The organism is Mesorhizobium sp. WSM4806 (genome assembly GCF_055811635.1).
Genome location: NZ_JBVVQZ010000006.1, coordinates 57672 through 114856, shown reverse-complemented (window position 1 = coordinate 114856; position 57185 = coordinate 57672). Strand labels below are relative to the sequence as shown.

The 57185-nt window shown below is 63.8% G+C and carries 51 protein-coding genes, 1 pseudogene and 1 riboswitch (2 of these 53 cut by a window edge); of the genes and pseudogenes, 31 read left to right on the top strand and 21 right to left on the bottom strand.

All coding sequences use genetic code 11. The features are described 5' to 3' along the window. The 9 genes from AC0L2M_RS11605 to AC0L2M_RS11565 all read right to left on the bottom strand — a co-directional run. Positions 1-802: the beginning of a winged helix-turn-helix domain-containing protein gene (locus AC0L2M_RS11605; protein WP_473534906.1), read on the bottom strand. 2444 nt of this gene lie to the left of the window's left edge; 802 of the gene's 3246 nt are visible here — the first part of the coding sequence; it begins with the start codon at positions 800-802; its stop codon lies beyond the left edge, outside the window. Between the two features lie 537 nt (positions 803-1339). Then, a complete protein-coding gene (gene atzF / locus AC0L2M_RS11600) occupies positions 1340-3148 on the bottom strand; it encodes an allophanate hydrolase (protein ID WP_473534905.1) in 1809 nt (602 codons plus the stop codon). Beyond that, positions 3145-3495: a cupin domain-containing protein gene (locus AC0L2M_RS11595; RefSeq protein WP_473478737.1), complete on the bottom strand. Its 351-nt coding sequence runs from the start codon at positions 3493-3495 to the stop codon at positions 3145-3147. Before AC0L2M_RS11595 ends, atzF begins: the two co-directional genes overlap by 4 nt. Then, on the bottom strand, positions 3488-4156 hold the full coding sequence (locus AC0L2M_RS11590) for a cysteine hydrolase family protein (protein ID WP_473534904.1): 669 nt from the start codon (positions 4154-4156) through the stop codon (positions 3488-3490). The genes AC0L2M_RS11595 and AC0L2M_RS11590 overlap by 8 nt, the downstream gene beginning before the upstream one ends. Continuing rightward, positions 4156-5685: an ABC transporter ATP-binding protein gene (locus tag AC0L2M_RS11585; RefSeq protein ID WP_473535010.1), complete on the bottom strand. Its 1530-nt coding sequence runs from the start codon at positions 5683-5685 to the stop codon at positions 4156-4158. Before AC0L2M_RS11585 ends, AC0L2M_RS11590 begins: the two co-directional genes overlap by 1 nt. A gap of 10 nt (positions 5686-5695) precedes the next feature. After that, the gene (biuH, locus tag AC0L2M_RS11580) at positions 5696-6397 is read right to left on the bottom strand and encodes a biuret amidohydrolase (RefSeq protein WP_287374995.1); all 702 of its coding nucleotides are present in this window, start codon (positions 6395-6397) and stop codon (positions 5696-5698) included. Positions 6398-6422: 25 nt separating this feature from the next. Further along, a complete protein-coding gene (locus tag AC0L2M_RS11575; RefSeq protein ID WP_287063052.1) occupies positions 6423-7349 on the bottom strand; it encodes an ABC transporter permease in 927 nt (308 codons plus the stop codon). Then, complete coding sequence (locus AC0L2M_RS11570) at positions 7349-8509, bottom strand: ABC transporter permease (protein WP_473534903.1); 1161 nt, start codon at positions 8507-8509, stop codon at positions 7349-7351. The genes AC0L2M_RS11575 and AC0L2M_RS11570 overlap by 1 nt, the downstream gene beginning before the upstream one ends. A 22-nt stretch (positions 8510-8531) precedes the next feature. Continuing rightward, positions 8532-9659, bottom strand: a complete 1128-nt coding sequence (locus AC0L2M_RS11565) for a BMP family ABC transporter substrate-binding protein (protein ID WP_473534902.1) — start codon at positions 9657-9659, stop codon at positions 8532-8534. Positions 9660-9927: 268 nt separating this feature from the next. Between AC0L2M_RS11565 and AC0L2M_RS11560 the strand changes: the two genes are divergently transcribed. The 9 genes from AC0L2M_RS11560 to AC0L2M_RS11520 all read left to right on the top strand — a co-directional run bounded on the left by AC0L2M_RS11560 (position 9928) and on the right by AC0L2M_RS11520 (position 21869). Then, a complete protein-coding gene (locus tag AC0L2M_RS11560; protein WP_473534901.1) occupies positions 9928-10614 on the top strand; it encodes a GntR family transcriptional regulator in 687 nt (228 codons plus the stop codon). Between the two features lie 456 nt (positions 10615-11070). Continuing rightward, a complete protein-coding gene (locus AC0L2M_RS11555) occupies positions 11071-12678 on the top strand; it encodes a hypothetical protein (RefSeq protein WP_473534900.1) in 1608 nt (535 codons plus the stop codon). Between the two features lie 300 nt (positions 12679-12978). After that, on the top strand, positions 12979-16143 hold the full coding sequence (locus AC0L2M_RS11550; protein WP_473534899.1) for a hypothetical protein: 3165 nt from the start codon (positions 12979-12981) through the stop codon (positions 16141-16143). Positions 16144-16469: 326 nt separating this feature from the next. After that, a riboswitch (guanidine-I (ykkC/yxkD leader) is annotated at positions 16470-16584 on the top strand. Between the two features lie 99 nt (positions 16585-16683). Next, positions 16684-17748, top strand: a complete 1065-nt coding sequence (locus AC0L2M_RS11545; protein ID WP_473534898.1) for a putative urea ABC transporter substrate-binding protein — start codon at positions 16684-16686, stop codon at positions 17746-17748. 105 nt (positions 17749-17853) lie between these two features. After that, complete coding sequence (locus tag AC0L2M_RS11540; RefSeq protein ID WP_128171902.1) at positions 17854-18666, top strand: ABC transporter permease; 813 nt, start codon at positions 17854-17856, stop codon at positions 18664-18666. Continuing rightward, on the top strand, positions 18663-19472 hold the full coding sequence (locus AC0L2M_RS11535) for an ATP-binding cassette domain-containing protein (protein ID WP_287171725.1): 810 nt from the start codon (positions 18663-18665) through the stop codon (positions 19470-19472). Before AC0L2M_RS11540 ends, AC0L2M_RS11535 begins: the two co-directional genes overlap by 4 nt. A gap of 12 nt (positions 19473-19484) precedes the next feature. Then, a complete protein-coding gene (locus AC0L2M_RS11530; protein WP_473534897.1) occupies positions 19485-20693 on the top strand; it encodes an agmatinase family protein in 1209 nt (402 codons plus the stop codon). A 2-nt stretch (positions 20694-20695) separates the two neighbouring features. After that, a complete protein-coding gene (locus tag AC0L2M_RS11525) occupies positions 20696-21229 on the top strand; it encodes a hypothetical protein (protein ID WP_128171905.1) in 534 nt (177 codons plus the stop codon). A gap of 37 nt (positions 21230-21266) precedes the next feature. Beyond that, on the top strand, positions 21267-21869 hold the full coding sequence (locus AC0L2M_RS11520; protein ID WP_473534896.1) for a HupE/UreJ family protein: 603 nt from the start codon (positions 21267-21269) through the stop codon (positions 21867-21869). Between the two features lie 157 nt (positions 21870-22026). On the opposite strand, the gene AC0L2M_RS11515 is transcribed toward AC0L2M_RS11520, so the two are convergent. Then, positions 22027-22740, bottom strand: a complete 714-nt coding sequence (locus AC0L2M_RS11515) for a GntR family transcriptional regulator (protein WP_473534895.1) — start codon at positions 22738-22740, stop codon at positions 22027-22029. A gap of 260 nt (positions 22741-23000) precedes the next feature. Here AC0L2M_RS11515 and AC0L2M_RS11510 point away from each other — a divergent pair, with 260 nt between their 5' ends. The 7 genes from AC0L2M_RS11510 to AC0L2M_RS11480 all read left to right on the top strand — a co-directional run bounded on the left by AC0L2M_RS11510 (position 23001) and on the right by AC0L2M_RS11480 (position 30172). Next, positions 23001-24089: an ABC transporter ATP-binding protein gene (locus tag AC0L2M_RS11510; protein ID WP_473524723.1), complete on the top strand. Its 1089-nt coding sequence runs from the start codon at positions 23001-23003 to the stop codon at positions 24087-24089. Between the two features lie 33 nt (positions 24090-24122). Next, positions 24123-25412, top strand: a complete 1290-nt coding sequence (locus AC0L2M_RS11505; protein ID WP_287341357.1) for an ABC transporter substrate-binding protein — start codon at positions 24123-24125, stop codon at positions 25410-25412. 223 nt (positions 25413-25635) lie between these two features. After that, positions 25636-26520 carry an ABC transporter permease gene (locus AC0L2M_RS11500; protein WP_473535009.1) on the top strand — a complete coding sequence of 295 codons (885 nt, stop codon included), beginning with the start codon at positions 25636-25638 and terminating at the stop codon, positions 26518-26520. 4 nt (positions 26521-26524) lie between these two features. After that, positions 26525-27343 (top strand): ABC transporter permease, encoded by an 819-nt coding sequence (locus AC0L2M_RS11495; RefSeq protein ID WP_023800164.1) that lies wholly within the window; start codon positions 26525-26527, stop codon positions 27341-27343. Continuing rightward, the gene (locus AC0L2M_RS11490) at positions 27315-28100 is read left to right on the top strand and encodes an aspartate/glutamate racemase family protein (RefSeq protein WP_473534894.1); all 786 of its coding nucleotides are present in this window, start codon (positions 27315-27317) and stop codon (positions 28098-28100) included. Before AC0L2M_RS11495 ends, AC0L2M_RS11490 begins: the two co-directional genes overlap by 29 nt. A 4-nt stretch (positions 28101-28104) precedes the next feature. Beyond that, positions 28105-28941 (top strand): GNAT family N-acetyltransferase, encoded by an 837-nt coding sequence (locus AC0L2M_RS11485; RefSeq protein ID WP_473534893.1) that lies wholly within the window; start codon positions 28105-28107, stop codon positions 28939-28941. Positions 28942-29245: 304 nt separating this feature from the next. Next, positions 29246-30172, top strand: a complete 927-nt coding sequence (locus AC0L2M_RS11480; RefSeq protein ID WP_023800167.1) for a manganese catalase family protein — start codon at positions 29246-29248, stop codon at positions 30170-30172. Between the two features lie 71 nt (positions 30173-30243). Here the strand turns inward: AC0L2M_RS11480 and AC0L2M_RS11475 are convergent, their stop codons facing one another. Further along, on the bottom strand, positions 30244-30783 hold the full coding sequence (locus AC0L2M_RS11475) for an Lrp/AsnC family transcriptional regulator (protein WP_023800168.1): 540 nt from the start codon (positions 30781-30783) through the stop codon (positions 30244-30246). Positions 30784-30831: 48 nt separating this feature from the next. Between AC0L2M_RS11475 and AC0L2M_RS11470 the strand changes: the two genes are divergently transcribed. Together AC0L2M_RS11470 and AC0L2M_RS11465 are read left to right on the top strand one after the other, a co-directional pair. Continuing rightward, the gene (locus AC0L2M_RS11470) at positions 30832-32010 is read left to right on the top strand and encodes an MFS transporter (protein ID WP_473534892.1); all 1179 of its coding nucleotides are present in this window, start codon (positions 30832-30834) and stop codon (positions 32008-32010) included. A 119-nt stretch (positions 32011-32129) separates the two neighbouring features. Beyond that, positions 32130-32555, top strand: a complete 426-nt coding sequence (locus tag AC0L2M_RS11465) for a GNAT family N-acetyltransferase (RefSeq protein WP_236370212.1) — start codon at positions 32130-32132, stop codon at positions 32553-32555. On the opposite strand, the gene AC0L2M_RS11460 is transcribed toward AC0L2M_RS11465, so the two are convergent. The 3 genes and pseudogenes from AC0L2M_RS11460 to murQ form a co-directional block, all read right to left on the bottom strand. Beyond that, positions 32556-33686, bottom strand: a complete 1131-nt coding sequence (locus AC0L2M_RS11460) for an anhydro-N-acetylmuramic acid kinase (RefSeq protein ID WP_473535008.1) — start codon at positions 33684-33686, stop codon at positions 32556-32558. Between the two features lie 6 nt (positions 33687-33692). After that, a pseudogene (locus tag AC0L2M_RS11455) lies at positions 33693-33822 on the bottom strand (esterase); the annotation flags it as partial. A gap of 33 nt (positions 33823-33855) precedes the next feature. Then, positions 33856-34779, bottom strand: coding sequence for an N-acetylmuramic acid 6-phosphate etherase (murQ, locus tag AC0L2M_RS11450; RefSeq protein WP_473534891.1), 924 nt, complete (start codon positions 34777-34779; stop codon positions 33856-33858). 170 nt (positions 34780-34949) lie between these two features. Here murQ and AC0L2M_RS11445 point away from each other — a divergent pair, with 170 nt between their 5' ends. Then, complete coding sequence (locus tag AC0L2M_RS11445) at positions 34950-36059, top strand: carbohydrate kinase (protein ID WP_023800173.1); 1110 nt, start codon at positions 34950-34952, stop codon at positions 36057-36059. A 31-nt stretch (positions 36060-36090) separates the two neighbouring features. Then, on the top strand, positions 36091-37017 hold the full coding sequence (locus AC0L2M_RS11440) for a pseudouridine-5'-phosphate glycosidase (protein ID WP_473534890.1): 927 nt from the start codon (positions 36091-36093) through the stop codon (positions 37015-37017). Positions 37018-37106: 89 nt separating this feature from the next. Here AC0L2M_RS11440 and AC0L2M_RS11435 read toward each other — a convergent pair whose 3' ends face one another. The 5 genes from AC0L2M_RS11435 to AC0L2M_RS11415 are packed head-to-tail and all read right to left on the bottom strand — an operon-like array spanning position 37107 to position 43605. Next, positions 37107-38348 (bottom strand): VWA domain-containing protein, encoded by a 1242-nt coding sequence (locus AC0L2M_RS11435; protein ID WP_473534889.1) that lies wholly within the window; start codon positions 38346-38348, stop codon positions 37107-37109. Then, complete coding sequence (locus AC0L2M_RS11430; RefSeq protein WP_473534888.1) at positions 38327-40600, bottom strand: DUF5682 family protein; 2274 nt, start codon at positions 40598-40600, stop codon at positions 38327-38329. The genes AC0L2M_RS11435 and AC0L2M_RS11430 overlap by 22 nt, the downstream gene beginning before the upstream one ends. Before the next feature lie 6 nt (positions 40601-40606). Beyond that, a complete protein-coding gene (locus AC0L2M_RS11425; protein ID WP_473534887.1) occupies positions 40607-41686 on the bottom strand; it encodes an ATP-binding protein in 1080 nt (359 codons plus the stop codon). An 18-nt stretch (positions 41687-41704) separates the two neighbouring features. Then, positions 41705-43150: a DUF5691 domain-containing protein gene (locus AC0L2M_RS11420; RefSeq protein ID WP_473534886.1), complete on the bottom strand. Its 1446-nt coding sequence runs from the start codon at positions 43148-43150 to the stop codon at positions 41705-41707. Continuing rightward, a complete protein-coding gene (locus AC0L2M_RS11415) occupies positions 43147-43605 on the bottom strand; it encodes a hypothetical protein (protein ID WP_473534885.1) in 459 nt (152 codons plus the stop codon). Before AC0L2M_RS11415 ends, AC0L2M_RS11420 begins: the two co-directional genes overlap by 4 nt. Before the next feature lie 45 nt (positions 43606-43650). On the opposite strand from AC0L2M_RS11415, the gene AC0L2M_RS11410 reads away from it, so the two are divergent. Further along, positions 43651-43869, top strand: a complete 219-nt coding sequence (locus AC0L2M_RS11410) for a hypothetical protein (protein WP_473534884.1) — start codon at positions 43651-43653, stop codon at positions 43867-43869. Here the strand turns inward: AC0L2M_RS11410 and AC0L2M_RS11405 are convergent. Then, positions 43866-44546, bottom strand: a complete 681-nt coding sequence (locus AC0L2M_RS11405) for an SWIM zinc finger family protein (protein ID WP_473534883.1) — start codon at positions 44544-44546, stop codon at positions 43866-43868. The two genes, AC0L2M_RS11410 and AC0L2M_RS11405, sit on opposite strands and share 4 nt — an antisense overlap. A gap of 455 nt (positions 44547-45001) precedes the next feature. Here AC0L2M_RS11405 and AC0L2M_RS11400 point away from each other — a divergent pair, with 455 nt between their 5' ends. From AC0L2M_RS11400 to AC0L2M_RS11355, 10 genes are all read left to right on the top strand, one after another. Further along, positions 45002-45976, top strand: coding sequence for a sugar-binding transcriptional regulator (locus AC0L2M_RS11400; protein ID WP_027152561.1), 975 nt, complete (start codon positions 45002-45004; stop codon positions 45974-45976). Positions 45977-46020: 44 nt separating this feature from the next. Further along, positions 46021-47466, top strand: coding sequence for an ABC transporter substrate-binding protein (locus AC0L2M_RS11395; RefSeq protein WP_128167495.1), 1446 nt, complete (start codon positions 46021-46023; stop codon positions 47464-47466). Positions 47467-47664: 198 nt separating this feature from the next. Next, positions 47665-48588, top strand: coding sequence for a carbohydrate ABC transporter permease (locus AC0L2M_RS11390; RefSeq protein WP_473534882.1), 924 nt, complete (start codon positions 47665-47667; stop codon positions 48586-48588). A gap of 9 nt (positions 48589-48597) precedes the next feature. Next, on the top strand, positions 48598-49455 hold the full coding sequence (locus AC0L2M_RS11385) for a carbohydrate ABC transporter permease (protein WP_023800184.1): 858 nt from the start codon (positions 48598-48600) through the stop codon (positions 49453-49455). A gap of 5 nt (positions 49456-49460) precedes the next feature. After that, positions 49461-50579: an ABC transporter ATP-binding protein gene (locus tag AC0L2M_RS11380; protein ID WP_027152564.1), complete on the top strand. Its 1119-nt coding sequence runs from the start codon at positions 49461-49463 to the stop codon at positions 50577-50579. Next, positions 50576-51700 carry an ABC transporter ATP-binding protein gene (locus AC0L2M_RS11375; RefSeq protein WP_473534881.1) on the top strand — a complete coding sequence of 375 codons (1125 nt, stop codon included), beginning with the start codon at positions 50576-50578 and terminating at the stop codon, positions 51698-51700. The genes AC0L2M_RS11380 and AC0L2M_RS11375 overlap by 4 nt, the downstream gene beginning before the upstream one ends. Then, positions 51700-53253 carry an FGGY family carbohydrate kinase gene (locus AC0L2M_RS11370; RefSeq protein ID WP_473534880.1) on the top strand — a complete coding sequence of 518 codons (1554 nt, stop codon included), beginning with the start codon at positions 51700-51702 and terminating at the stop codon, positions 53251-53253. The genes AC0L2M_RS11375 and AC0L2M_RS11370 overlap by 1 nt, the downstream gene beginning before the upstream one ends. 10 nt (positions 53254-53263) lie before the next feature. Continuing rightward, positions 53264-54304, top strand: a complete 1041-nt coding sequence (locus tag AC0L2M_RS11365) for a 2-hydroxyacid dehydrogenase (RefSeq protein ID WP_473534879.1) — start codon at positions 53264-53266, stop codon at positions 54302-54304. Between the two features lie 49 nt (positions 54305-54353). Next, positions 54354-55871, top strand: coding sequence for a glycerol-3-phosphate dehydrogenase (locus AC0L2M_RS11360; protein ID WP_473534878.1), 1518 nt, complete (start codon positions 54354-54356; stop codon positions 55869-55871). Further along, entirely contained in the window at positions 55871-56824 is a 954-nt protein-coding gene (locus AC0L2M_RS11355) for a sugar phosphate isomerase/epimerase family protein (protein WP_473534877.1), read from the top strand. Before AC0L2M_RS11360 ends, AC0L2M_RS11355 begins: the two co-directional genes overlap by 1 nt. Before the next feature lie 285 nt (positions 56825-57109). Here the strand turns inward: AC0L2M_RS11355 and fba are convergent, their stop codons facing one another. After that, positions 57110-57185, bottom strand: partial view of a class II fructose-bisphosphate aldolase gene (gene fba / locus AC0L2M_RS11350; protein ID WP_473534876.1) — the 3' end only. The gene runs 989 nt beyond the window's last position; 76 of the gene's 1065 nt are visible here — the last part of the coding sequence; the start codon falls outside the window, past its right edge; its stop codon occupies positions 57110-57112.

The following is a 57185-nucleotide window of genomic DNA, read 5'->3' as shown; positions in this document are numbered from 1 at the left end:
AAAGGAAGAAATGGCGGCCGAGAACGTCCGACAGGGCATTCTGCCCGCCGGGTGTCCCGGTCGTGTCGTCAGGGCCGACCGTCGAGCCGTGATCGGCGAGGAGAACCAGCCCGATCGCCCAGCCGCGCGCCGCCTCGACATCGACTGGAACGGCGCCGTTCCTCGACCGCAGCTTGACGAAATCGCGTGCTTCCGATGTCGAGAATTCGAGCGCCCACCTGTCGACGACGGCCACTTGGCCCTTGAGGACGAGGTCGCTCAGTTCGTTGTGGGGCAGCGTGCGCGAGATGCAGATGCAGCGGACCGTGTCAGGAAGTTCACGGAACATCACCGAAAGCACCGCCCGGAATTCGGGCGTGTCGGCGTCCTGCAAATCGTCGAGGACCAGAATGGTGCCGGGCTTCAACCGCGCGAAATAGGCTCTGAAGAAGCGCCTGGCGAATTCCTTCGGCTGCTCGGCATACTCGACGCCGAACACCGGCATGTCTCCAACCGCGGGTGAGGCGAGTGACTGCGCCAGATATTGAAAGAAGCGCGCGATATCCTGGTCGCCCTCGTCGATGCGGAACCACACATGCGGTGCCGCGACGCTTTCGAGGTAGTCGATGACCGCCGTCGTCTTGCCGTAGCCGGCCGGCGCGGCCACCCAGCATACGCTCGAACGCGATTTTTGACCGATCGCTTCGAGAACGCGGTTCCGCCTCAATATCCTGGCGCTGCGCGGCGCTGCCAGCTTGGCGATCCGGCCTGTGCCCGAGAGCGGGCGCCTCGCATCGGCGTCAATGGCGTCTAGGGCGGTCATCGGGGCTCCCGCTCGACCAATCATCGAGCGTCGGGTCGTGCCGTGATGACCGTCCCGCCGCCCAGATTGACCTTAGGGTAGCGCAATCGTGCGACAATTCGTAGGGGCTTCGCAGATGAAGCGGCAACGGCCTGCTGTAAGCGTCGACTGGATGCCTGCGCGACCGCGACATCAGGCAGCAGACGCGGCCGAATTGCGAGCGGCAATGGGCGACCTCGCCGCGGCCCTCGACAGAAAACAGCGTGAAGGAAAACCTGACAACACGAAGCATCTCCGGGCCTGATAAGTCCCGACGGAATCTGTTGGGGCAACTGCACGGCCTGTTCGCATCGCGACGTCTCCGGCGGTCGCAGGCGCCTGGCGACGCCTGCCAAATCACAGTGCAACTTTAGAGCACGCGCACATACGGATCGCTCGCGGAATTCGGTGTGCTGGCTCGCCGTACCAACTGCAAGCCGAGCATCGCTGCTACGATTTGAGCTCGCGCTGACGTTGCCGGTGCGAACGGCCGGTCGTTCAATCGGCCGGGACGCTTTCCTATCGCTCTCCGCTGGCTTTTGCGATGAAGCTGCGCCAACCGCCATAGGCCGAAATGTCGATTGCCTCTGACAACCCGGCGGTCTCAACCAGAAAGCCTTTGGCCGATGTCCCGTCATCGAGCTCGATCGTGCCTATGCCGAGCGGCGGCGGGATCGCGGCCACGAAGCGTCCGAACGCGTCTGGTGAAAGCCGCCAAACCTCGACATCGATCGACTTCCCGTGGCCATCGGCAACACGCACGAGCCCTGGCTTGGGCACGGACTGGCCGGCGAGCGCATAGAGCTGATAGGAGGCAACCGTCTTGGCGGCCCTGCTCAATCGCGCGCCAAGCGCGCAGAGCTGGCCATTGAGCGGCATCCCCGACAAATGCGCGCCGACGACCACGAGCTCGATCATGCCGTCATCGACGTCAGGGGTCTTGGCGACGCAGGCAGGCATTGCCCAACCAGTCGCGCCAAGGCCGAGACCGCTGGCTCGATGGACATCACGGGCGAGCGCCGCCGTCAGGGCGTCCTTGCCGGCGGCAGCAAGCAAGGTAACGCTCATCGGCAGACCGTCGTCGCGCTTGCCCGTCGGCACGGCGATGCCGCACATATCGAGCAGATTGACGAAGTTGGTGTAGGTGCCGAGCCGGCTGTTGGTGACGATCGGATCGGCCAAAACAGTCTCCAGCGAATAGTGCGTCGGCGCCGTCGGCACGCAGAAAAGGTCGACCGAGGCGATGACAGGCGCGAGCCTGGCCTTGTGGGCCTGCAGCGCATAGAGGCCTTTGAAAGCATCCGCCGCGGAAAGTTTTCGTGCGCCGCCGATGATTGTGCGCGTTACCGGGTGCATGGCTGCCTCGCTCACGTCCATGAAATCCGCGATCGCCGCATAGCGCTCGGCCACCCAGGCGCCTTCGTAGAGCAGGTTGGCGGTAGCGTAGAAATCGCCGAAGGGAATTTCGATCAGTCGGCAGCCGAGCTGTTCCAGCGTCCGCAGCGCCGTTTCGAATCCCGCTTGCATGGCCGCGTCGCCAAAAAATTCCCGATCCGCTTTTGCAGGAACCCCGACGGTCAGCGCGGGTGGACACGGACCAAGCGGCAGCGCCGCGATAGCGCACGAATAAGGATCGACGTCATCTTTGGCCGCCGCCGCCCTGAAGACGCTGTAGGCGTCATCGACGGTGAGCGCGAAGACGGAGACGCAGTCGAGCGTGCGGCAGGCCGGCACCACGCCTGTGGCCGACAGCGCGCCGACGGTCGGCTTCAGCCCGACGATGTTGTTGAGGCCGGCGGGAATGCGGCCGGATCCTGCGGTATCGGTGCCGAGCGCGAAAGAAACAATGCCGTGCGCCGTCGCCACGGCCGAGCCGCACGAGGAACCGCCCGGCACCAGTTTCGGATCGATCGCGTTTCGGGGGACCGGATAAGGTGTGCGCACGCCGACGAGGCCGGTGGCGAATTGGTCGAGATTGGTTTTTCCGACGACCAGCGCCCCGGCCGCCCTCAGACGCGCGACGACGATGGCGTCTTTCGCCGGCAAGTAGGCATATTCGGCGCAGCCGGCCGTAGTCGGCATGCCGGCAACATCGATGTTGTCCTTGACCGCGAACGGTACACCCCAGAGCGGCTTTGCCACGGGATCGAACCCGCCGAGTGCGTCGGCTTCGGCGAGCAGGTCCGCCCTGCTCGCCAGATGGATGAAGATGCCGGGATCGTCCGCTTTCGCTATGCGCTGAAACACGGTTTCAATAATGGTAGTGGCCGACATGCCGGTTGCATAGCTCGCGTGCAGGCTGCCGATATCGAAGCGGATGTCGCTCATTTCGTCTCGTCCAGAATGACCACCGGCAGATTCCACTGGATCAGCACGACGCAGCCGTCTTTCGTCCACACCGAATGCTCGGTCCCGACCGGGTTCAGGATCACACTTCCGGGAAGATAATCGCCATTCTCGTCGCTCTGGGTGCCTTCCAACACAACGATGGTTTCCAGTGCGACATGACGATGGCGCGGCACGCCGGCGCCGGGCCGATAGTTCAGGATCGCGACGGAGGGTTCGGCCGGTCCGCCCTTGAGCAGCCAATGCACCGTGATGCCGTCGCGAAAATGCTCGAATGCCAGATCTCGCCAGCCCCCATGGATGAGAGCCGGGTATGCAATGTTAGGCATCGGCAATTCCTTTGAGCACCTGGTCCGTCATCGCCGTCCAGCCGACGATCGCGCCCTGCGCCCTGATCATGGCCAGCGCGGCCGCCTTGAATTCCGGAAAATAGCTTTCCGTCGCATCCTCGGCCAGCAGGCATTCGTAGCCGCGGTCGTTGGCTTCGCGCATCGTCGTCTGCACGCAGACTTCCGTCGTAACTCCGGCGAAGACGAGCTGCTGCACGCCGAGCCGCTTCAGGTCCTCGCCGAAGCTGGTAGCGTAGAACGCGCCCTTGCCGGGTTTTTCGATGACGATTTCGCCAGGCAGCGGGGCTACCTCGTCGAGGATCGCCGTTCCCGGCTCGCCGACGACCAGCACGCGGCCCATCGGACCGACATCGCCGATTCGGATCGACGGATTGCCGCGATTGCGCTTGGCCGGCGGCAGGTCCGAAAGGTCTGACCTGTGGCACTCCATCGTGTGGATCACCGGCAGGCCGGCGGCGCGAAATCCCTGGATCAGTCTCTTCACCGTTGGCACGATCGCCGCCACCCGGCCGACGTCGTTGCCGAGGCTGGCGCCAAAGCCGCCCGGCTCGGCGAAATCGCGCTGCATGTCGATGACGACCAGCGCCATCGCCTCAGGCTTGAAGGCAAATGGAAACGGCAGCGCGTTGATCTCCGCCATCAGTGATGTCCCGCCATGTGCTCGCCGATCGTCTGCACGCTCGCCTGTGCGATCGGCGTCTCATAGACCAGCGCCCCGTCGGACATGACGAAGATGCGGTCGGAGAGCTCCAGCAGTTCGTCGAGGTCCTCCGACATCAACAGCACCGCGGCACCAGCGTTGCGTGCCCGCATGATACGGGCGCGGATTTCGGCGACGGCAGAGAAGTCGAGGCCGAAGCAGGGGTTTGACACGATGAGAAGATCGACCTCGCCGGTCAGTTCGCGGGCGAGCACAGCGCGCTGCACGTTGCCGCCGGAGAGCGACGAAATCGGCGAGGCGAGCGAGGCTGTCTTGACCTTGAACTGCTCGACCAGCCGCGTCGCATAGTCCCTGATGGCGCTCATCCGGATCCAGCTTATCGGCTTGCCGGCCTCGTTCAGGTCGAAGGTCCGGAATGCCATGTTTTCCGCCACCGTCATCCTCGGCGCGCAGGCATTGCGCAACGGTTCCTCCGGGATGAAGCGCACATTGAGCGTGCGGGCCTCGGCGCGGCTGGCGCTGTAGGGCGTTCCCTTCACCAGAACGTCGCCGGCACCACGTGTACGCTGACCGGCAAGGACTTCTAGAAATTCCTTCTGGCCGTTGCCGGAAATGCCGGCGACACCGACGATCTCGCCGGATTTCACATCGAGCTCGCCGATATTGATGGTTTTCAGGCCGGTGCGGTCGGGCGCTTTCAGCGCCTTCACCGTCAGGATTTGCCTGGCGCCGACCGGCACTGGAGCGCGGCTGTCGAGCGCGGCGATCGGCTGGTCACCGATCATCATCGCTGCCATCTGCTTGTGAGACAAATCCGATACTTTCCCCGTTCCTGTCAGTCTGCCCTTGCGCAGCACAGTGATGTCGTCGGCAAACGCCGTCACCTCGTGGAACTTGTGCGAGATCATCAGCACGGTGAGATCGCCCGCCTTGGTCATGCCGCGCACGAGGCCCAGCACTTCCTGCGCCTCGCCGGGGGTTAGCACCGACGTCGGCTCATCCAGCACCAGAAAACTGCGGCCGAGATAAAGCTGCTTGATGATTTCGAGCTTCTGTTTCTCGCCGGCGGCGAGTTCGGCCACCTTGACGTCGAGCGGCAGCTTGAACGGCATCCGCTCCATCAACTGGGCAAGTGCGGCGCGCTCCTTGCGCCAGTCGATAATCCCCGGCACCTTTTCGCGGGAAATGACCAGGTTCTCCGCACCTGTCAGCGACGGGACCAGGGTAAAATGCTGGTAGACCATGCCGAGGCCGAGCGCCGAGGCGTCCTTCGGACCGGCGATCCCGATCTCGCGGCCGTCGACCAGAATGTCGCCGGCGGTCGGGTGATAAAAGCCCATGATGCATTTGACCAGCGTCGACTTGCCCGCGCCGTTTTCGCCAAGCAGCGCATGAAACGATCCCGCCGGCACCTTGATGGAGACGTCGTCCAGCGCGGTGAAGGCACCGAAGCGCATGCTCATGCCGATCGTCTCGACGCCGACTGCCTTCTTGCCGCTTTCACGCATCACGACACCCTCATGGCAACTGCGCAACGAAGGACACCGAGTTCGACACCGCGCCGAACACGCCGCCTTGCATCTTGATCATCTTGATCGCGGCGAGATGGTTGCCGTAGTCGGTCGCCCCGCAGCAATCCTCCAGCATCACGCATTCGAAGCCGCGGTCGTTGGCTTCGCGCATCGTCGTATGCACGCAGACGTCGGTGGTGATGCCGGTCAGCACGATGTTTTCGATGCCGCGCTGGTTGAGGATCAGTTCCAGGTCGGTGGCGCAGAACGAGCCCTTTCCCGGCTTGTCGATGATCGGCTCGCCTTCGGCCGGATAGAGGTCGGGGATGATGTCCCAGCCCGGCTCGCCGCGCACCAGGATGCGCCCGCAAGGTCCGGGGTCGCCGATGCCGGCATTGATGCGGCGCGAGCGCCAGCGCTTGTTGGCCGGCAGGTCGGCGAGATCGGGCCGGTGGCCCTCTCGCGTATGAATGATGGTGTAGCCCTTCGCCCGCATGGCAAACAGCACTGATCTGATCGGTTCGATCGGCGCCCGCACCAGCGAGAGATCGTAGCCCATATGATCGACATAGCCGCCCGGCCCGCAGAAATCGGTCTGCATATCGATGATGATCAGCGCCGTGTTGTCGGGCCGAAGCTCGCCATTGTAGGGCCATGGATAGGGATCGGCATCGATGTAGCGCTGCGTGACCTCGGCTCTGGCGTTCATTGAGAAAAACTCCAGTCTGGAAACGTCATTTGGTGATCGACAGTTCGCCCGGCGCGCCGGCCAGCGAACGGCTCGGCGACGAGGTGGCGATCATGATGACGAGGGTGAGAATGTAGGGTGCGGCGTAGAACAGATAGTAGCCTTGCGTGACGCCGACCGATTGCAGCGCCGGCCCCAGCGCGCCGGCCCCGCCGAACAGCAGCGCGGCGGCAAAGCAGCCGAGTGGGTTCCAGCGCGCGAAGATGACCAGCGCCACTGCCATCAGCCCCTGGCCCGACGAAATGCCTTCGGTCCAGCTGCCGGGGTAATAGAGCGACAGATAGGCGCCGCCGATGCCGGCCAGCGCGCCACCGATGCCGGTGGCGATGAGGCGCACCGTATTCGGGTTGAGGCCCATGGCGCGCGCGGCGTCGGAACTGTCGCCGACCACGCGCAGGATCAGGCCGGCCCGGGTGTTGCGGAAAGCCCACCACAGGAATACGGCAAGTGCTGCGCCGATCAGGAACAGCACATTGACGTTGAGCGCCGCCTGCACCTGCGGAACGTCGGACCAGCCGCCAAACGGGATGGCCGGCAGGTCGGGCGCCGAGGGCTGGATGAACGGTTTGCCGAAGAAGAAGGCGAGACCCGAGCCGAACAGCATCAGCGCAATGCCGATGGCGATGTCGTTGACGCCACGGAATCTGCAGATCCAGCCGTGGAACAGGCCGAAACAAAGACCGGCGGCTGCGGCGGCCAGCAGACCGAGCCATGGTGAGCCGGTCATCACCGCGACGGCATAGGCGGTCATCGCGCCGAACACCAGTGTGCCTTCGAGACCGAGATTGATGCGCCCCGAGCGTTCGGTAATGGCTTCGCCCAGCGACACGAAGATGAAGGGCGTCGACACCCGGATGGCGCCGCCGAGCATGGCGAGCGGAACGCCCCAGAGGCCGATCTCGGTTGCGTCCATCAGGCAGTTCCCTTCAGGAGATCGGGCCTTTTCAAGAGATCGACCCTCTGCCAGAGGTCGGGATTGAAGGCCTTGAAGCGGCCGTAGAAGGTTTCGCTGAACAGGATGACGACGAAGAGCATGCCCTGCAGCACCAGCACGGTGGCATCGGGCAGGTCCATGCGGCGCTGGATCAGCCCGCCGGAGGCGTCGATGCCGCCAAGCAGGAAGGCGACCGGGATGATGGCGAGCGGATTGTGGCGGGCGAGGAAGGCGACCAGGATACCGGTATACCCATAGCCGGCGGCGAGCGAGGCGTTGGCGCTGCCTTGCACGGCGGCGACTTCCAGCATGCCGGCAAGGCCGGCAAAGCCGCCGGCCAGCGCGGTGAAACCGACAATCAGCGGTCCAACGGCAAGTCCCTGCACCTGGGCTGCCCTGACATTGCCGCCAGCGATGCGGGCGGCGAACCCCCAGCGGGTCTTTTCGATCAGCAGCCAGGACAGAATGCAGGCGATGATGCCGACGACCAGGCCCCAATGCACGTCCATGCCGGGAATGTTGCCGATGCGGTAGGCCTCAGCCAACGGCTCGGTCGACGGTTTGTTGAGCGAGGCGGGATCGCGCAGCGGTCCTTCCACCAGATGGTTCATCAGGGCGATGGCGATATAGGCCATCAAAAGGCTCGATATGGTTTCGTTGACGGCACGGTAGTGGCGTAGCGCGCCGACGGCACCGATCCAGATGCCGCCGGCGGCCAGGCCCGCCACGCCCATGGCAAGAATAACGAAAAAGGCGGGGGCGCCGCTGGCGGCCACGCCCATGGCAGCCGCGGCAACGCCGCCCAGCACGATCGCGCCTTCGCCGCCGATGACGACAAGGCCGAGCCGGGCCGGCAGCGCCACGCAGAGCGCCGCAAGCAGCAAGGGTGCGGCCCGCGACAGCGAGTTCTGGACCGAGAACCACGAGCCGAAGCCGCCGCGCCACATCGTTTCATAGAGCTGCGCCGGCGATTTGCCGACCAGCGCGATGAACAGGCTGAACAGGGCCATGCCGACAATCAGGGCCGCGAGCGGGATGACGAGGGCTTCCGCCCGCCGGGCGATCCATTCGAGCGCCGTCGGATAGCTTTTGGCGCCGAGCATCACTGGCACGCTCGCGCTGCTCACGGTGTCTGCCATGGCCCCCGTCTCCGATCCATGCTCAAGCGGTCGAGCCGACGACACCCTCGACGAGATAGTCCATGCTTTCCAGCTCGATCGCGGCTTCGACGAAGGTCTGGCCCTCGGTTGCGACGACGTCGCCCTTGTTGTTCTTCAACGGCCCCTTGATCACCGAAAAGCCGCCCTTCATCATTTCGGCGAGCGTGCCGTCGAACTGTGCGCGCGCCGCCTCGCTGACGGCGGGGCCGAGCGGGCTCATCTTGACGAAGCCGTCGGCCAGTCCGCCGCGCGTGAAATTGGGCAGCGGCTTGCCGGCCACGAGGTCGTCGACGAACATCTTGTAGACCTTCGCCCAGTTCCATTCCGCGCCGGTCAGATATTTTTCCGGCGCCAGCGGGCTCTGATTGGCATGGTAGCCGCAGATGAGGGCGCCGCGTCCCGCCGCCGTTTCGACCACCACTTTCGGGCTGTCGACATGGCAGGTGATGACGTCGGCACCCTGATCGACCAGTGCATTGGTGGCTTCCGCCTCCTTGACTGCCAGCGACCATTCGCCGGTGAAGATCACCTGGCAGGTGATGGCCGGGTCGACCGAGCGTGCGCCGAGCAGGAAGGAATTGATGTTGAGCAGGACCTGCGGAATGGGCTTTGCCGCGACGAATCCGATCTTCTTGGTCTTGGTGGCGTGGCCGGCGGCGACGCCGTTGAGATACTGGCCCATGCCGATATAGCCGAAATAGGAACCGGCATTCATCGGATGCTTGTCCTTGTTCCACATGCCGCCGCAATGGCGGAACTGCACGTCGGGGAATTTCGCGCACATGGCCAGCATGTGCGGATCGAAATAGCCGAACGAGGTCGGGAAGATCAGCGAGGCGCCGTCGAGGTTGATCATCGATTCCATCGACTTCTGGACATCGACCGTTTCGGGGACGTTCTCCTCCTCGACCACGGAGATGCCCTCGATGGCCTTCAATGTGGCGGCACCCTCGGCATGCGCCTGGTTATAGCCGTAGTCGTCCTTCGGTCCGACATAGATGAAGCCGACAGTGACGGCAGCGGCGAACGCCCTGCTGATCGGGAATGACGCCGAGGCCAGGCCGAGCGCCGCTCCGGCGGCGGAGGTCTTGAGCAGCTCGCGGCGGCTAAGTATGAATCTCTCGGTCATGTGAATGCTCCCTGTTGGACCCTTTCCGGGTCGATTAATCCCCTTCTCGTAAAAGTGCATGCAATCGCCGTGCCAGTTTAAAGGCTGGATTTTATCCAATTAAATCAGTTGGCGGGCTGATTAGCCGTGCTCAAGCGAAAGGCAATTGCATACACTTTTTGCCTTTCAATTAGCCAGTTTGACAGCCAGATTAAAATAAAGGCATAGAGGGGCGCCCGAGTCGAAACGAAAAAGACTGGACGGAGGAGAATTGTCGGGGAAGCGCAGCTTGATCAGGTCGGGCACGACCGTCGATCAGATGGTGAGGGCGATCGGTGACCGGATCGTCACAGGCTTCCTGCGCCCCGGAGAAAAGCTCGACGAGGCTTCGCTCGCTGCCCGTTTCGATGTGTCGCGCACCCCCGTCAGGGAGGCGCTTGGCCGGCTGAGCGCCATGGGGTTGGTCGAAAGGCGGCCCAACCGCGGCGCGACCGTCGCCGTGGTGACGCAGGAGCATCTTGCCTCGATGTTCGAGAGCATGGCCGAGCTTGAAGCGATCTGCGCACGGTTCTCGGCCGAGCGCATGACCGCCGGCGAACGCCGCGCGCTCGAATCCGAGCACCAGGCATCGGCGCGCCTCGTGCAATTGGGTGCGGAGGAGGACTACGAGTATTTCAACACCGAGTTCCACACTCGGCTCTATCGCGGCGCGCACAGCAAGCACATCTATGAACTGACCGTCATGACACGCAGCCGGCTGGCGCCGTTCCGGCGCGCGCAATTCATGCTGCCGGGGCGCCTGGCCAAATCCTGGCAGGAGCATGACGTCATCGTTACCGCAATCATGCGCGGTGACGGCGCCGCCGCAGGGCAAGCAGCCAAGGATCACGTCTCCACCGTCAGCGAGGCGAGCGCCGTCTTTGCCGCGGTCGACCCGATGAAACCGGCGGTGGATTCGATCGGGATGTCTTCCTAGTGGACAAAACCTGACGCGTGGTACCCGAAACGGAATACCGTTTTGACCCCGAGGCGACCTATGTCTTGCGTGTAGCGAATGGCCGCTTCGCGCCTGATGTCGGTCGTTGGACTGATTGTGGCCGCCATCCAGGAGCGGACATCCGTCGCCTAACACCCTGATCGACCAGTGCATTAATGGCCTCCGCCTCCTTGACCGCCAGCGACCATTCGCCGGTGAAGATCACCTGGCAGGTGATTGCCGGGTCGACCGAGCGTGCGCGTCACTTGCAACTTCACGAGTAGTGGAATGCCACGTGGTCAATATCGGTCCCCAACGTGAGCCCGTCTTCGATCTCGAATCGGCGGCGGCCATGCTCGAAGCCAGCGGCGACCACAGGGTTTTGAGCTGCCGTCGTTGTCAACAAACCCCACAGGCGCTAAGCTCCACGCTGGGATCAGGCAATGGAAAGTACCGATGCCGGAGCAGATGCACGCCAGGTTTTTCCATCGGCTTGTCGCCCTGTTTTTCATCCTTCTTCTCGGCGCGCATCCCGCCAGCGCCCAGAACCGCCCCGCTCCGACCCCGCTGTTCGACACTCCTGGCCTTGCCGCCGAGGCGTTGAAAGCCATCGCCGAGCGCATCGGGCGCGAGCCGCGGGTCGCGCTGGTGGATATCCGGGGCTCCGAGATGACCGTGCATGTGCAGGGCGCGCGCCCCCATCATCTCGACAAGTGGACCTGGATACGCGGCCGCGGCTTGATCATGGGCATGACGACGCAGATCCGCGGCCCGGAGATCGCCCAGCCGCTCGTCGCGACGCTCGACCCGACAACCGTCCTTTTTCCACTCGAAGGCCTGCCGCTCGACGACCTGCCCGCACTGATCGACCGGATCTCGCCCCGCGCCATGCTTGAAGAGCCAGCACTTCCGCAGTCCATTCGGATCGAGCGGCAACTCCTGCTCGTGGGCGGCACCCGCGTGGGCGAGGCGCGGATCATGGTCCACTGGAACACCGGGCGCGAAAGCTCCTACGTTTACCTCAACATGGACGGCAGCATCCACACAGCCGATGTCTCGGGCACCTTTCGCGCCCGCGGCCTCGACATGGCGCGGGATGACTGGCATCTGCCGATGGCGGCGCAGGATCTCGCCTTCTTCGGCACCCACCGCAGCATCCTTCGGGTCGAGATCGAGCCGCGAGACATCGACGTGAGCTACATGGACCCGCAGAGCCGCAGCCAGACGACGGGCATGCGCTGGACGCTGAACGGCCTCAGCGTGAACGCGCCGGTCATAGAGATGCCTGCCACGATGCGGCCGCCGACCGAGGATGTGTTCGCCTTCACCGATATCGACTTCGCAATGCTGCCCGCGCTCAAGGCGGCGGCGCTGGAGAAGGTGAACGAGCCCGGCATGCGGGTGCTGAAGATAGTGGCGAACCGTCCGATCACCAGCATCGGCACGCCACAGCTTGTCTGGACGCTCACCGTCGGCGATCCTGCGAAGCAGGGAAACTGGATCACCCGGACCGAGGGCGAGGCATGGCAGGTCGTAGCAAGCCCTGCCGGCGAGATTCTTCGGGTTATCCTTCCCCCCGGCCGACGCCCGTCGGTGGATTGGTGGACGCCCGCCAACCTACGCGACGTGATCGACCGGCTCGTTTCCACCTTTCCGGTCAGCCATCCCTTCCGCGAGATCGTGCTCGATCCGCAAGGCGGCAGGGCTCATGCCGTCGACGGGGGCGACCCGACGCTGTGGCGGGAATTCAGCATCACCGCGCACGAAATCTCCGTGTCGTCCATTGGAGGTGGACGCCATGACGGGGTGGACGGGACATGGTTCACGCTGGATACGCTCGATGGCTACAGCACGGAAGTGATTTTCGACCTCGTCTCGCGCACGTTCGAGACTATGAGCCTGCCCGATGGCTACATATCCAGGTTGACGTTTTCGCGCGGGAATACCTGGGTTCGGCCGCCGGAGGGGCAGGTGATGCTGGAAATACGGGTGGAGCACGGAATGCGCGGCGGCCGGCTCACCTGGCTCGCCGACGGGACGGAATTGGACCGTGTGATGCCATGAGCTGCGGTCAGTAATCTCTCATCGGGTGATGACAACGGTCACGCCGAGCAGGCCATGGAGAGCGTCGAATCTGCAGGCTGAATCGTGCGGGTGAAACCCGCTTATTGTTCACGACCGACTTTTTAGTAGGGTCAGCACGGCTGGCTCACCCGAAAGTCCGATATCCGGCATAAGATGAGCTCGGGAAGGTCCGACGACTGTCACAAGTACTGGTTCCGGCCAATGTCGGCTTGCGCTTCTGACGATGGGGACAATCCCGCAAGGAATCCCGGAGGGTGTGAGCCATGTGGAGGATAGGCCATGAAGTGGAAGTCGCTTCGGTCAACTGCGCTCGTCGGCCTCACCGTGGCCGCGATTCTCCTGGAGGCGCGGGCTGGGTTCGCCCTCGACGAAGGACCGTTGAACCTGCGGCTCACGTCGGCGAAGGTCGAATCGACCACTTCTCCCGCCGACGTGACTGCGATCGCGCGGTTGACAGACGGCGACGCGAAGACGGTCGCGGAGATCAACGCGACGGAAGCCACACCGCTGGACGTCACGTTCACGTTCGGTGGAGGCGTTGTGGCGCCGGAGGGGATCAGGGTCACGCTGCCGGAGGGCTCGGGCAGCGCGGCAGCTCGCGTGGAGATCCTCGTCTCGACGGCGTCGGCGCACGCCGGGTTCCGGTCCCTTCGCACTGACCCGCTTGCGGCGGAGGGCAAGCCGCAGACGTTCGAGTTCCCCACCACCGCGGCGCGCTGGATCATCGTGCGGCTCGCGCCGCAGCCCGGGGCGCGCAAGGTAGCGGCGGCGGAAGTGGAGGTCATCGGTCGGGAGGGTGAGCCGAAGAGCCACTACGCGTTCGCCGAGTCTCCGGCGAAGGCCTTGGACGTGCTCACGCGCCTCGAGAAGACGACATCGCTCAAGTTGGCGGTCTCTGACGACGAGAAGGCGATGTTCGCGAAGGCGAAGGCGGGGCGCTTGACGCCCGTGGAGTTCGCCGAGGCCGCGCTGCTGGCGTCGGGCGTGGTCGACGCGGGGAAAAGGGAGGAGTACCTGAAGCGCCTGGACGCGTTGGAGCAGCAGGCCCGCGCGGCGGTGGCGAACACGCGCACTCCCGCGGCCAAGGGCGAGGCGCTCCTCGAGTGGCTCCACAAGGGCCCGATTTCGAAGGGCTACGTGGCGCGCCAGACCGGCCTCGCGGTGATCTTCGACACGGGTACGTTCAATTGCGTGTCGTCCGCCGTGCTCTACAACGTGCTCGCGCTGCGGCTCGGGCTGGACGTGCGCGCGATCGAGGTGCCCGACCACGCGTTCTCGATCCTCTACGACGGCACGCGGCACATGGACGTGGAGACAACGAACGCCAAGGGGTTCAACCCCGCTAGGGACAAGGCCGCCATCGCCAAGTTCGAGCAGATGACGGGCTTCCGCTACATCCCCGACGCGCACCGCGACCAGCGCCGAGAGGTCCAGGAGGCGGGGCTGGCGGCGATCATCTACTACAACCAGGGCGTGTTGCTCTCGGAGGCGAAGCGCTACCACGAGGCGCTCGTGGCGAATTTCCGGGCGATGAGCCTCGACCCCGAGTTCGGCTCGGCGGTGAAGAACGCGCTGGCCGTGCTCGCGAACTGGGGAGCGGAGCTTTCGCGCGACGGCAAGTTCCAGGAGGCCCTGGAAGTCGTGACGACCGGCCTCGCGCTGGCGCCGAAGGACGCGGCGCTCGTCAATAACCACTCGGCTGTTTGGAGCCAGTGGGCGCTCAGCGCGGTGGACGCCGGCAAGCCGTCCGAGGCGCTCGCCATCCTCGAGCGAGCGGCCGCCGCGGTGCCCAGCGGGGGGTTCGAGGGGATGCAATCGCTCGTGTACATCCGGCCGGCGGACATACGGATGCGGGAGGGCCGGTGGGAGGACGCGCTCGCGGCGGCCGTGCCGGGCTTCGAGGCGCTCGCGGGCGAGCCGCGCAAGGAGCTCGAGAAGTGGCTCGGCTACTTCGGGCAGGAGTGGTCCGCCGCGCTGGCCAAGAAGGAGGGTGAGGCGAGGGCCCTTGGGGCACTGCGCGGTTTCGTGGCGCGCTTCCCCGGCAACGAGCACGTGACTTCGGCGGCGGACAGCCACGTACGCCGGATGGCGTTCGGGTTGGCCGACGCGGGGAAGTTCGAGGAGGCGCTCGCGGCGATCCAGGGGGCCAAGGATTTGATGAAAGACACAGCGGGCGTCCGCGAGGCGTCGCTTTACGTCTACGACGACTGGGCGAAACGCCACATGAAGGACGGTCGGTGGGAAATGGCGGCGGATGTGTACGTGAAGGGGTTGGCGGCGTACCCGGGCGAGGGGCTGTTCAAGGGCAACGTGGCGTATCTTGCGCAGGAGTGGACGAAAGCCGCCTACGCGAAGGGCGGCGCGAACGCGGCGGCCGAGGTGATGAAGTCGATGGCGGAGCGGTTTCCGGGGCTGACGGGCCTGTCGAAGAGTGGCGGGAATGAACTGCAACGGGCCGTAAACGCGCGCGTCGAGGAGGGGAAGTACGAGGAGGCGCTCGCGGCCTTGGAGAAGGGGCGGCAGCTGCTGGAGGATAGCGACGCGGAGCAGACGTACCTGTACGTGTACGACTTCTGGGCGAGGAACCGCATGGAGGCCGGCGCGTGGGAGGAGGCCGCGGACGTGTACCTGAAGGCGCTCGCGCGATATCCAGAGGCGGGCATGCTCAAGCAGAACGTCGCGTACCTGGGCCAGGAGTGGACGAAAGCCGCCTACACGAAGGGCGGAGCCCCGGCGGCCGCCGCGGTCGCGAAGGCCCTCGCGGCGAAGTTCCCTCGAGTCGAGTCCATCGGGAAGTCCGGCGGCCAAGGGGTGGCCCGTGTAGTCCATGACTCGATTGGAAACGGGAAGTTCGAGGCCGCGCTCGCGGCCGTGGACCAAGGGAAGGAGTTCCTGCCGGGAAACGAGGCGCAGGAGCTCTACTTCGCGGCGTACGACGGCTGGGCCAAGCGTTACATGCAGGACGGCCAGTGGGAGAAGGCGGCAGACGTCTACGAGGCGGGTCTCGGGCGGTTCCCCGCGATGGAAAAGCTTCAGGGGAACATCGGGTGGTTCGCGCAAGAATGGGCGAAGGAAGTGGCCGCTGGGCAGGGGTCGGACAAGGCCGTGGAGGTTCTGCGAGCGTTGAAGCAGAGGTTCCCGGGCCTGCAGGACGTGGCGCGATCGTCGAAGAACTACCTGAACAACAATGTGAACGCTCTCGTGCGGGACAACAAACACGAGGAGGCGCTCGCTGTGATCGAGAGGCTGAAGGACCTGGCGGAAGGGGAGGCGGACGTGGAGAGACTCGCAGTGTTCGCGTATGACCGGTGGGCGAGGAGGTTCATAGACAAGAAGGACTGGGATGGGGCGATTGCGATCTACGACAAGGGCCTCGCGCGGTATCCGGACCAACGATTGTTCGAGCAGAACAAGGCGTATTGCATCGAGCAAAAGAGCAGGTAGGAGCGGGCTGTCCGCTCACGGGTGGATCCGGCGCCCGTATGCCTCCCAGAGAGGACCCGGGTGTAGGGGGCAGGGACGGGGAGTTGCTAATGGCATCAAGTCCAGTCCCGCACAAACTGGACGAGAAAACCAAGCAAATCTCGGGGCCGTGTGTTTTGGGGGAATGACGTGAGGTGACCACTAGCAGCAATCAGGCAAACTGCCCAATCCGTCGGCGATGCGATGATTTTCGCGTCACTCGCGCGAATGCTCGATGCCTCACAGCTCCACAAATGCCGGCCTTTTGGCCTGTTCGGCATTGGCATGCTCCTTGCTTCGTTGGTGATGTGCAGAGCGTCTAGGGTTCCGGCCGCAACACAGCGGTGCTGGTCCAAGAGATGCGACCGCCAGGGATGCACTGAGGCATCCGGCGGAACACGGCGGGCCAAAATCCCGGGAGAACCCTGCACGGGTTTGCTGGCGCGAACCTCTCCCGGATGCGCGCTCGCAAACCCCAACATTAAATCCGGTCGCAATCCGGATCGCGAACAGGGGTACGCAATGCTTCGCAAGCTGGCCGCAATCATCCTAGCCGCATCACTCGGCCTTCCCATCGCTTCCGCCGCCGACGCGGCGCCCAAGAAAGACTTCAAGATATGCTGGTCGATCTATGTCGGCTGGATGCCGTGGGGCTATCTCTCCGACAGCGGCATCATGAAGAAATGGGCCGACAAAAACGGCATCAATGTCGAGATCACCCGCATCAACGACTATGTCGAAAGCATCAACCAGTACACCGCCGGCGGTTTCGACGGCTGTTCGATGACCAACATGGACGCGCTGTCGATCCCCGCAGGCGGCGGCGTTGACACCACCGCCTTGATCATCGGCGACTTCTCCAACGGCAACGATGCGGTGATCCTCAAGGACAAGGCCGCGCTCGCCGACATTGCCGGCCAGAAGGTCAATCTCGTCGAGCTCTCCGTCTCGCATTACCTGCTGGCGCGGGCACTGGACACGGTCAAGCTCGCCGAGAAGGACATCACCGTCGTCAACACGTCCGACGCCGACATGGTCGCCGCCTACGGCACCAGCGACGTCACCTCGGTCGTTACCTGGAACCCGCTGGTTTCCGAGATCGTCGCCATGCCGGGTGCGCACAAGGTTTTCGATTCCGCGCAGGTTCCCGGTGAGATCATCGACATGATGGTCGTCAACACCGAGACGCTGAAGGACAATCCGGCATTGGGCAAGGCGCTTGTCGGTGCGTGGTACGAGGTGATGGACCTGATGATCTCCGACACGCCGGAAGGCAAGGCAGCCAAGGAGGAGATGGCCAAGGCGTCCGGCACCGACCTCGCCGGCTTCGACGCGCAGCTTGCCTCGACGGCAATGTTCTTCGACCCCGCCAAGGCGGTCGAGTTTACCGAAGGCAGCGAATTGCCGAAGACGATGGATCTGGTCCGCAACTTCCTGTTCAGCCACGGCATTCTCGGCACCAATGCGACGAGCGTCGACGTCGTCGGCATGAGCTTTGCCGACGGATCGACGCTGGGCGACGCCAAGAACGTCAAGCTGCGTTTCGATCCAGCGTTCATGGCCGAGGCGGCAACCGCAACGCCCTGACCCGACATGCTGGCCAAGGGAATGAGTGCCAGGGATGAAGCCTCCGCGACGGGCGGTGAGGGCACCACGCGCCCTTCCCGGCCAAAGCCGAGGGTGCGCCTTCGCATGATCAATGCGAAGGTTTCGCGCGGCGGCGCCTTGTTCCTCGGCGGCTTGCCGTTCCTGTTCGTGGCGATCGCCTATCTGATCGCTTCGGCGCAACGACTGGCGGTCAATCCCAGCGACAAGCTGCTGCCTTCGCCGGTACAGATGTGGTCGGCCTTTCTTGACCTTGCCACGGTGCCGGACAAGCGCTCGGGCGACCTCATCCTGTGGGTCGACACCTATGCCAGTCTCCTCAGGCTGTTCGCGGGCGTGGGCGTTGCCACGGTCGCCGCGCTTTCGCTCGGCATTGCCATCGGCTTCATCCCGCGGGTGCGGGCGTTCCTGCTGCCCTTCGTCACCGTCGTTTGCGTCATCCCTCCGCTGGCGCTGCTGCCGATCCTGTTCATCGCGCTCGGCCTCGGCGAAACGGCCAAGATCACGCTGATCGCCGTCGGCGTCGCGCCGGTGATGGTGCGCGACATCGCCAACCGGGTGATGGAGTTGCCACCAGAACTGGTGGCCAAGGCGCAAACGCTTGGCGGCAACAGCTGGACCACGGTCTTGCGGCTGGTGCTGCCGCAGATCATGCCGCGCCTCATCACTTGCGTGCGGCTGGCACTCGGGCCGGCCTGGCTGTTCCTGATCGCCGCCGAAGCCATCGCCTCGACCGAAGGGCTGGGTTACCGCATCTTCCTCGTCCGCCGCTATCTCTCGATGGACGTCATCCTGCCCTATGTCGCCTGGATCACGCTGCTTGCCGTGATCACCGACTGGCTGCTGGTGCGGCTGTCGCGGGCAATCTCCCCTTGGGCACATCCGGTGGAGGCCAGATGATCCGCATCGTCGTTCACGGGCTGGAAAAGAGTTATGGCGATGCCCGCGTGCTCGAGCGGGTCAACGTCACCGCCGAAGCCGGCGAATTCCTGTCGCTGGTCGGCGCCAGCGGCTGCGGAAAATCGACGTTCCTGCGCATTCTGCTCGGCCAGGAGCAGCAGAGCAGCGGCGTCGTCATCGTCGGCGATGGTCCGATCGTGCCCGAGCCGACGCCGCAGCGCGGCATCGTCTTTCAGCGCTATTCGGTGTTTCCGCATCTGACCGCCATCCAGAACCTGCTGCTGGTCGAAGACTTTCGCTCGGGCGGGCCGTTTGGCCGCGTCTTCGGCGCCAGGCGCAGAAACGCCAGGCAACAGGCCGAGGCCATGCTGGCGCGGGTTGGCCTCGCCCATGCGCGCGACCTCTATCCGGCATCGCTCTCCGGCGGCATGCAGCAGCGGCTGGCGATTGCGCAGACCTTGCTCGGCCGGCCGCAGATCCTGCTTCTCGACGAGCCGTTCGGGGCGCTCGATCCGGGCATCCGCGTCGAGATGCACGACCTGCTGACCGAGCTCTGGACCGAGCATGGCATGACGGTGGTGATGGTCACCCACGATATCGGCGAGGCCTTCAAGCTCGGCACCCGTGTGCTGGTCTTCGACAAGGTGCGCCACGATCCGCAGTTCCCGTCGGCTTACGGCGCGACGATCACCTACGATTTGAAGCTCGATCGCAAGACCCGGGCTTCCTCTCATCACTTGGCCAAGGTGGCCGCGATGGTCGGGACGACCCGGCCGGATACAGCAACGGCGACGACGGCGTCGTAACGGAGAGTTTGAATGTCCAGAGATATCCCCGAACGCAGCCACCGCCGGGCAGGGCTCGTCGCCCGGGCGGCCAGGGAGCGTTTTCACCACCCCGATTTCGACGCCCGCGGCACGCAGGGCTGGAAATCTATCGAGGCCGAGGGCAAGCTGCCGGAAAGCGGCTGGCGCAAGGAGCAGCAATGGGCGCTCGACATGGGCCTGCCAGGGTCGGAGTCGATCGTCGACAAGTCGATCCCGACATTCGCGCGCGGCGAGCTGCCGCATTTCGCCGGCATCAACACCTTTCTCAAGGCGCCCTATGTCGAGAACGTCCGCGACGTCGGCAAATATGATGCTGCCGTCATCGGCATTCCTTTCGACAGCGGCACCACTTACCGGCCGGGAACCCGCTTCGGGCCGCAAGGCATTCGCCGCATCTCGGCGCTGTACACGCCGTACAATTACGAGCTCGGCGTCGATTTGCGCGAGCAGATGATGCTGTGCGACGCCGGCGACGTCTTCACCATTCCCGCCAACCTGGAAAAGAGCTTCGACCAGATCACCAAGGGCGTCAGCCATGTCGCTTCGTCCGGCGCGCTTCCGATCATGCTGGGCGGCGACCACTCGATCGGTTTCCCTTGCGTGCGCGGCATCGCCGATGTGACCTCGAAGCGCATCGGCATCATCCATTTCGACCGCCATATCGACATCCAGGAAAAGGATCTCGACGAGCGCATGCACACCACGCCCTGGTACTGGGCGACCAACCTGCCGAACGTCTCGGCGACCAATCTCGTGCAGCTCGGCATCGGCGGCTGGCAGGTCCCGCGCTACGGCGTCGCCGAGGCGAGAAAACGCGGCACCAACGTGCTGACCATTGCCGACATCGAGCAGATGGGGCTTGAGAAGGCGGCGGAAATCGCGCTCGAGCTCGCATGGAAGGACACCGACGCCGTCTACATCTCTTTCGACGTCGACAGCCTCGATTGCGGTTTCGTGCCCGGCACGGGCTGGCCTGAGCCGGGCGGCTTCCTGCCGCGCGAGGCGCTGAAGCTGCTTGGGCTGGTGACGGCTCCCGGCATTTGCGGCCTGGAAGTGGTCGAGGTCTCGCCGCCCTACGACACGTCGGACATCACCGCGCTGTTCGGCGTGCGCGTCGTCGTCGAGGCGCTGGGCTCGATGGTCGCGCACGGCAATCTCGGCAAGCACAAATCGATCATCGACAAACCGGTGAGTTTTTGACCATGCACGACGATCATCACCACAGTCATGGCCACGACGGCGGCCACAATCATCACGGGCCGAACGGTCATCATGACCATCCGCACGCCCCCGGCCACAATGGGCCCGCTGGCAAGCCGCTGCAATGGCAGACGCCGCATCTGCCGGAGCAGGCTCACGAGCTGCCGGTTGATCCCGCATCGGTCGATCTCGACCTGGTCGAAACCGCCTTCCTCGAAGGCTTTGCGCGGGCGCCGGACCCATCCAGCTTTCTGCGTCTGGCCGGCATACCCTTTGTCGGCGAGAGGGCCGACGGCGTGCGGCTTCATCTCTTGCGCGTCGAGACTGAGGATCTGGTCGACGTCGGCGCGGTCATGCCGCTCGTCGGCGGCACCGGCGTCGCCTATCACCCGCTGCCGGCGCGCCTGACATCGCACCGCCGCCGCCTCGCTTTCATCTATCACGATGGCAGCGAGCAAAAGCCGCTCGGCTTCGCCGCCGCGCGCTCCCTAGCAGACCGTTCCGCCGCTTCGCAATTCCCCGTTCCCGGGCACTGAAACCAGAACCCGTCATTCTCATCAAACAGGTGCAACCATGAAAACTTTGGCAAGCATGAAGATATTTGCAAGACTTGGCATCCTTTCAGCTCTCGCCGCCGTCACACCGTCGCTGGCGTTTGCCCATAGCGGCGGCGCTCACGTCCACGGCTTTTTCGCCGGCCTCGAACATCCGCTGTTCGGCATGGATCATCTGCTCGCAATGGTTGCAGTCGGCATGATCGGCGCCCGTGCCGGCGGGCGCAGCATTGTCCTTGTGCCGCTGTTCTTTGTCTCGGCCATGGTCGCAGGGGCCTTGCTCGGCATGGCCGGCATCGGCCTGCCTTCGCTTGAAACCGGCATCGCGCTGTCGCTTGTGGTCTTCGGCGCGATGGTCGGCCTCGCCAAGCCGCTGCCGCTGGCCGCCGCGGCGGCACTGACGGCCCTGTTCGGCCTCTTCCACGGCAACGCCCACGGCATTGAGAGTCCCGAGAGCGCCGGCGGCATCGCCTACGCCGCTGGCTTCATGCTCGCCACGTCGATGCCGCATGCAATCGGCATTCTGTCCGCTGTCAAGCTGGCTCGTTGGCCGACGACGGTCCGCACCGCTGGAATCGCCACCTCGCTGGTTGGAATGGCCATGGCGGCCCAAGCTTTTTGAGACATAGGCAGTCGGCGAACAGAACTGGAAAGCAGATGAGCCAGAAGTGGTCGATGAGGCTGCGGCGCGTCCGCGATTTGCTGTACCAGATCCTGAAGGTCCGAGCCCAACGGCTTTGAGGGGCGCGGTATTCGCGTCCCTCCGGTCGAAATGAGCGTCAGAACTCGAGCGCCTGCCTGAGCGCCGGACCGCTCCTGACACGCAGATCGAGGTCGGCCTCGATATGGTCGATGTGGTGCAGCATCAGGGCGCTGGCGCGTTCGGAATTGCCATTTTCCAGCGCCTCCAGGATATTCATGTGTTCGCTATGGCCGCAGCTCGAGAGGCCCGAGCGGCCGTAGAGCGCGATCACCAGCGATGACCGCGCCACCAGTTCTTCCATGAAGCGCTGGAGGATGGCGTTTCCGGCAACCGAAGCCAGCAGCAGGTGAAAATCGCCCGAAGCCTTGATTTCCGAGCGTCTTGCATTTGGTCCGCGTTCGGCAATGAAGCGGCCCTCTTCATCCAGCTGCGCCTTGAAGGCAGCGACATGGTCCGGCGTCATCCGCCCGGCTGCGGCAATCGCTATGCCGGGCTCGATGAGCCGGCGCGAAGCAAAGACCTGACGCGCTTCCTCCGGCGACGGGTTGGCGACGAAGGCGCCACGATTGCGCTCGGTCCGCACCAGGCCTTCGAAGGAGAGCATCTGCAGCGCCGCGCGCGCCACGGTGCGGCTGACATCGAATAAAGTGCCGACCTCGCCTTCCGACAGCTTGGTTCCGGGCGCCAGCCGGCGGTCGACGATCGCGTCGCGCAACTGGTCGCGGATCGCCTGGGCGCGATCCTCGTTGGCACTGTCGACAGCAGGGAAAGTCTGGTCGGCTATATTCATGATGGTCGTCCCTGCACCTTTCTACCCTGAATCGGGTCGCTTGCACGAGGGACAAAGTGAATACGATGCCGAAAAAGATTGCATACGATTTTTGCGAGAATCGCTGGCGATCGCCTATAATTTGTGCATTCTCAGGCATGCCGTTTCGAAGGGCAGCCGGAGGCAATTCTGATTTTCCCAAGGAATCAAACGTTTGAGGCCGATCTAGGGCAGTTGGCATGCATGATGCTTTGCTTAAGTTGATTTAGAGAGGAAGCCGGATGTCCAAAGCCGCCGAAATCGACATCGTGTCCGTTTCGAAGATCTATGGCGCGACGACTGCCGTCGAAGACATCAGCTTGAAAATCCCCGCGGGAACCTATTGCTGCCTGCTCGGGCCGTCCGGCTGCGGCAAGACCTCGACGCTGCGCATGATTGCCGGGCACGAAACCATATCGAGCGGCGACGTGCGTCTCGGCAACACGGTGGTCACCGACCTGCCGCCGGCCAGGCGCGGCACCGCCATGATGTTCCAGTCCTACGCGCTGTTTCCGCATCTCGACCTGATCGACAATGTTGCGTTCAGCCTCAAGATGAAGGGCGTCGGCAAGGAAGAGCGCCGCGCCAGGGCGCTCGATATGCTGAAGCTGATGCAGATGGAGGGCTACGCCGGCCGCCGCCCGGCGCAGCTTTCGGGCGGACAGCAGCAACGCGTCGCTCTGGCCCGCGCGCTGATCACCGACCCCGAAGCGCTGCTGCTCGACGAGCCGCTGTCGGCACTCGATCCATTCCTGAAGATCCGCATGCGGGCGGAACTGAAGAAGCTGCAGACGTCGCTCGGCATCACTTTCGTCCACGTCACCCACAGCCAGGAGGAGGCGATGGCGCTCGCCGACCTGATCGTGGTCATGAATGACGGCCGTATCGAGCAGGCGGCGCATCCGCGCATCGTCTTCGAGCGGCCGGCCACCGCGTTCGTAGCCCGCTTCATGGGCGATCACAACGTCGTCTCCGGCCGCGTCAGCGGCAGCCGCGACGGCATGGTTGTCTTCGATGTGCCGGGTGGGGCCTCGCTTGCGGCCAGCGGGCAGGGCAGGGCGATCGGCGAGCCGATCGATATCGCCATTCGCACCGACCATGTGCGGATCGGCGACCCACTGGCCACCGGGCTCGGCTTCACTGGCATCGCTTCCAACGTCGAATACCGCGGCTCGACCGTAAAACTCTCGGTCAATGGCGCCGGCATTGAGGATTTTACCGTCATCGTCGACGACACCAGCTTCTTCGCCAAGCCGGTCGCCGTCGGCGACGCGGTGCCGATCGCCTGGGACGCCGAGGACGCGATCGTCCTTGGTCGTCTCGATTCCTGAACCAGAACCATCAATCAAAACAGGGGAACTGACATGACCAACACCACCGACAACAAGACAGGAATTTCCCGCCGCTCGCTGCTCAAGACCGGTGCTGCCGCCGTCGGTCTTGCCGCCGGTTCGGGTGCCATCACCGGGTTTCCGACGATCTGGGCGCAGAACCCGATCACCCTGCGCCAGTTCGGCACCGGCGTGTCGAACCTCAACGCCATTGCCGACAAGTGCAAGGCCGACCTCGGCATCACGCTGGAAATGACCGCGACCGATTCCGACGCCGCCGCCCAGCGCGCGGTGACCCAGCCGGACAGCTACGACATCGCCGACATCGAATACTGGATCGCCAAGAAGGTCTATCCGTCCGGCGTGATGCAGCCGATGGATGTCAAGAAGCTGAAATATTATGACAAGATCGTACCGCTGTTCATCACCGGCAAGCTGACGCCCGACAGCGTCATCGCCCAGGGCACCGCGCCCCATACCGTCGGCTTCGTCGAGGCGCAGGACGCCAAGACCTTCGCCAAGCAGCCGACGCAGTGGATGACGATGGTTCCGACCATCTACAATGCCGATACGCTCGGCATCCGCCCCGACCTCGTCGGCCGCGAGATCACCACCTGGGCCGACATCATGGATCCGGCCTTCAAGGGCAAGGCCGCCATCCTCAATATCCCGTCGATCGGCATCATGGATGCGGCGATGATCATGGAAGCCATGGGCAACGTCAAATACGCCGACAAGGGCAACATGACCAAGGAGGAGATCGACAAGACGATCGACTTCCTGATCAAGGCCAAGCAGGACGGCCAGTTCCGTGCCTTCTGGAAATCGTTCGACGAGAGCGTCAATTTGATGGCATCGGGCGAAGTGGTCATCCAGTCGATGTGGTCTCCGGCCGTCGCTGCGGTGCGCTCCAAGGGCATCGCCTGCAAGTACCAGCCGCTCAAGGAAGGCTATCGCTCGTGGGGCGGCGGCCTTGGCCTGGCGGCGCACCTTAAGGGCGCCGAGCTCGACGCCGCTTACGAATACATCAACTGGTACCTGTCCGGCTGGGTCGGCGCCTACCTCAACCGCCAGGGCTATTACTCGGCCGCCATGGACACAGCCAAGCAGTTCATGTCCGAGGACGAATGGGGCTACTGGGTCGACGGCAAGCCGGCCAAGGGCGATATCATGGCGCCGGACGGCAAGATCATGGAGAAGGCAGGCGCGGTGCGTGACGGCGGCTCCTTCGTCGAGCGCATGGGCAAGGTCGCCTGCTGGAACTCGGTCATGGACGAGGACCGCTACATGGTGAGGCGCTGGAACGAATTCATCGCGGCGTAGTGCCTTCTTGCCTTCTCCCCTTGTGGGAGAAGGTGGCCGAGCGAAGCTCGGTCGGATGAGGGGTGTTGGACGGATCGCCAACGCTGAGTTTCTTCCAACACCCCTCATCCGTCTTGCCGCTGCGCGCCAATCCACCTTCTCCCACAAGGGGAGAAGGGACGCAGCTCCGGCCGCCTCGCAGCCTACCGAGATATTGATGACAGCAGTGCTCGAACGTCCTGGAATGATCAAGGCCAAACCGGCCAAACGCCGCCGCGTCTCGGTCGCCCGCTTCGTCCCCTACCTCCAGGCGGCGCCGCTGGCGCTGATCCTTGGCGCATTCCTTTTGCTGCCGATCCTGATGATCGCCGTGGTCTCCTTCTGGGATTACGATTTCGCTGCGATGTATCCGGATTTCCTGACCATCAACTACGCCGACACGCTCGGCTCCTGGGTGACCTGGAAAACCTATCTGAACACGCTGAAATACGCTGGTATCGTCTGGGCACTGACGCTGTTCGTCGGCTTCTGGGTCGCCTATTTCCTAGCCTTCTATGTCAGGACCACCGCCATGCAGATGGTGCTGTTCCTGGTCTGCACGGTGCCGTTCCTGACCTCCAACATCATCCGCATGATCTCGTGGATTCCGGTGCTTGGCCGCAACGGCCTGGTCAACTCGACGCTGGTTGAGATCGGGCTGATCCCGAAGCCGATCGAATGGCTGCTCTATTCCGAATTCGCCGTGGTGCTGGCCATGGTGCATCTCTACACGCTGTTCATGGTGACGCCGATCTTCAACACGCTGATGCGCATCGACAAGTCGCTGCTCGAGGCCGCGCGCGATGCCGGCGCGTCTGGCTGGCAGGTGTTGTGGAACGTTGTCATCCCGCTTGCCAAGCCCGGCATGGCGATCGGCACCATCTTCGTCGTCACGCTGGTGATGGCCGACTTTTCGACGGTGCAGGTGATGTCCGGCGGACAGAGCGCATCCGTCGCGCTGATGATGAAGAACCAGATGTCGCTGCTGCAATATCCGGCAGCGGCCGCCAACGCGGTCGTGCTGCTGGTGCTGGTGCTGCTGATGGTCGCCGGCATCCTGCGCATCGTCGACATCCGCAAGGAACTGTGAGGCGATGAGCCGGGACAAGCGCACCCTTGAATTCTACGTGCTGGCGGCATTCTTCGCCCTTTTCGTGCTGTTTCTCTACGGCCCGCTCTCGGCGATCCTGATCCTGTCCTTCCAGGGCGAGAATGGCGGGCTGACCTTTCCGCTGAACGGCGTTTCGCTGCACTGGTTCGCCAATCTGTTCGAACGCCAGGCGGTCGGTGATTTCGGCGGCAGCTTCAAACGCTCCTTTATTCTTGGCCTGATGGTGATGATCGTCACCGTCGGCGTGTCGCTGCTTGCCGGTCTTGCCTTTCGGCAAAAATTTCGCGGCGCCACCGCATTGTTCTATCTGGCAGTCGCCAGCCTGGTCGTGCCGTCGATCATCATCTCGCTCGGCATCGGCGTCGTCTTCCAGCAGATCGGCTTTCGTCCCGCCTGGTACACCTCTGCTTTTGGTGCCCATCTGACCTGGACCTTGCCTTTCGGCGTGCTGATCATGTTCGCGGTCTTCAACCGGTTTTCGCCGGCCTATGAGGAAGCCGCGCGGGACTTAGGCGCGACCTCCTGGCAGACCTTCGCGCATGTCGTGCTGCCGATGATCGCGCCCAGCCTGATCGGTGTCGGCCTGTTCGGTTTCACCCTGTCCTATGACGAGTTCGCCCGCACCCTGATGACCTCGGGCACGTTCAACACGCTGCCGCTCGAAATCTACGGCATGACGACGAATGTGACGACGCCAGTGCTCTATGCGCTGGGCACCGTGACCACGGTATTTTCCTTCCTGGTGATTTTGGCGACGCTCGGCGCAATCGCCTATGTCGGCGGCCGTCGGCCGCGAGCTTGAGAGAACCGCAGTGCAGATCCTCGTCGTCAATCCGAACACCACCGCCAGCATGACCGAAACCATTGCAGCGGCGGCGCGGCTCGTCGCCGCCGCCGGAACGGACATCGTCGCCGTCACCTCGACGATGGGTCCGGTTTCGATCGAAGGCTACTATGACGAGGCGCTTGCCGTGCCGGGCCTTCTGGTCGAGATCGCCGCCGGCGAGCGCTCGGGCGCGCTGGCTGCGATCGTCGCCTGTTTCGACGACACTGGGCTGGATGCGGCGCGCGCCATGGCCAACATTCCGGTCATCGGCATCTGCGAGGCAGCGCTCAGCGCGGCCTCGTTCATCGCCCAGCGCTTCACCGTCGTCACCACGACCGAGCGCTCGCGCGTGCCGGTCGAAGCGCTGGTGCAGCGCTATGGCATGGCAGGACGGGCACGCGTGCGCGCTGCCGACATTCCGGTTCTTGCGCTCGAAGACCCAACCTCTGATGCGATCCTGAAGCTGCGCGGCGAGATCGCGCGCGCGCTCGACGAGGATCGCGCCGAGGCCATCGTGCTTGGCTGTGCCGGCATGGCCGATCTCGCCGCCGCGCTGCGGCGGGAGTTCGGCGTTCCGATCGTCGACGGCGTCGGCGCCGCGGTCAAGCAGGCCGAGGCACTGATCGCGCTTGGCCTGTCGACGTCCAAGCGTGGCGCCTATGCAAACCCGCTGGCAAAGCCCTATCTTGGCGCATTGAAGTCCTTCGCCCCCGGTACCGTAGCCGCCGAGTGAGGCAATGCGCCGAACGATCAGAACGCTCGCACTTGAAGACGTAAAAATCCTTGTCGACTGGGCGGCAGCGGAGGGCTGGAATCCCGGTGTTGGCGATGCCGTGGCGTTCCATGCGGCGGATCCAGAGGGCTTCATCGGCGCCTTTGTCGATGGCGAGATGGTGGCCGGTATTTCGGCCGTCGCCTATGGCGACGATTTCGGCTTCATCGGTCTCTACATCTGTCGGCCGGACAGGCGCGGTGAGGGCCATGGCAAGGCGGTCTGGGATGCCGGCATGGCGCGGCTCGGCGACCGTACGGTCGGCCTCGATGGTGTCGTCGAACAGCAGGCCAATTACCGCAGCATGGGTTTTGCGCCGGTCTACCGGACGATCCGCTTCGTCGGCACGCCGAACGCTCCGGCAGCTGCCGACAGCGACATTTGCGTCATAGGCGCGGAACTCATGGCTGACGTTCTGGACTACGACAGCCGGTTCTTTCCCGCTCCGCGGCGATCCTTCCTAAAACACTGGCTGCGCCCGCCGCACATCGCGCTTGCGATCGTCAGGGATGGCGCCATGGCGGGCTACGGCGTCGCGCGCCGCTGCCGGGACGGTTGCAAGATCGGCCCGCTCTTTGCCAATAGCCTGGACGCGGCAAGCCGCCTGTTCGCGGCCCTCGCGCTCATGTCGGGTCCCGAAAACGTCCATCTCGATGTTCCCGAGCCCAGTGGCAGTTTTGCAGGTCTGTTGTCGTCCGCCGGTCTTCAACCAGGTTTCGAGACTGCCCGAATGTACAGGGGGCGCGCGCCGCAGCTCATGCAGTCCGGGGTCTTTGCGATAACGACCCTGGAGCTTGGCTGAGGGCAGGCATCAGATTTTTGTGCGCAGTGCCGGCTGCCCACGCAACGGTATTCAATGTTACCTGCGGCGGGGTCAGCTAGCCTGCCTCATCCAGTCGGTCGTGTAGTCATCTCCGAAAGGGATGAAGGCGCCGCCAAGTTTCCGCATGCGCTAAAACGTTCGCACGCCTCGATGTGCAGCGTTCCAGTCGCGCCAACGCATCAATTTGGGATAGAAGCCGGTCGACGGGAGAAATACTCTTCTGAGAGGCGGGAACAATACCGTCGAAGTGCTGTTAGGTCAGCTCCTCTAACGGAGATAGGCCATGTTCTTGCGCGTCGACAAGCTTCAGATCGAATTACCGGCACCGGCCCAACAGGATGTCAATGCCGCTTCAGCGCTCCAGGAGTTGCTTGGCGGAAAATACGGAGAAATGTCCACACTCGGTAACTACCTCTTCCAAAGCTTCAATTTCCGATCGAAGAGCAAGTTGAGGCCGTTCTACAGCCTGGTTGCGGCCATAACCGCCGAAGAGCTTGGCCATGTCGAATTGGTCAGCAACGGGGTGTCGATGCTTGCGAACGGCCCTGATGAACCCGGCGCTGACACGGTAGGTCCGACAGATATCACCGGCGCGCCGTTCGAAATGATGAAGGACGCGAGGCTGGCTGCCGGATTTTTGTCGCATGGTGGTGGCGCCGTGCCGATCGATTCAAACGGCCTGAGCTGGAACAAGGATTTCGTTACAACGACCGGCAACGTCATTTTCGACCTCCTCCACAATTTCCATCTCGAATGCGGAGCCCGCCTTCACAAACTGCGGGTCTACGAAACCTTGTCGGACCCAACCGGACGGGAGGTCTGCGGATATCTGCTGGTAAGGGGATCGGTGCACGCCCATGCCTATGCCCTCGCGCTCAAACAGATAACGGGTGTCGAAATCGAGAAGATGCTTCCGACGCCCAACATTCCGCTGGCCAACATACCGGAGAGCCAGAAATATCTTGAGGAAGGCTCGCACCGACGCCTTTATACATTCAGCCCCGAAGATTACCGTGAAATAGCCGGCATCTGGGGCAATGGCGAAATGGCCCTCCCGGACGATCCTCCAGGTGAATTGGAGGTGGTCGAGGGAATGCCAGAGGGCGGAAAGATCCAGGAGTTGGTGGGAGAGCCGTCAGCTTTCACACCGGACTACGCGCCTGAGGAAATGTACGAGATTGCTACCAAGCTTTACAAGGCGTCTCGGTAGCGAACCTCGAGCGGTTAGCGAGCTTGTCGAAGCCCGCTAACCTCCCTCATCCAGCCGGTCGCGCGCTCCGGCTAATACAATGGCTTGGCCATGTGCCGGGGTGCCGGCCATTCCGTCGTGATCCCGGGCTGCACCGGCCGCTCGAGATAGGTCGACAGAACCACATAGCTTCGCGTCGAGGTCACGCCGGGCGTTTCGTAAAGACGCGACAGCAGGCCTTCTAGCGCCCTTGTGTCCTCGGTGCGGACCTTGATCAGCATGCATGTGTCGCCGGCCACCGAATGAATCTCCTCGACTTCGGGATGCTCGGAAATCGCCATCAGTTCGGGGGTCTTTCCCCAACCCTTGGTGTCGATGTGGACGAAAGCGAGCAACGGCTTGCCCACCGCCTTGGGATCGATGATTGCCGCGGTGTTGCGGATGGCGCCGCTGCGCCGAAGCCGCTTCACCCGTTCATGCGCGGCCGGCGGCGACAGGCCGACACGATCACCGAGCTCGGCATAGCTGACCGTGGCGTCGTCGACCAGAACGCCTAATATCTTTCGGTCGGTTGCGTCGACATCGCGGGCAGCAGGCCTGTTCTGCAGAATGCCATCTGTTTCTTCATCCATGGTGAAATTCCTTATTGATACAGAATTTAATACGGCGATTATTGCCATATGTCGAACAGTGATCAAGTCGCAACATTCACGGCAAGGCCGCCTATCCCGGCGCTCGCCTATCTCTTGACCGGATGCATCGCGGTGATCGGCTCGAACTCGCTGGTTCTCGGTCCGATAGCGCCGGCGGTGGCCGCATCGTTTGCGACGAGCGTGCCGGCCGTCATGATCGCGTCCGCTGCGTTCGGGCTTGGAACGTCGGCAAGCGCCCTGTTCCTGGCCCGCCATATCGATCGGCTCGGCGCCCGCCCCATGCTGCAAGGGGCGTTGCTGCTGCTGGCGGTCGCGCTTCTCGCCAGCGCCGCCGCGCCGACGGTAACGACGCTGGTTGCAGCCCAGCTTCTCGCCGGCATCGCCGCCGGTATCGCCATGCCGGCAATCTACGCCAGCGCCGCTGCGATCGCGCCGCCTGGCCGCGAAAGTGGAACTATCGGTGTCGTGCTGACCGGATGGACCCTGAGCATGGTCGCCGGCGTCTCATTGTCGGCGGTGCTTGCCGATCTGGTGCATTGGCGCGCCGTTTTCGCAGCGGTTGCGGTGCTTGCGGCGCTCGCGTTGACCGGCCTTACGCTGACGTCGTTGAGCGATGTCAGGAAAAGCGGCCCGGCGCCGACGCCGCTCGGCGCCTTGGCCGTTCCCGGCATAGTGCCGCTCCTGGTCGCCTGCGGCGCCTTCATGACCGCATTCTACGGCGTCTATGGGTATCTTGGCGATCACCTTCACAATGGCTTGGGACGGCCGGTCAGCGCCAACGGCTTGGCGGCGCTCGCTTATGGCGCCGGCTTTGGCATGGCGGCACTGCTTGACGGCGTGATCGATCGGCTTGGCGCGCGACGTGTCATGCCGTTCGCCTATCTCCTCGTCGCGGCCGTCTATGTCGCGCTGGCCGCGGCAGGCAGTAGTTTCCATCTGACCATCGCGATGGTCGCGCTCTGGGGCCTTGCCAATCATTTCGGGCTGAACGTCCTGGTGATGCGCCTCTCGGCGCTCGATCCGGCGCGGCGCGGCACGATCATGGGCCTGAACAGCGCAGTGACCTATCTCGCGGTGTTTGTCGGCACCACCGCCTTCGGACCGCTCTATTCCAGCTTCGGCTTTGCGGCATCGGCAATGGTCGCCGCGCTGCTCATGCTGGTTGCCGCTGCGGCGGCGGCGTGGCATTCGCCGCGGCCCGTGTAGTCGCGGAGCCACGCGGCGGCAGCGCTTGCGCTCCCCGCCTTTCCTTCGATAAATGCAAAATGAAAGTGCCACAAAGCTCTGTATACGGGTATCCGGCTGTGAGCCTGTCTGGACAAGCGATGAACATGACGCTTGAAACCACCGCCGACCCTTCGCCGAAAGAACTCGCTTTTCTCGGGGAGCGGCTCAGCGCGTTCAACGACAGCGAAGTCGGTCCGGCCAACAGGAAGGTGCTCGCCGTGTTCGTGCGCGATGAGCACCGAGCGGTTGTCGGCGGCATCTCGGGATACACCGCCTGGGGCTGGCTCTATGTGCAGTGGCTGTGGGTTGATGAGCGGCTGCGCGGCCAGCGCATGGCCGGCAGGATGCTGGACGCAGCCGAACAGGAGGCCGTCGCACGCGGCTGTCATGGCGCCTTGATCGACACCTTCAATCCCCAGGCGGCCAAGGCCTATGAGCGTCAGGGATATCGGCCGTTCGGCGTGCTTCCCGATTTTCCCGCCGGTCGCAGCCGCGTCTTCCTGCAGAAGAAACTGCTGGCTTGATCAGCCGGCAAGGCGTCCGCCGCGCATCGGCTGCGGCACACCGGTGGTGGTCGGAAAACTGATCGGCAGGCCCCTGAGCACGCGAACCGCCAGGAAGGCAAAGCACTCCGCCTCGACCGCGTCACCCTTCCAGCCGAGCGCCTCCGCCGGCACCGCTTCGACGCCGGCGCGGCTGGCGAGCATGGCCATGATCGTCGGGTTGTGGCGGCCGCCGCCGCTGACCACCAGCCGCTTCGGCCGGTGCGGCAGGAGGTCGAGCGCCTTGCCGACGGCCGCAGCGGTGAAGGCCGTCAGCAGTGCGGCACCATCCTCAGCGTTCATCCCGTCCGCCATGGCTGCGCCGAAATCGAACCGGTCAAGCGACTTTGGATAGGGCTTGGCCAGGTAGGGATGCTGCAGGAGCTTGGCCAGCCGGTCTTCGTCGACGGTGCCGGTCCGCGCCAGCGCGCCGTCGCGATCCATGTCGCCCAGCCCTTTCGCCTTGATGAAATCGTTAAGCGGCGCATTGGCCGGTCCGGTGTCGAAGGCGACGACATTGTCCTTGCCGTCCCACCAGGTGATGTTGGCGACGCCGCCGAGATTGAGCACCGCCGTGTCGCCGCTGATATCGGCATCGCGCAGCAGCGCGGCGTGATAGGCGGCCGACAGCGGCGCCCCCTGCCCGCCGGCGCGCATGTCGGCCGAACGGAAATCATAGGCGACCTTGGTCCCCAGTATGGCATGCATCAAAGCCCCATCGCCGAGCTGGCGGGTCTGGCCGAGCCGGCCGGTTTGCGGGGCGCGATGCAGCACGGTCTGGCCATGGAAGCCGACGACGCCAATATCGGCCATCGTCAGCCCGTAGCTTTCGACCAGATCCCTGACGGCTGCCGACTGGGCGCGCGTCAGCGCTTCTTCGGCTTCGCGAAAGATCGCCGGTTCCGGTCCGGCAAAATTCCACGCCCTGGCCTGATCCAGCGTCTCCTCCAGCAGCGTCCGGATCGATCCGGGGTAGGGCGCCAGTGTGTAGGTGCCGAAATCCGCGATCCGCTCGCCGTCGGTCTTGATCAGCGCAACATCGATATTGCCGTCCAGCACGGTGCCGGTCATCAACCCGACGGCCCAGATTGGTTCGCCACTTTTCGCAATCATCATTTGTTAGGCTCCGTTGGCGCGATCGCCTACCGGTGGGCGAATCTCGATAATCCCGCTGTCGAAATGATGTGTCGGATGGATCCGTTTGGGGAGCAAGGTCTCCCATGCCCCTGCCTTTGTCGAAGTCGATCCATCCTGGATACTGGTATACCGGTATCCAGACAGCTCACGCCGTCTTTTCGCCGATCGCCTTTCGCAAAAACCCGCCCGCATTGTCGAGCGCCTTGCGCGCCTCTTCGATGCCCAGCCCGGTGATTGTCACCAGTATCGCCAGCTTGACGTCTTTGCCGGTCTGGTCGAGCGCCCGTCGTGCCTGCTGCGCTGTGCAGCCGGTGGTCTGCATCACGATCCCGACCGCCCTGGCGACGAGCTTCTTGTTGCTGGGATTGAGGTCGACCATCAGGTTCTGGTAGCTCTTGCCGCTCCGGATCATGCTGGCTGTCGTCAGCATGTTGAGAACCAGCTTTTGCGCGGTTCCCGACTTCAACCGGGTCGAGCCGGCGAGAACCTCGGGGCCGACAAGCGGAGAGATGGCAATGTCGGCAATGCCGGCAATGACTGACCTGGGGTTGCAGGAAAGTGCCACCGTCGTTGCTCCCACCTGCCTTGCATAGGTCAAGCCGCCAATGACGTAGGGTGTGCGGCCGCTGACCGCGATGCCGACCACCACATCGTCGGCGGTCAACTTGATGCCCTGCAGTGCCTTGATGCCTTGTTGCGGATCATCCTCGGCGCCTTCCACAGCCCGCACCAGCGCATTCGGGCCGCCGGCGATCAGGCCGAGCACCATGCCCTCGGGCACGCCAAATGTCGGCGGACACTCCGAGGCGTCGAGAACCCCCAGCCGGCCGCTCGTGCCGGCGCCCATATAGACAAGCCGCGCGCCTTTTTGAAACGCACCAACGATCCGGTCTACCGCGGCAGCAATTTGCGGAATGACCTTCTCGACGGCGGCCGGAACGCCGCTGTCCTCGTCATTGATCATGCGCAGGATATCGATGGTCGGCAGCAGGTCGATATCCATCGTCCTCGGGTTCCGATCCTCGGAAACCAGCCGCTCCAGCTCCGCCATCAACTCCTGTTCGTTCATCCGCCTGCTTTCAAACTTCTTGCCATCGGCAACAAGTAATGTGATGCGGCGCCGGGCGTTGACCAGTACCAGAGACTGGCATCGACAGGCTCGCCAGCCAAACAAATGTTGACAACATCATCTGTTGTTGATCAAAGTTCAGCATGAATTGCGCGGACCGGGGTGAGGCGATGGACGACCTTGGAGCACAGGAACAGGCAGTGCTGGATCTCATTGCGGCGAACCCGTTCGCCGGCCAGCAGGATATAGCGACCGCGCTCGGCATTGCCCGCTCGACCGTCGCGGCCCACATCGTGCAGCTCGTCAACAAGGGCTACATTCTTGGCCGCGGCTATGTCTTGCCGGCGTCCAAGCGCATGATCTGCATCGGCGGCGCCGTCCTCGACCGCAAGTACCACGCCAGGAAGGATCTGATCTTCGGGACGTCGAACCCGGTCGCCGGCTACCGCAGCTTCGGCGGCGTCGCCCGCAACGTCGCCGAGAACCTTGTCCGCCTCGGCGTCGACATAAGCTTCGTTTCGATTGTCGGCGACGACGAGACCGGCCGCTCGCTGGTGCGGCATCTGCGCGACCTCGGCGCCGACGTCAGCCAGGTCATCACCACCACGGAGCGGCCGACGGCGGAATATGCGGCTATCCTCGATCTCAACAACGATCTCGTGCTCGGCATCGCCGACATGGAGATCTTCGATCTGTTTTCGCCCTCCTGCCTCGACCGTTTCTGGCCGCATCTGGCTTCGGCGAATTGGGTGTTCATCGACTGCAACCTGCCGGCCGCGACGATCGCGGCGCTGATGTCACGCAAGCAGGGCGCACGCTTCAAGCTCGCCGTCGACACGGTGTCGTCGCCGAAATCGGCGCGCCTGCCGAAGGACCTGACCGGCATCGACCTTTTATTCACCAACCATGACGAGGCCAATACGATGCTTGGCATCACCGATGCCGACAAGCGGCTGAAGCCGAAAGAGGCAGCGGCGGCGCTGCGCGCGGCCGGCGCCAGCGGGGTGATCGTGACCATGGGCGCGCACGGATTTGCGGTCGCGACCGAAGGCGGCGTGGCAACGATGCGTTCCGTCCCGGCCCGCGCCGTCGACATCACCGGAGCCGGCGACGCAATGATTGCCGGCACCCTGTACAAGGTGCTTTCGGGCGATCCCGTGCTCGACTCGGCGCGCACCGGGGCGTTGCTCGCCACGCTGACCACCGAGAGCGAATCCAGCGTCCATCCCGATCTGTCGCCGCGCTTCCTCACCGCCGGCATGTACCGCATTCCCGCCTGAAAGCCAGACGACCCCTGAAAGCGAAATGACGATGAAACCTTCCCTTCTCCACCTGAACGACGAAGTCGCGGCAGCACTTCGTGAAGGCCGCGCGGTGGTGGCGCTGGAATCGACGATCATCACCCACGGCATGCCCTATCCAGCCAATCTGGAGACTGCCCGCGGCGTCGAGACCGTGGTGCGCGAGAATGGCGCCGTGCCCGCCACCATCGCGGTGGTCGCCGGCAAGATCAAGGTCGGGCTCGACGACCGCGAGCTGGAGCAGCTGGCAGCGGCAAAGGACGTGGTCAAGGCGTCCGGGCGCGACCTCGCCGCCATTATGGTGGGCGGCGGCTCGGCCGGAACCACGGTTTCGGCGACGATGCGGATCGCTGCATTGGCGGGCATCGGTATTTTCGCGACCGGCGGCGTCGGCGGCGTGCATCGCGGCGCCGAAGCCAGTTTCGATATCTCGGCCGACCTGACCGAACTCGGCCAGACCGGCACGACCGTCGTCTGCGCCGGCGTGAAATCGATCCTCGATATTGCAAAAACGCTGGAATATCTGGAGACCCAGCGCGTGCCGGTGATTGCCTACCAGAGCGACGACTTTCCGGCTTTTTATACGCGCTCCAGCGGACTTAAAGCCGATCACCGCCTCGATACGCCGCAGGACATTGCGCAGGCCATGCTGCTGCACGAGCAGATCGGCTCGGGCACAGGCATCCTCGTCGCCAATCCAATTCCGCAACTGGATGCGCTCGATCCAGCCTTCATCGATGGCACGATCGCCGCGGCGGTGGCGGAAGCCGAAAAACGCGGCATCGGTCGCAAGGAACTGACGCCGTTCCTGCTCGCCCGCATCAACGAGCTTTCGCAGGGCCGCAGCCTGAAGGCCAACATCGCGCTGGTCCGCAACAACGCGGCGCTCGCTGCCCGCATTGCCGTGGCGCATGCGGGATTGAAGGACATGAAATAGCGGAACTGCCGGCCACAATCGCTGACCTGTCCAGCCGCTTTCCAGCCGCGACAGGGAGTTCGGCAACCCTCTGGTCTGGAACATGGGGCTCAGTCGTCCGCCCTGGGCGCCTCGGTCTCGGCGCGAACCAGCTTGATGTCGGCTCCCGCCGCCCAGGCGCCGATATCCTCGCGGCGCAATGCCGCCGCCATCATGTCTGGAAACAAATCCGGCGTGCAGGCGAAGACCGGAATGCCAAGTGCGGCAACCGAACCTGCCATTGCCGGATCATAGCCGGGCCGGCCTTGGTCGGTCAGTGCCAGAAGCACGACGACATTGACGCCGGATCGAACCAGCGCCGCCAGCCGCCGCAGCAATTCCTGGCCATTGCCGCCCTCGTAGAGGTCGGTGACCAGCACCAGATGCGACTTGGTTGGCCGCTCGATACGGTCGGCGCAATAGGCGACGGCCTGGTTGATATCGGTGCCGCCGCCGAGCTGCACGCCGAACAGCACTTCGACGGGATCGCTGAGTTCTTCGGTAAGGTCGACGATGGCCGTATCGAAACAGACGAGCTTGGTGCGCACGACCGGCAGCGAGGCCATCACTGCCGCGAAGATCGAGGCGTAGACGACCGAGCTTGCCATCGAGCCGGACTGGTCGACGCAGAGAACGACTTCGTCAAGGTCGACTAGCCGACGCTGCTTGCGCATGAAACCAACCAGCTTCTCCGGCACGATAGTTTTGTGCTCGGGCTGGTAGTGGCGAAGGTTCGCCGAGATGGTGCGCTGCCAGTTGATATCGCGCGCACGCGGACGTTTGGTGCGCTTCGATCGGTCGAGCGCGCCGCGTATCGCCTCGGCGGTCTTCTGCTCCAGCTTCTGCATCAGCTTGGCGACGATGTCGGCGATGATCGTGCGGGCGATGTCCTTGGTCTTGGCCGGCATGACTGAACGCAGTGAAATCAGGTCGGCGACCAGGTTGACGTCCGCCTCGATCGCCTTGAGGAACTCCGGCTCCATCAGCATCTGCTTCAGGTCCAGCCGTTCGAAAGCGTCCTTCTGGACGATCTGAACGACCTGCGCGGGAAAGAAGGAGCGAATGTCCCCCATCCATTGCGCAACGCGCGGTGCCGAGCGGCCAAGCCCGCCACGCCGCTTGCGCGGGTCACTGGCCGCCGCGCTGGCACCATCGCCGTAGAGAGCATCGAGTGCCGCCGAAAGTCGTTTGTCGTCGCTGGAAAGTGCCGCCGACGCCTCGTCATCGGCGCCGATCGCCAGGCGCCAGCGGCGCTCCCCTCCGGCATCGGCCGTGCGTGGGCCGGGCCCGTTCATTTCGCCCTCGTCATCCATTGCCGTTTCCTCCCATGAGCAATTGGTCCAAGCCGTTCCAGGTGTCGGCGCCATGCCTCGCCGCCGTCCGGCGTCGGCGTCAGGCCAGCCGGCAAGCGCGCGGCGCGGCCGAGAATCGCTTCGATCAGCCGCCGGCGCTCCATGCTGTCCAGATTGGAAAAGACGCGGCGCAGCAACGGCAGGTGCGCGATGAAAGCATCTTCGTCGAGAGATTTGAGCCAGGAATCGACCGCGCTGCGGAGACCTTCGTCATAGATCAGCCGTTGACCAGCTGTGCTGAAGAAGCCCTCGAAGAACCCCGCCGCCTCGGCGACTGGCGTGCCCGGCGACAGGCGTCGCCCGAGCAGCTCGGCTGCGGCTTCGGCGGACAGGCGGCCGGCCTCGTAGAGCAGGTGCGCGGCGCATCCGGCCAATAGCGCCGTCGCCCGCGACCCCTCGAGAACGGCAGCCAGCCCGTTGCGCCATCCGTTCAGCACGTCTTCCCCCGGCTCCACCAGCCTGATCGCCTCATCGGCCTTGCGCATCGCTCTTACCAGCGTCGCGGCGGCCTGCTCATCCAGGTCGCGTGCCGCATAGGGAAGTGCGATCGCACCTTCGACGATCAGCCGCTCCATGAGGCCGGAAAGCCGGTTCGTCTCGGTTTTGCGCGCCTCGCCGTAGCGGATGATGTCGGCGAGCGGCGGCACCGAGGCCAGAATCTCCAGGCATTCGCTGCTGCGCGCCGCGCGCGCCTCCAGGGCCGCGAGACCGGCGGTCGATGCTTCCGACAGGCCTGCCGTGATGGCGCCCTGGACCAGTGCCGCAAGCGTATCGAGGGTTGCTGCGGCTTGGATGATCTGTATCAGGCGGCCGTTGGCAGCCTTTTCGATGGTCGGCCCGTAGATCAGGTTCTCCACCAGGCGAACGGCATATTCCGGCTCCCAGGCCAGGGTCCACCGCTCGCGGAACGTGCCACGGCTGCGACCGGCGTCCGTCAACTTGCCCCAATGCACACCAAGCACGTTCAGCCGATGCAGCAATGTCGAACGAAACAGCCCGCTGTCGCTTCGCAGGTCGACGGATAGTTCCCGCTCCAGCGCTTCAGGTTTCAGCCGCGCCGCCTTCTGGTTGCGCTGCAGATCCTCGATCAACGGCGCCAACGGCGTGTCGGGTGGAATTTCGCCGACGTCCGCACCTAGAAGCAGCTCGGCCTCGACCACGGCCCACAGCAACGCTTCGCCGTTGAACAGAGCCGCAATTGCGGCGTCGCGCAATTCCTCAAACCCGGGTTTCGGCCGCTCGCGAATCGCGGCGAGCGTGCGGGCGAGCCGCTCCGCTTCGATCAGCGAAGCGGTCGAGACCAGGTGACCCTTCACCCGCAGCACCGCTGCAATCATTGCAAGCCACAAGGTTGCTGCATCGCGCCGGCCGCGCGTGCGCCAGAGATGCTTGCACCAGCCGGGTGCGACGACGCCCGCGCCATAGCCGTAGCCCAGCGCCAGACGCGGTCCCGTCCACGGCGCCCATGTCATCGTGCTCTTGCGTCTCGCAATCCCCTTAAGCAGGGCTTGATCGTTTTTCTGCATGTGTGTCGCCTGCAGTGCCGGCACATGCCACGCCCCGCAGACGACGGCGATAGGTCCGTCGAATTCCTTGCGCGCCGCAGCGATTTCGAGCCGCATATGCGCTTCGCGCTGGGCCTCGAACTGCGCGATCGAGCCTTCACCATCCCTCAGCGTTATCATCGCGTCGGAGATGGCGGCGAATATGGGGCCTGGTTCCGGATTCTGCTCGATGATGTCCGACCACCAGCTTTCGCCATCCTCATAGCCGGCGGCGCGGGCCAGCGTGCCTATCGGATCACGCCGATGCGGAGCCACATCATCACGCTTGCTTGACTCCTTCGCATCGTCAGCATCGACTTTTTCCGCGCCGTCGACCGCCGCTTCCGAGAAGCGCGCCGACGACGGCAGGTCGATGAAGCGCAACGCCGCCTTGTTGTCCACGGCCCAAAGGACCGCCTGATATTCCGGCGAGAACTCGGCGAATGGCCAGAAGCTTGTCGAAGCCGGATCCTCCTCCGAATAGCAAAGCAGTGCTACCGGCGGCTGCATCTCCGGGCGGGCCAGCAACGGCAGCAGCGCGGAGGCATCGATAGGCCCCTCGATCAGCACGGCGACCGGCTGCAAATCCTGCAATGCCTGCACAAGGCTGTCGGCGGAGCCCGGCCCGTGATGGCGTATGCCGAAATAGGCGACGTCGCTGTGCCCCATGACGCGTCAGATCGCTGCGTTCAAGGCCGCATAGTAGCCCGCATAGTCAGGCCGCTTCTTGAGCACTGTTTCCAGATATTCCTCAAGCACTGCCTTGTCCTGTACCGGGTCTTTAACGATCGCGCCGACAAGGCTGGCGGCGAGACCTTCGGCGCCGAGCTTGCCGCTGTCGAACCACGCCGCTTGGCTCAGCCCGCCAACCATCGTCGCGATCGCCTCGGCGGTCGACAGCGAGCCCGAGGGCGTCTTCAGCGTCACCTTGCCGTCGGCGGTCGCACCGGACCGCAATTCACGGAAGATGGTCAATACCCGGGCTATCTCCTCGCCGACATTTTTCGGCACCGGCAGGTCGAGCCCGCCGGCCATCTCGTCGACCCGCTTGGAGACGATCGCCACCTCTTCAGCCATGTCTTCCGGCAATGGCAGCACCACGACATTGAAGCGACGCTTGAGTGCCGAGGAGAGTTCATTCACACCCTTGTCCCGATTGTTTGCCGTGGCAATGACGTTGAAGCCGCGCTGGGCATAGATCGATGTGTTCAATTCCGGGATCGGCATCATCTTTTCGGAAAGTACGGTGATCAGCGTGTCCTGCACATCCGAGCCCATGCGCGTCAGTTCCTCGAGCCGGCAGAGCTTGCCGGTCTGCATGGCGCGGTACAGCGGCGTCGGCACCAATGCTTCCTGGCTCGGGCCCTTTGCCAGAAGTTGCGCATAGTTCCAGCCATAGCGGATCTGGTTCTCGTCGGTGCCGGCCGTGCACTGCACGATCAGCGTCGAGTCGCCCATGATGGCGGCGGCCAGATGTTCCGACACCCAGGATTTGGCCGTGCCGGGAACGCCGAGCAGCAACAATGCGCGGTCGGTGGCGAGCGTTGCCACCGCGGTCTCCATCAGTCGGCGGCGACCGACATATTTTGGCGTTACCGGCGTGCCGTCACCGGCCTTCCCGCCCAGCAGATAAGTCAGCACAGCTTGTGGCGAGAGGCTCCAGCCGGCAGGCTTTTGCCTGTCGTCACCGCGCGCCAGCGCCTGCAATTCAGAGGCATAGGCCTGCTCGACCGGGAGACGGATGGCAGCGTTCATGTGAATTCTCCGGATTGATCATGTGTCGGTTCTAGACTGATGTTCGGCCAGCGCCGCGTTGAGACGCAGGACACTGAGTGATGGGGCTGCGGGCGGCATGCCGGCTGCGACGACCTCGTCGATCAATTTTGCTGCCGTGGTCGCCGTGGCAAGGAAGCCGATCGTTTCCAGTATATCGTCGGCGCCTCGGCGCATGGCGTCGTCGTTTCCCGCAACGGCGGACCGCAGCGCCGCAACAGCCGACCCATTCGAAAGATCGCCCCATTCCAGCCAGCCAGCATCAATGCCTTCCGCCAGATTGATCGCGTTGAGGTAATTCGCTTGCTTGAGGATCAGCCGGACGAGGGCTCGTTTTCTGCGACTGTCCAGGCGCGGCGTGAGGTGCAGTACGAACAGCGCTGGCTTGCCGCCATCGGCGACAAGTGCGTCGGCCATATGCGTCACCGCGGCGTCGCTCCCCGAAGCGGCGACCATTCGTGCGATCAGGATGTCGGCATTGTTGTCGGCGCCGAATTGCCAGGCGCCTATGAACTCAGGTTCGGTAGCACTGAACCGCGCGGCCAGGTCGACGAGATTGCAGGTCTCGAACAATTCGGCGCGACGCGTCTCCTGCGCCGGCGATTTCAACTTCGCCGGCGTGTAGATGCTGCGGCGGCGGATGAAGCCGGATTTGCCTTCGCTGATGAAAGCGGCGAGTTCAGCTGCGGGATCACCCGGTCCGCCATCGTCTGAACGGCCGTGCTCTCCCAACCTTGCCAGCAGCCGGCCAGCCAGTTCGCGCACCTTGCCGGACCTGTCGGCGGAAAGGCTTTTAAGGAACGGCGCGTCCTCAGGATTCAGGCCGAAGCGCATGAGTTCGACGAGCGCAAGCCTGACCTCGGCGGGCTCGCCCGACGCCTTGGCCTCGATCAGCAGTCGAGCCGAAGCCGGTTCACTGCGGCGCATGTCTGCCAGCGCGATGCGTCGCGCGGCGGGATAGAACTCATCCCAATTTTCCGCCGTCAGTTTCTCTTGCGGGGCATGTCTCTCCCCGTCCACGCTTGCTTGCCAGTCGATCCAGGGGGCGTAGACGTCCGGACTGTTCTGATCCGACGCGACGGGCATCCAGTCCATCGGATGGAGCACAAAGCCGCGGCTGGCGACAAGCGTCACCACGCGCGTCTTGCGTCGCGCGTCGACCGCATGTTTCAGAGCGGCTCTCAACAGCGGCCGCAACCGCTCCGGCAGCATCGGGAGCGCAAGCCTGGGCAGCGGCGGCCGGCGCTTGAGCGTCTTCGGCGCCGCCGGCCGCAGGGCGACGTCGAGCGCTTGTGCTGCGATTGCCAGGAGCCGGCGCTCCTGCTCGTCGGGACTTGCACCGCCGGCGATCGTCTTCCAGGCGGTCGGAGCCAGATCGAAGGTGGCTCCGCCGGTGATCCAGCAATCGCGCATTGTCGCCAGGCCTGTTTGCTCGCCCTCGTTCACGACAGGTCAAGCCTCCCGAATCCGCTTTGAGCCGCCAGAAGGTCAAGCCGGGCGCCATCCCAGAGCGCTGCCGTGGCCGCAAGGTCGAGGCCGAGCAATGTTTGATTGACAGCGCCTGCGATCGGCAAGGCGATCCCTTGCGGATCATCCGCGGCCTGCCACCAGCCTGTGCCGCGGTCATCGACCAGGATCGCACCAGGCGGCAGTATGAGAGGACAATCGGTAATCCAAGGCGCAGCATCCTGATAGGAAGCATGCGTGGCGAGTGGGTCCTTTGCAGCGCCAAAGCTGAAATCAGGCCACGCGCCGGACGTCACTTCACCCATGCGTTCTGCCACCAGTGCGCGCAGCGGCTTGCGTGATGGATAGAAGACCAGCCGGGCATCGAAACGATCGCCCGGCGCAAAAGCGTTGGACCGGCGTCCGGCAGAAGCCGGAAAATAATCGAGCAGCACGGCAAATTGCGGGGTAGCGCACTTCAGATCGAGCAGCCAGGTCGAATGGCTGACGAGACCGTCACGGCGGCTCTCGATCTTCTCGCCCAGAACCTCCCAGAAGCTTTCGACCTGTCTTGCATCCGGATTGGCCAGAACCTGTTCGCGGGTTCAGAGGTCGATACGAGGCGCTTCAGCTCTGGGTCGTCGGGCGACGCCCGCCATGCCTTGGCCAGCAGCACAAGCTTGCCAAGCTCACGGATCGCCGCATCCGGTTTTTCTTAGCTGCGCAGCGCCATCAGCCGCGAAGGGATCTCGTCGATGCGACCGGCAAGCGCGGTTGCCTTCATGTCGACCAGCCGCGCGGCAATCCGGCGGCAACGGTCGCCGCTGCCGTCGACAAACCCGGAAAGACCAAGCCGCAACTGGTCGGCGATCCATTGATCGAGTTCATCGAGCGCCGCCGACACTGCTTGTCGTGTGTCTTCCGCCCGCTTGCGCTGCGCAGCCTCACGACGCTCCACCGCCGCACCGTCTTCGACGGCGGCGCTGTCGTCCGTCCGTGCAGCCTCATCAATGCTTTTGGCTGCCACACCTTCTATCGGTTGCGCTGGCGGTGGCGTCGTCTTCCTGCGCCGGCCAAGCCAGTCATTCACCCATTCAGGCGAGGATTCAGCGGCTGCAAAACTGGCTGGCGCGGTGGCGGCAATCCACATCAGCGCCAGCGTGTGCTTGCACGGGAATTTTCGCGACGGGCAGGTGCATTTGTAGCCGTGATCGCCGGTGTCGACCACCACCCGATATGGATTGGAGCCGGAGCCCTGGCATTCACCCCAGATGAGCGCCTGGGGCTCATGCTTTTCGAGCCGCGGCCAGTTCGATCGTTTGGTCAGCTTGGAGGCGGCGCTCAGCGACGCCTGATCGGGAGCAAGCGCCTCAATGGTCTTCAAATCGAATTCCAAGCCGCGCCCCTCGTGACTCGAACCAAACACCTGTCGCCAGGATAGATAGCCGTTCGTGAAGAATTATTGTAGCTCTCGCAATGTGAAGATCGATACTTCTCGGCCCCTGTCCTCCTTGCCCGAATTCGCCTGATCCGCAAGCGAGCTCCACCGCCATTCGGCGGGCAGAGCATTTTCAGCAAATCGGCGGTTGGCGTCGGTCAGCCCAGTTATGCGCTCATTGAACGGGAGCAGGCCTTTGCGGCCATGCAACTGGTTCGCTTGGAGCGAGCCGTTCAGCCTTTGCCCTTCAGGTCGACAGGCATGGCATTTCAGACTGGCACCGCCCTGCACGATGGCTGCTTCAGCAGGCCTTTTTTTGCCCTCTCAAGGTGATTTGAACGCTGCGACGCTTGACTCCTGCGACACCTTGTGAAAAATTTTGCATCACCTGATAAAAATATCTTAGGGCGGAAATGGTTGGTTTTGGAAACGGCCTCCTGCGCGACGATGAAACCAGTATGGCGACGCGCGCCGCCTGGCTCCATTATGCTGGCGGGCTGACCCAGTCGGAGGTTGCCAAGCGGCTTGGCCTGACCAGCCTCAAGGCGCATCGCCTTATCACCAAGGCCAATCAGGAAGGGCTGGTCAAAGTCTATATCGACGGCGAAGTGTCGGAATGCGTCGCGCTTGAAGACGATTTGTCCAGCCGCTACGGCCTCGATTATTGCGAGGTCGTTCCCGACTTCGATGGCGAGGACTTGCCGCTCAAGGCGCTCGGCATCGCCGGCGCGCAGTTCCTCAAGCGTGAGATCGAACGCGGCGAGGATACGCTGATCGGCGTCGGCCATGGCCGCACGCTCGCCGCCTGCGTCGAATATCTGCCGCGCATATCGGCCGAAAAGACCCGATTCGTCTCATTGCTCGGCGGCCTGACGCGCAAGTTCTCGGCCAATCCGCACGACGTCATTCACCGCCTGGCCGAACGGACCGGCGCCGAAGCCTATGTGATGCCGGTGCCGATGTTCGCCAACACGGTCGAGGATCGAACCGTGCTGCTTGGGCAGAAGGGCATCAGCGAGGTTTTTGATCTCGGCAAGGCCGCCGACCTGCTCATCGCCGGCATCGGCACTGCCGAGCGCGAGGCCTCGCTGGTCGCTACCGGAATGATCGAGAAGGGCGAAATGGAGGAGATCCGACGCAACGGCGGTGTCGGCGAACTGCTCGGCCATTTCTTCGACGATGCTGGAAAGGCGGTCGAGACGACGCTTTCCAACCGCGCGCTGGCGCTGGCGCGCGAAGACATCAGCAATCGCAGGATTGTCGCCGTTGCCGGCGGCAAGGTGAAGGTTCGTGCCATCAAATCGGTGTTGGAGGGCCGCTATCTCAAGGGCCTGGTCACCGATGAGCGGACGGCGCGAAAACTCGTGGAGCAGACGCCGGTCGGGTAGCCGGCAGCCATTCGATTGAAACTACCCTGTGGAGGAGAAGACAAATGCATGAGAAAGAAAAAGACCTGATCGACGCGTTCCTGCGCGGACAAGTCGATCGTCGTGGGCTGATCAAGGGCCTTGGCGCGATGGGCCTTGCCGCCGGCACGGCCGGAACGCTGCTCAACCTGGGGCAGACCCGTGCGCTGGCGGCGGATTTCGACTGGCAGGCGCACAAGGGCAAGACCATCAAGCTCTTGCTCAACAAGCATCCTTACGCGGATGCGATGATCGCCAACCTTGAAAACTTCAAGAAGTTGACCGGCATGGAAGTCGTCTACGACGTCTTCCCGGAGGATGTCTATTTCGACAAGGTCACCGCTGCGCTGTCGGCCAGCTCGCCTGAATACGATGCCTTCATGACCGGCGCCTACATGACCTGGACCTATGGCCCGGCCGGCTGGATCACCGACCTTAACGAGTGGATCAAGGATCCGACCAAGACCAACGTGAACTATGCCTGGGACGACTTCCTGCCCGGTGTCAGGAAGTCCTGTGCCTGGAACGGTCAGCCCGGCGGCGTGCTCGGTTCCGACGACGCCAAGCAGTGGTGCATTCCGTGGGGCTTCGAACAGAACAACATCACCTACAACAAGGGCATGTTCGACAAGGTCGGGGTCAGCGTTCCCGGCAATATGGACGAGATGGTCGCTACGGCGGCCAAGCTCACCAAGGATGTCGGCGGCGGCGTCTACGGCATCGGCGTGCGCGGCTCGCGCTCCTGGGCGACGATCCATCCCGGCTTCCTGTCGGCCTATGCCAACTTTGACCAGAAGGACCTGAACGTCTCGGCTGACGGCAAATTGTCGGCCGCGATGAACACCGCCGAATCCAAGGCCTTCCACAAGCAGTGGGTCCAGATGATCCAGGAGAGCGGCCCCAAGGACTGGTCGACCTACACCTGGTATCAGGTCGGCACCGACCTTGGCGCCGGCGCCTCGGCGATGATCTTCGACGCCGACATCCTCGGCTACTTCATGAACGGCGGCGACAACAAGATGGCCGGCAAGCTCGCCTTCTCTGCCTTCAAGGCCAATCCCGCCGCCAAGGCTCCGACGCCCAACATCTGGATCTGGTCGCTGTCGATGTCCAATTTCTCGAAGGACAAGGACGCCACTTGGTACTTCATGCAATGGGCATCAGGGCCCGAGCATGCACTGTTCGGTGCGACTGAGATGGACTTCGTCAATCCGGTGCGTCAGTCGGTCTGGAACGACCAGATGTTCCGCGAGAAGCTGAACAAGAGCTATCCGGGTTATGTCGAGATGTTCGACGTTTCGGCGCCCGGCGCCAGCATCAAGTTCACCCCGCAGCCGCTGTTCTTCGATCTGACCACCGAATGGGCGGCGACGCTGCAGAAGATGGTGGCCAAGGAAGTGCCGGTCGACGAAGGCCTCGACATGCTGGCCAGCAGCGTCGACGGCCAGCTCAAGGAAGCCGGGCTCGGCTGAGTCCTGGCGGCCGGCCGGCCCGCTGCTGCGGGCCAGCCGGCCATTCCACTGCGAAGCGGCGCCTGGAGCATCGGACCCAAATCGGTTTTGGGAAATTCCGATGTTCAAACAACGGCGGTGCCGCCACTCGCCCAACCGGCCGCCTAGCTCCCTGGGCGGCCGGCAGGGCGAAGCAATAGAGATGACGGGTGAGCCACGATGACTACGGCGACAATGCAAAGAAACAGGCCTTCCGGCTTCAGGATCAGCAAGAAAGTGCTGCCCTATGTGCTCAGCCTGCCGGCCTTGCTCGTCTGCATCGGCATCCTGATCCCGTTCTTCACGTCGGTCGTCTACTCGTTCCAGCGCTACCGGCTGAGCCAGCCCTGGGCGCGGCAGTTCAACTGGGGCGACAACTACATCTCGTTTTTCACCGACCCGAGGTTCTGGAACACGCTGGAGATATCGCTGCTCTATGCCGGCATCACCGTGCTGCTTGAACTGCTTCTCGGTCTCGGCATCGCCATGCTGCTGCAGAAGCGCTCGACGCTGAACAACTTCATCTCGATCATGCTGTTGATGCCGCTGATGACGGCGCCGGCGCTTGCCGCGCTGATGTGGAAGCTGATGACCAATCCCGGCTTTGGCGTGCTGAGCTACCTCGCCAGCCTGATCGGATTGCAGGATTTCCGCTGGGCTTCGTCGCCGTCGACCGCGCTTTTCACGGTGGTGCTTGTCGATGTCTGGGTCTACACGCCCTTCATCATGATCCTGCTGCTTGCCGGCCTGCGCAGCCTGCCAACGCAGCCCTTCGAGGCGGCGGCACTTGACGGCGTGCCGCGGAGTTTTGTGTTCTTCCGCATCACCTTGCCGATGCTGACGCCCTACATCCTGACGGCGACGCTGTTTCGCCTGCTGGATTCCATCCAGCAGTTCGACATCATCTATGCCATGACCCAGGGCGGTCCGGGCGACACGCTGACCGTCTTCCAGGTCGAGGCCTATCTCAATTTCTTCCAGTCGACCAATGTCGGCCGCTCGGCGGCGCTGATGATCATCCTGTGGGCGATCACCTATTTCCTCTCCAACATCTTCATCAAGAACTGGCTGCGGCTGCGCGAACGCGCCCGCGGCCTGGCATAGGAGGCCGGGATGGAACACACCTCGCTTCTCGAACGCATCCTGCGTGGCATAGCGCTGACGCTGGTCGTGATCTTCTTCATGTTCCCGATCGTCTGGATCCTCATGATGTCCTTCCAGACCAACGAGACCATCCTGCGGATTCCGCCGCAGCTTGTCTTCAAGCCGACGCTGGCCAACTACACCGCGCTGATCACCGGCAAGCTGACCACGGCGGCCGGCACGCTCGACATCGCCTTCATGCGCAACCTGTGGAATTCGGTGTTCCTGTCGGTCACCTCGGTCGCCGTCGCGCTGCTGCTCGGCGTCCCCGCCGCTTACGCCTTTGCCCGGCACAAATTCCGCGGCTCGGAGGACATCGCCTTCACGCTGCTGTCGTTCCGGTTCGCGCCGGCGCTGCTGGTGCTGCTGCCGCTCACCCTCTATTTCCAGAAGCTTGGACTGGCCAACACCTATATCGGGCTGATCTGGGTCTATCAGCTGATCTGCCTGCCGCTGATCCTGTGGATCGTGCGCGGCTATTTTGAGGACATCCCGGCCGATATCGAATATGCCTATCGCATCGCTGGCCATTCCTGGTTCGCCACCTTCCGCAAGATCGCGCTGCCGCTCGCCGGCCCCGGCATCGCGGCTGCCGGCCTGCTCGCCTTCATCTTCGCCTGGAACAATTTCATCTTCGCGCTCGTGCTCGCTTCGGCCGACAAGCAGCCGGTGACGGTCGGCGCGCTCGCCTTCATCACCTCCTCCGGCATCCAGTACGGCCAGATCTCGGCAGCGATCGTGCTGTCGATCACGCCGACGCTGGCGCTCGCCCTTTACGCGCAGCGCTATCTCGTCGAAGGCCTGTCGCTCGGCGCGGTGAAAGGATAGCTTCGATGGCCAGCCTCGAATTGCGAAATGTCGTCAAGCGCTACAAGAGCCAGACTGTGCTCGACAATCTGTCGTTGAGCGTCGCCGACGGCGAAACCCTGGTCCTGTTCGGACCGTCCGGCGCCGGCAAGACGGTGCTGCTGCGGCTCGTCGCCGGCGTCATCGACCCTGATGAGGGAAAAATCTTCATCGGCGGCGAGGACATGACCGATCTTGACGCCGAGTTCCGCGGCGTCGGCATGGCATTCCAGAATTTCGCGCTGTTTCCGCACATGACCGCCTTCGACAACATCGCCACGCCGCTTCAGGCCAAGCGATCGTCGCAAAGCGCGATGAAGGCGGGTGTCGAGAGCGTCGCCAAGCTGCTGAAGATCGGCCACGTGCTCAGCCATAAGCCACGGGCGCTGTCCAACGGCCAGAAGCAACGCACCGCGCTCGCCCGCGCTCTGGTCGGCTCGCCGCCGGTGCTGCTACTCGACGACCCGCTGCGCAACGTCGATGCCAAACTGCGCTTCGAAATGCGGCTCGAACTGCCGAGGCTGCTGGCAGATCGCGGTGCGACCGTCGTCTACGTCACCCAGGACTACAAGGAGGCCATGGCGCTCGGCGATCGCATCGCGGTGATGTCGCAAGGCGTCATCAAGCAGCTCGGCACGCCCGAGCAGATCTATCGCGAGCCGGCCAACATCGAGATCGCGCGGCTGTTCGGCGATCCGACAATCAACCTGCTCGACGTCAAGCCGTCGCGCGATGCCAAGGGCATCTATGTCGGTCTGTCGAATGTCCAGGTCCATCTGACCGGCGCCTATGACGCCACGGTCGGCCGCGATTGCGTGATCGGCTTGCGGCCCGAAGCGCTGCGCTTCGTCGACGAAGGAACACCCGCGGCCATTCCGGTGACCGTCGAGGCGGAGACGCCGCTCAACGAAAAGATCGTCACGCTGGTGCGCACCGTGCGCGGTCGCGAAATCCTGGTCTCCCGGCCGGCCGGAACAGCGGGTCAAACCGAGGGCAGGGCCCATATCGCCGTCGACGGCAAAAGCGCCCTGCTGTTCGATCGTGCCAGTGGCGACCGTATCGGCTCGAAAAACGTCGTCAATTTGCGCAGCGGAGAAGCGGCATGAGCCAGAGCGCACTCACCATTTCCGGCGTCGACAAATTCTACGGCCCGATCGACCGAGGTGTGCACGCCGTTCAGAATCTGACGATGGAAATCGACAAGGGCGAGATCGTCGCACTGCTCGGCTCGTCTGGCTGCGGCAAGACTTCGACATTGCGCATGATCGCCGGCTTCGAAGAGGTCTCGCGCGGCAGCATTTCGGTTGCCGGCCGCAAGGTGCACACGCTGCCGCCGGTCAGGCGCAATGTGGCGATGGCGTTCGAGGGCTATTCGCTGTATCCGCCGCTGACCGTGCGCGAGAACATGGCGTTTGCGCTGAAGGCGGCCAGGCTGCCGAAAAGTCAGGTCGACGCGAAAGTTGCCAGCATCGCCAAGCTGCTCGAGATCGAGGACATTCTTGAGCGCTATCCGAGTTCCATCTCCGGCGGCCAGCAGCAGCGCGCCAGCCTCGGCCGGGCACTGATCCGCGAGGCCGACCTGCATCTGCTGGACGAACCGATGGGCCAGCTCGAGCCGCAGCTTCGCGCGGTGCTGCGCGGCCGCATCAAGCACTTCATCAAGGAGCGCGGCTTGACCGCGATCCTGGTCACTCACGACCAGACCGAGGCCAATGCATTGGCCGACCGGATCGCGGTGATGGAAGGCGGCGTGCTGCAGCAGTTCGATACGCCCAATATGCTCAAGCAGCGGCCGGCCAACCTGTTCACCGGCACGTTCGTCGGCGAGCCGCCGATGAATGTCTTCGAGGCCTATGTCGGCACGGCCGCCGACAAGATCAATCTGCGGCTGCCCGACGGGCTTTCACTCGACTATGACAAGGACGCGTTCAGCGGCTCGGTTCGCGACGAATTGCTCAAACGGCAGCGGGTCGTCATCGGTGTCAGGCCCTATGCGGTTCGCCGCTCGAAGGACGGCGTGCCGGCGACGGTTTCGGCCAACCAATGGCTCGGCGACCAGACCCATATCGCGGCGGATTTCGCCGGCGGCTCGCTGGTCCTGGTCGAACATGACCGGACCCGGCTGGAGCTTGGCGCGCCGATCAACATCAGCATCGATCCGAAAAATCTGCACGTCTTCGATCAGTCCAGCGGCATGGCCATTTCGCACGGCATGGAGCTTGCCTGATGCGGGATGTGCTGATCGGCATCGACGCCGGCACGTCTGTCATCAAATCCGTCGCCTTCGACACGGCGGGCCGGCAGCTCGCGGCCGCGGCGGTACCGAACCGGTACGAGACCTTGCCGGGCGGCGGCGCCGAGCAGGATCTGGCACGCACCTGGACCGATACGGCGACCACATTGCGACAGCTTGCCGACAAGGTGCCGGACCTCGCCAGCCGCATCATTGCGATCGCGGTGACCGGGCAGGGCGACGGCACCTGGCTGATCGACAAGGACGGTGAGCCGGTCGCCAAGGGCTGGCTGTGGCTCGACGCGCGCGCTGCCGCCATCGTCGAGGAGATCCGCGCGCGCCCCGATGACCGGCTTCGTTTCGAAAAGACCGGCAGCGGGCTCGCGGCCTGCCAGCAGGGGCCGCAGCTTGCCTTCATGAAGCGCAACGCGCCTGACAGGCTTGCCGGCGCCGCGACAGCGTTCCATTGCAAGGACTGGCTCTATTTCAACCTGACCGGCGAACGCGCCACCGATCCTTCCGAGGGCACCTTCACCTTTGGCGACTTTCGCACCCGCGGCTATTGCGACGAGGTGCTTGAGGTGCTCGGCGTCGCCGACCTCAGGCATCTGCTGCCGCCGATCGTCGACGGCACCAGGCATAGCGCCGGCCTGTCGGCGGCGGCTGCCAAAGCGACCGGGCTGCTTTCCGGTACGCCGGTGGTACTGGCCTATGTCGACGTGGCCTGCACCGCGCTCGGCGCCGGCCTGCTCGACCGCGAGCGCAAGCCTGGCTGCTCGATCATCGGCTCCACCGGCATGCATATGCGGCTTGCTCAGACGCCGGACGAGGTGCTGCTCAACGAGGCCAGGACCGGCTACACGATGACGATGCCGGCGCCCGGCGTCTTTGCGCAGATGCAGTCGAACATGGCAGCGACGCTCAACATCGATTGGATCCTTAGCCTCGCCTCCGGCATACTCGCCTCGCAAGGCATCACCCGCAGCAATGGCGAGATGATCGCGCTGGTCGACGAATGGATATCGTCATCGGAGCCGGCCTCGCTGCTCTATCAGCCCTATGTGTCGGAGGCCGGCGAGCGCGGGCCGTTCGTCGATGCCAATGCCAGGGCCGGTTTCGTCGGCATTTCGTCGCGGCACGGTTATGCCGATATGGTTCGCGCTGTTTTTGAGGGGCTGGCATTCGCGTCGCGCGATTGCTACGCCGCCATGGGGCCGTTGCCGAGCGAAATCCGGCTGACCGGCGGCGCGGCCAGAAGCCCGGCTCTGCGCAAGATCCTCGGCGCTGTCGTCGGCGCCGACATTCGCACCAGCCAACGCGAGGAAGCCGGTGCGGCGGGCGCCGCGATGATCGCTGCGGTCTGCGTCGGCCAATACAGTTCGATGGACGAATGCGTCGGCGAATGGGTCACGCCGCTGCTGGGCGCGACGGAACCGAGCGACCGAAAACTTGCCGCGATCTATGAGCGGGCGGTTCCGTCCTACACATTGGCGCATGAGGCGCTGCGGCCGGTCTGGCGGTCGATGGCCGCGTCCAGGGCAAACTGAGAAGTCGAGCATGCGTAAGAAGATTGCAATCATTGGCGACCGCTTCATGCTTCCCGAGGTCTTTCGCGAGAAAATCGAGAAGGCCTGCGGCGACAATCTCGACATCCGCACCCTTGAGGCGGCCTGGCCCGACGAGCCGATGGAATTCGGCAATGCGGCGCTCGGCCTCGACAAGGTGAAGGAGTATTTTGGCGATCCGGACGAGGTGGTCGATTTCATTGGCGACGCCGAGATATTCGTCACCCAGCTTGCGCCGCTGTCCGAGACCATGATGCAGCGTCTGCCTGCGCTGAAGCTGGTTGCGGTCTCGCGCGGCGGCCCGATCAACATCGACATGGTTGCCGCCAGGGCCCACGGCATCACCGTCGTCAATGTGCCCGGCCGCAATGCAAGTGCTGTGGCCGAATTCACCATCGGTGCGATCCTTGCCGAGACGCGGCTGATCCGGGTCGGGCACGAGGCCTTGCGCAAAGGGGAATGGCGCGGCGATCTCTACCGGGCCGACCGTACCGGCCGCGAGCTCAACGAAATGAGCGTCGGCGTCATCGGCTACGGCAATATCGGCACCAAGGTTGTCCGCCTGCTGCGCGCCTTCGGCTGCCGCATCCTGGTCACCGATCCCTATGTGCAACTGAGCGCCGAAGACCGCAATGACGGCGTCGAACTGGTCGCGCTCGAAGATCTCCTGTCCCGCTCCGATGTGGTCACGCTTCATCCCCGGGTGACCGAGGAAACCCGCGGCCTCATCAACAAGGACATCATCGCTCGGATGAAGCCGGGGGTGATCTTCGTCAACACCGCGCGCGGGCCGCTGGTCGATTACGACGCGCTTTACGATGCGCTGGTCTCAGGCCATATCGGCAGCGCCATGCTGGAGACGTTCGCGGTCGAGCCGGTGCCTGCCGACTGGCCGCTGCTGCAGCTTCCGAATGTCACCTTGACGCCGCATATCGCCGGCGCTTCCGTGCGCACGGTGACCTATGCGGCCGAGCAAGCGGCCGAAGAGGTGCGCCGCTTCATCGTCGGGCTCCCGCCGGTCAACCCGTGCTGAAGGTCGCGGCAGCCATGAAACGCAATCCAGGCATAGAGGATCCGGCGAGATGAGCGGCGCCACTGAAATCGTCGATCTGTTCGTCATCGGCGGTGGCGTCAATGGCGCCGGCATCGCGCGCGACGCAGTCGGCCGCGGGCTTTCCGTCATCCTGTGCGAAAAAGACGATCTCGCCGAAGGCACCAGTTCGCGATCGGGAAAGCTCGTCCATGGCGGCCTGCGCTATCTCGAATACTACGAATTCCGGCTGGTGCGCGAGGCGCTGATCGAACGCGAAGTGCTGCTTGAATCGGCGCCGCATATCATCTGGCCGATGCGCTTCGTGCTGCCGCACAGCCCGGACGACCGGCCGGCCTGGCTGGTCCGGCTCGGTCTGTTCCTCTACGATCATCTTGGCGGCCGCAAGCGGCTGCCGGGCACCCGCACGCTCAACCTGCGCACCGCGCCCGAAGGCGCACCGATCAAGGATGCGTTCAAGCGCGGTTTCGAATATTCCGATTGCTGGGTCGACGACGCCCGTCTCGTCGTCATCAATGCGCTCGACGCTGCGGAACAGGGAGCCAGGATCTTCACCCGGACCGCCTGCACCGCCGCCCACCGTGAAAACGGCCTGTGGTCGGTCGAGATGCGCGACAGCCGAACCGGCGTCAGGACCACGGTTCGGGCGCGTGCGCTGATCAACGCCGCCGGTCCCTGGGTCAACGACATCATCAACCGCGTGGCTGGCCAGAACTCCAAGCGGAATGTCCGGCTGGTCAAGGGCAGCCACATCGTCGTGCCGAAATTCTGGGAAGGGCGGCAGGCCTATCTGGTCCAGAACAGCGACAAGCGCGTGATCTTCATCAATCCCTACCAGAACGATCTGGCCCTGATCGGCACCACCGATATTCCCTATGAGGGGCGGCCGGAAGACGTGGCGGCGGATGCCAGCGAGGTCGACTACCTGATCAAGGTGGTCAACCGCTACTTCAAGCGCGAACTTGCCCGCGACGATGTCATCTACTCGTTCTCGGGCGTCAGGCCGCTCTATGACGACAACTCCGACAATCCGAGCGCGGTGACGCGCGACTATATTTTCGAACTCGACGCATCATCCGGGCAGGCGCCGCTGCTCTCCGTCTTCGGCGGCAAGATCACCACCTTCCGCAAGCTGGCCGAGCATGCGCTGGACCGGATCGCACCTTTCTTTCCGAAAATGGGCAAGCCGTGGACGTCGAAAGGCTACCTGCCGGGTGGTGATATCGCCAACGCCGATTTCGAGCAGTTCCTCGGCGATCTCGGCCGTGAATTTCCCTGGATGCCGGCATCGCTGGTCAAACACTATGGCCGGCTCTACGGCACTAGGACGCGCGTTGTGGTCGGTGCGTCCAGGTCGCTCACCGAACTGGGCCGGTGCTTCGGCAAGGATTTTTTCGAACGCGAAGCCAGTTATTTGTTCGAGCATGAATGGGCGCTGACCGCTGCCGATATTCTCGAACGGCGCACCAAGCACGGCCTGCATCTGTCCGCCGCGGAAAGAGCCGCCTTCGAGGACTGGTGCGTTGGCCGACTGGTGAGGGCAGGCTGATGACTTTTACGCTTTCCCTAAACACCAATCCGCTGGTCAACCGTTTTGCCGAACCGGACGATCTGATCGACGCGATCGCCTACGACATCGGCATCCGGGACGTGCAGCTCACGCATGAATTCGTCAATCCCGGCTGGCCGGCGGCGACGATCTCGAAATTCGTCCGCCTGTTCCGCACGGCGCTCGACCGCACCGGCGTGCGCGTGACGTCCGGGATGACCGGCCCTTACGGGCGGCTCAACCATTTCGGCCATCCCGACGCCGACGTGCGCCGCTACTACGTCGATTGGTTCAAGACCTTTGCCGACATTTCGGCCGAGCTCGGCGCCAGCGGCATGGGCACGCAGTTCGCGATCTTCACGCACCGGGATTTTGACGATCCCGAGCGTCGCGCGCGGCTTTTCGACATCGCGCTGGAATGCTGGCGCGACGTCGCCGAGCACGCCAGGGCGGCCGGTTTGACCTATCTGTTCTGGGAGCCGATGTCGGTCGGCCGCGAATTCGGCCATACGATCGAGTGCTGCCGGTCCCTGCACAACGAGATCGAAGCGGCCGGCATGGCCATCCCGCTGAAGATGATGGTCGATATCGACCATGGCGACGTCACCTCGAGCAATCCGGACGACATCAACCCCTATGCCTGGGCCGAAGCCTTTCCCACGGTATCGCCGATCATCCACATCAAGCAGTCGTCGATGAACAAGGGCGGCCATTGGCCGTTCATCGCCGCCTACAACAAGGACGGCCGCATCACACCGGAAAAATTGTTGGAGACGGTTCGCCGCGGCGGCGGCGTCGACAACGAGATCTGCCTCGAACTGTCGTTCCGCGAACGCGAGCCGGTCGACCACCAGGTCGTCGCGATGATCCGCGAGTCGGTCGATTATTGGGCGCCGTTTATCGAGACCGGCAGGGCGGCGATTTTGCCGCGAACAGGATCGCTTCAGGTTTGAAGCCGTCCTCGACTGGATTATCCACGTTCGCGCTGCCCCTCACCTGCCTGCCGGCATCCTCTCCCCGTATAGGGACGGGGAGAGGGGAGCTGTCGTCGCCGGTTTCGCCAATCGCCGGCGCAGCAAGCACAGCGCCGACGTTGCGGCCAGCCCCTTCTCCCCGTCACTATACGGGGAGAAGTGCCCGGCAGGGCGATGAGGGGCAGCGCCGACTCCGACAATTGGTCGTCTCCAGCACTGTAGAAGCCTCAACGACTATACTGTGCTCATGCCTGCCTCAACACGTCAGCCGAACTTCGGGTCGAGACTGCCCGACTTGTAGCGCTTGGCCATTTCCGAGACCGGCAGCGGCTTGATCTTG

Coding starts and splice junctions, on each gene's coding strand:
- atzF (WP_473534905.1), bottom strand. CDS start 3,148: ATGAGCGACATCCGCTTCGATATCGGCAGCCTGCACGCGAGCTATGCA.
- AC0L2M_RS11595 (WP_473478737.1), bottom strand. CDS start 3,495: ATGCCTAACATTGCATACCCGGCTCTCATCCATGGGGGCTGGCGAGAT.
- AC0L2M_RS11590 (WP_473534904.1), bottom strand. CDS start 4,156: ATGGCGGAGATCAACGCGCTGCCGTTTCCATTTGCCTTCAAGCCTGAG.
- AC0L2M_RS11585 (WP_473535010.1), bottom strand. CDS start 5,685: ATGCGTGAAAGCGGCAAGAAGGCAGTCGGCGTCGAGACGATCGGCATG.
- biuH (WP_287374995.1), bottom strand. CDS start 6,397: ATGAACGCCAGAGCCGAGGTCACGCAGCGCTACATCGATGCCGATCCC.
- AC0L2M_RS11575 (WP_287063052.1), bottom strand. CDS start 7,349: ATGGACGCAACCGAGATCGGCCTCTGGGGCGTTCCGCTCGCCATGCTC.
- AC0L2M_RS11570 (WP_473534903.1), bottom strand. CDS start 8,509: ATGGCAGACACCGTGAGCAGCGCGAGCGTGCCAGTGATGCTCGGCGCC.
- AC0L2M_RS11565 (WP_473534902.1), bottom strand. CDS start 9,659: ATGACCGAGAGATTCATACTTAGCCGCCGCGAGCTGCTCAAGACCTCC.
- AC0L2M_RS11555 (WP_473534900.1), top strand. CDS start 11,071: ATGCCGGAGCAGATGCACGCCAGGTTTTTCCATCGGCTTGTCGCCCTG.
- AC0L2M_RS11550 (WP_473534899.1), top strand. CDS start 12,979: ATGAAGTGGAAGTCGCTTCGGTCAACTGCGCTCGTCGGCCTCACCGTG.
- AC0L2M_RS11545 (WP_473534898.1), top strand. CDS start 16,684: ATGCTTCGCAAGCTGGCCGCAATCATCCTAGCCGCATCACTCGGCCTT.
- AC0L2M_RS11540 (WP_128171902.1), top strand. CDS start 17,854: ATGATCAATGCGAAGGTTTCGCGCGGCGGCGCCTTGTTCCTCGGCGGC.
- AC0L2M_RS11535 (WP_287171725.1), top strand. CDS start 18,663: ATGATCCGCATCGTCGTTCACGGGCTGGAAAAGAGTTATGGCGATGCC.
- AC0L2M_RS11530 (WP_473534897.1), top strand. CDS start 19,485: ATGTCCAGAGATATCCCCGAACGCAGCCACCGCCGGGCAGGGCTCGTC.
- AC0L2M_RS11525 (WP_128171905.1), top strand. CDS start 20,696: ATGCACGACGATCATCACCACAGTCATGGCCACGACGGCGGCCACAAT.
- AC0L2M_RS11520 (WP_473534896.1), top strand. CDS start 21,267: ATGAAAACTTTGGCAAGCATGAAGATATTTGCAAGACTTGGCATCCTT.
- AC0L2M_RS11515 (WP_473534895.1), bottom strand. CDS start 22,740: ATGAATATAGCCGACCAGACTTTCCCTGCTGTCGACAGTGCCAACGAG.
- AC0L2M_RS11510 (WP_473524723.1), top strand. CDS start 23,001: ATGTCCAAAGCCGCCGAAATCGACATCGTGTCCGTTTCGAAGATCTAT.
- AC0L2M_RS11505 (WP_287341357.1), top strand. CDS start 24,123: ATGACCAACACCACCGACAACAAGACAGGAATTTCCCGCCGCTCGCTG.
- AC0L2M_RS11500 (WP_473535009.1), top strand. CDS start 25,636: ATGATCAAGGCCAAACCGGCCAAACGCCGCCGCGTCTCGGTCGCCCGC.
- AC0L2M_RS11495 (WP_023800164.1), top strand. CDS start 26,525: ATGAGCCGGGACAAGCGCACCCTTGAATTCTACGTGCTGGCGGCATTC.
- AC0L2M_RS11490 (WP_473534894.1), top strand. CDS start 27,315: ATGTCGGCGGCCGTCGGCCGCGAGCTTGAGAGAACCGCAGTGCAGATC.
- AC0L2M_RS11485 (WP_473534893.1), top strand. CDS start 28,105: ATGCGCCGAACGATCAGAACGCTCGCACTTGAAGACGTAAAAATCCTT.
- AC0L2M_RS11480 (WP_023800167.1), top strand. CDS start 29,246: ATGTTCTTGCGCGTCGACAAGCTTCAGATCGAATTACCGGCACCGGCC.
- AC0L2M_RS11475 (WP_023800168.1), bottom strand. CDS start 30,783: ATGGATGAAGAAACAGATGGCATTCTGCAGAACAGGCCTGCTGCCCGC.
- AC0L2M_RS11470 (WP_473534892.1), top strand. CDS start 30,832: ATGTCGAACAGTGATCAAGTCGCAACATTCACGGCAAGGCCGCCTATC.
- AC0L2M_RS11465 (WP_236370212.1), top strand. CDS start 32,130: ATGAACATGACGCTTGAAACCACCGCCGACCCTTCGCCGAAAGAACTC.
- AC0L2M_RS11460 (WP_473535008.1), bottom strand. CDS start 33,686: ATGATTGCGAAAAGTGGCGAACCAATCTGGGCCGTCGGGTTGATGACC.
- murQ (WP_473534891.1), bottom strand. CDS start 34,779: ATGAACGAACAGGAGTTGATGGCGGAGCTGGAGCGGCTGGTTTCCGAG.
- AC0L2M_RS11445 (WP_023800173.1), top strand. CDS start 34,950: ATGGACGACCTTGGAGCACAGGAACAGGCAGTGCTGGATCTCATTGCG.
- AC0L2M_RS11440 (WP_473534890.1), top strand. CDS start 36,091: ATGAAACCTTCCCTTCTCCACCTGAACGACGAAGTCGCGGCAGCACTT.
- AC0L2M_RS11435 (WP_473534889.1), bottom strand. CDS start 38,348: ATGGATGACGAGGGCGAAATGAACGGGCCCGGCCCACGCACGGCCGAT.
- AC0L2M_RS11430 (WP_473534888.1), bottom strand. CDS start 40,600: ATGGGGCACAGCGACGTCGCCTATTTCGGCATACGCCATCACGGGCCG.
- AC0L2M_RS11425 (WP_473534887.1), bottom strand. CDS start 41,686: ATGAACGCTGCCATCCGTCTCCCGGTCGAGCAGGCCTATGCCTCTGAA.
- AC0L2M_RS11410 (WP_473534884.1), top strand. CDS start 43,651: ATGGCTGACGAGACCGTCACGGCGGCTCTCGATCTTCTCGCCCAGAAC.
- AC0L2M_RS11400 (WP_027152561.1), top strand. CDS start 45,002: ATGGTTGGTTTTGGAAACGGCCTCCTGCGCGACGATGAAACCAGTATG.
- AC0L2M_RS11395 (WP_128167495.1), top strand. CDS start 46,021: ATGCATGAGAAAGAAAAAGACCTGATCGACGCGTTCCTGCGCGGACAA.
- AC0L2M_RS11390 (WP_473534882.1), top strand. CDS start 47,665: ATGACTACGGCGACAATGCAAAGAAACAGGCCTTCCGGCTTCAGGATC.
- AC0L2M_RS11385 (WP_023800184.1), top strand. CDS start 48,598: ATGGAACACACCTCGCTTCTCGAACGCATCCTGCGTGGCATAGCGCTG.
- AC0L2M_RS11380 (WP_027152564.1), top strand. CDS start 49,461: ATGGCCAGCCTCGAATTGCGAAATGTCGTCAAGCGCTACAAGAGCCAG.
- AC0L2M_RS11375 (WP_473534881.1), top strand. CDS start 50,576: ATGAGCCAGAGCGCACTCACCATTTCCGGCGTCGACAAATTCTACGGC.
- AC0L2M_RS11370 (WP_473534880.1), top strand. CDS start 51,700: ATGCGGGATGTGCTGATCGGCATCGACGCCGGCACGTCTGTCATCAAA.
- AC0L2M_RS11365 (WP_473534879.1), top strand. CDS start 53,264: ATGCGTAAGAAGATTGCAATCATTGGCGACCGCTTCATGCTTCCCGAG.
- AC0L2M_RS11360 (WP_473534878.1), top strand. CDS start 54,354: ATGAGCGGCGCCACTGAAATCGTCGATCTGTTCGTCATCGGCGGTGGC.
- AC0L2M_RS11355 (WP_473534877.1), top strand. CDS start 55,871: ATGACTTTTACGCTTTCCCTAAACACCAATCCGCTGGTCAACCGTTTT.